The sequence below is a fragment of the Psittacicella melopsittaci genome (assembly GCF_003585925.1).
Lineage (GTDB): Bacteria > Pseudomonadota > Gammaproteobacteria > Enterobacterales > Psittacicellaceae > Psittacicella > Psittacicella melopsittaci.
In genome coordinates, this window is sequence record NZ_NRJH01000054.1 from 1 (window position 1) to 42,037 (window position 42,037).

The window sequence follows — 42,037 nt, forward strand, 5'->3', positions numbered from 1 at the left end:
TAAATATAGAGTAATATTGTTAAAAAATGTTATATCAGCATTGTTTTAACATGAAAATATAAAAATAAGCTAGCTTAAACCTTTTAAAGTTTGACTGGCTAGAAGTCTTTGCGGGTTGGTTTTTTGGATAATTCTATCAGGTAGAGATAGAGATAAACCTAAAGCCATATGCACAAGATTTACCGCAAGGAGTGGAGCTAAGTTTAGACCTCGAGAGCCCAAGCCTCCTAAATAGTATTTATTTGCTTCGAGAGTAAAATTTAAGGCATCAAGATTTACTTTCTCGCTATATTTTTTATGCTTATATTGAGCTAAGGCACTAGTATAAGCTTTGTGCTCATACTTTTGCCCCATTAATGGAAATCTGTCCCGAATATTTACTCTTGAACCAAATTTTATTTCCCACTGATTTTGTTCAACCAGTTTACTTAAAGCAAGGGTAAATTCTGTCTCTTGATCTAATTGCAGGGCTTTAACAAATTCTTGCACATTGTGAAGATTATCTTTTTCTTCTTGCCCAAGTAAATCTGTGGCAGCCAGATTATTATGATGAGTAGCCCCAAATAAAATAATTGCTTTATCTAGATTTACTTCTGAATTTAAGTTAATTTCTTTACTTGATTTAATTAGCCCACTGGTAAAGTAACCAAAACTACAGTTAGAGTTTGCTAACCTTTCTAAAATTAGTTCTTGTTCCAAGTGAGGAAAATGCTCTAGTAAAGCAATAAAGTCGAAGAGAAAAATATAGCTCGTTTTACCAGAGCTTAAGGTTAAATGAGTAAATTCATCTCTTAAACTTGCTCCCGTACAAATAAACTCAACTCCGATTTGCGGAGAGGTTATATTTGTTGCTCTCGTGTAATACTCTACAGCACGATTTACATAATGTTTATAGCCCGCAATGATAAAAGTAGCATTACTTAATTGACTTACAAACTCCCAAGCTAAGTTAGGCTGTACCGAAGATTGGTTGCTCAGATAAATTTTGCTCGGCTCAACAAAATCTCCTTGCTGTTTAAAATTGCTCCGATTATAGTTAAAGGCATTTATATGTAATTGCACTAAAGAAGGGTCATCATCAAACAATTGGGGATAAACAAGTCCGATAGGATTGATTGAAGCTTTATTTTCTGTAGCTTTTTCTGAGGTTAATACCTCAATACCCAATTGCCTTAAGTAATTAGCTATGCTAATCCCAGCAATGCCCTTACCTAAAACGTGTGCTTGCTTTTTACCTTGAATTAGCTCTTTGATTACATGTGCGTCTAACTGGGTATAAGGAAAAGTTAATTGCGGTAAATACCTTCCTTGGCTAATCAAATAGAGCTTGTTAATTAATTGCTTGTCAATTTTTCCTTGAAATGGCAGAGTAAATTTATCTCCTTTGTAATAAGGATATGCTTGTGTTAAGATCTCGTTTAACTCTTCAGGGCTAGCCATTGGCATTTGGTGATATATTTTTTCTTTTACCGAATCTGCATAGTACTCTTTTAGGAGCTGAGCTAATTTTGTTCGATCGGTATAGATCGCGGTAATACTTTTGCTTTTATTGTAGCCGGGCGTTTTGCTTAGGGTAAAACCAACCTGAGCTAGTCCTTTGCCTACTTTACTAGCACTGGTAAAGGTTGTTAAAGAGCAATTATCCTTAGCAAAAAAAGCTAAGCTCGCATATAAATTTGTATTCCAAAGATCGAGATTATTGTTGGGGTTAAAGCCATCGAGATAAATTATATCTACACTTGCTGGACCTAGAGCTAAAGCATATTCATTGAATACTTTTTGGGCTGTGTCAAAGTAGAGATTAAATACATTATTTGAGCAATTAAAAGTTATACTTGCACTATTGGCAATATTGCCATTGCCGTAGAGCTGTTCTATGGCTTCGAGGTTATTGTCCCTTATTTTATTTTGTATCTTTTTTAAATCTAGAGGAAAAGCAGTAGAAATCAAATGAACAAAATAACCCATTTTTGCTAAATGCCAGTAGTAGCTAACTAGCTTTTGCACTTGTGCTTTGGCTTTACTTTTTAATTGATTAAACTCTGCCTGAGAGTATTGAGAAGCAAATTCTTGCTTAAATGCAGATGAGGCTAAATAGGTTAAAAATCTTTGTTCCAATTCTTGCTGAGCAAAATTATCTAAATCAAACAGTTGCTCTAAAATGCTATATAGACTTAAATTGATAAATGTTGGAGTAGCTACTTCTAATTTAGGCACAAAAAAGTTTGTTTGTGTTTGATAGAGAACATCTTTATCCACAGGAAACTTTTCTAAGCTAAGATATTGCACAAGAAACTCTTGATTTAGTGCTATACTTTTAGGAGCAATATTTGTCTTAAATCCCTCACAACTTACTAAAGATTCAAGGTGCTCTAAACAGATATCGAGAAAAAAGTTGTTTTCGGAGTCAACTAGCATTTTGATATATTTATCAGTTAATAAAGTTTGCTCTAATCCTCGAATATCTAAGTAAAGAAACTCATAAAACTTATTTTGAGCGATATTAGCTGTTATTTTTTTCCCTAAAGAAGAGCTAAATTTAGTATCATTAGTACTATATTTAGGTGAACTAAAGATATTCACGAGATGTGATTTTATTTCTTTATGTGCTTTTGCGGCAGATAAAGAGTATTCTGCTAAACGGAAATAATCCAAGTTTTTTACTTCACGATATGCAGTTAATGCAGATAAAGTAGTTAAAAAATTAAGACCTGTACCAAAGCCAATTTCTAAACACTTTAAGACTGTTTGGCTCTTTTGTAATAAGTTTTGGGTTATTGTCTGGAGTAACTTACTTTTCCAAAGATAAGTATAAGTACATTCGTCAATAGGATTGTCATGCTGATAGTAAATATCATCATACTCTTGGCTCGTTAGTCGATCCTCTTGAATATTAATTTTTGCTTTACTTATTTTTTCTAAAGAAAAATTACTAAAAATATTATTAATCATTTGAGTATTTGTTTTATTGTAGTATGAGGGAGAGCATTTTATGTCATTATTATATTTTAATGTATATAGTGCTTTTTAAAATAAATACTTACTTATGCTATAATTTATATTATTATTGGTGTGCGACCATTATAAAAAAATAGGAAAAAGTTAATAATGAGAAGAGCAGTTGTAACTGGAATCGGCATTATTTCTAGTATTGGAAACAATAAAGATGAGGTTTTAAATAGCTTAAAAGAAGGTAAATCAGGTATTGTTCATATGCCTGAATTTGCTGAAGTTGGCATGAGAAGTCAAGTAGCTGGTAACATTAAAAATTTCAACGCTTCAGACTTAATTGACAGAAAGGCATTAAGATTTATGTCTGAATCTAGTCAATATGCTTATGTAGCAATGCAACAAGCTATTGAAGACTCACAATTAACTGAAGAAATGATTTCAAATGAAATGACAGGGTTAATTGTTGGTTCAGGTGGTGGTTCACCTGTAGCTCAAGTTGCTGCTTACAACGCGGCTAAATCTCCGCGTGGTGTAAAAACAATTGGTCCTTACGCAGTAACTAAAACAATGAGTTCTGGCGTTTCAGCTTGCTTATCGACTTTCTTCAAAATCAAGGGTGTTAATTACTCAATTTCTTCAGCATGTTCAACCTCCGCTCATTGTATTGGTAATGCTTTAGAATTGATTCAATTAGGTAAACAAGATGTAATTTTTGCCGGTGGTGGTGAAGAATTATCTTGGGAACTCTCATCTATGTTTGATGCTATGGGAGCATTATCAAGTAAATATAATGATACACCTGAAAAAGCTTCTCGAGCTTATGATCAAAACCGTGACGGTTTCGTAATTGCAGGTGGCGGTGCTATCCTAGTTATTGAAGAACTTGAACATGCTTTAAAACGTGGAGCTAAAATTTACGCTGAGTTAGTTGGCTATGGTGCAACTTCTGATGGTTACGACATGGTATCTCCGTCAGGTGAAGGTGCTGCACGTTGTATGAAACAAGCACTTAGAAATGTTTCTGAACCTGTAGATTATATTAATGCTCATGGTACTTCAACTCCAGCTGGTGACGTTAAAGAATTAGAAGCAGTTAAACAAGTATTCCCGAACGGAACTCCTTTAGTTTCTTCAACTAAATCTTTAACTGGTCATAGTTTAGGTGCAGCAGGTGCACATGAAGCAATTTATTCTCTTTTAATGCTTACTAATGACTTTTTAGCAGCGTCTGCAAACATCGAACATTTAGATGAAAAAATCCCTGAAGGTGTTAACGTTTTAACAGCAAGAGCTGATCAAAAAGTTAATGTTGTTATGTCGAATAGCTTCGGTTTTGGTGGTACTAACGCAAGTTTAGTATTTAAGCGCTTTACACGTTAGTTTTATTGCAGGCAGTTCTTGTGGACTGCCTGTATTCATTTGCAAAAAAGGTATTTACAATAATGTATAATCCAATCCTTGACATAGACTCATATAAGGCATCTCATTTTAAACAGTATCCACCTGGTACTGAAAATGTATCTAGTTATATTGAATCAAGAGGGGGAAAATATTCACACACAATTTTCTTTGGTCTACAAAGGTTTTTAAAAAAATATCTGGCAAAACCAATTACCCAAAAAGAAATTGATCAGGCAGAAGTTTTTTTAAAAGCACATGGTGTTCCTTTTAATAAAGAAGGTTGGGAATACATTTTAGAAAAACACAATGGCTATCTACCTTTAAAAATTGAAGCTGTTGCCGAAGGTACTTTAGTACCAGCGAGTAACCCTATAGTTCAAGTAACTAATACCGATCCAAATTGCTACTGGTTAACCAGTTATATTGAAACAGCCCTGTTAAGAGCAGTGTGGTATCCTACCACTGTAGCTACTTTAAGTTTCAAAAATAAGCAAAACATTTATGAGTATTTAAGAAAGACTTCGGATCTCCCAGAAGAAGAGCTTTTAACGCAATTAAGTTTTAAACTTCATGACTTTGGGGCAAGAGGGGCTTCATCAACCGAAACTAGTCAAATCGGGGGCTTAGCCCATTTAGTGAATTTCCAAGGTACTGATAGTGTTTTATCAATTTTAGAAGGACAAGAGTATTACCAAGCAGGAATGACTGGTTACTCAATTCCAGCAGCCGAACATTCTACAATTACCTCATGGGGTAAAGAACAAGAATATCAAGCTTATGAGTATATTATGGAAAATTACCTCTATAATGGTGGGGTAGTTTCTATGGTACTTGACTCATATGATTTAGATAAAGCTCTAGATCATTTTATTGCTCGTCCAGATATAGTAGAAAAAATCAAAACTTCAGGCGGAACCTTAGTGGTTCGTCCTGACTCAGGTGATCCAGCTACTATAGTACTTGATGTAGCTACACGATTAGTGAAAACCTTTGGTTGTCAAGTAAACAGCAAAGGCTATAAAGTACTTCCACCTTATATTAGAATTATTCAAGGTGATGGAGTTAATACCAACTCGATTTTAAAAATCTGTAAAGTTCTTGAAGAAAATGGTTTTTCAATTGAAAACCTAGCATTTGGTATGGGTGCCGAATTACAACAAAAAGTTAATCGTGATACTTGCCGTTTTGCAATGAAAGCATCGGCAGTAAAAATTAACGGTGAGTGGCATGACGCATTTAAACAACCTGCAACTGATATTAGTAAAACTTCTAAGCGCGGACGCTTAAAACTAGTTGAAGTTGATGGTAAAATTCAAACTGTTCGTGAAGATGATCAACAGTATGATGCCTATAAAGACCTCCTTGAAGTTGTTTACTTAGATGGCAAAATTTTAAGAGAGACAAATTTTGATGCTATCAGAGAAAAAGCTCATAGTTACTTACATTATCCTGTAGATTACTTTGCAGATAAATAAAATGAAAAGGCAAATGTAAGTGTACATTTGCCTTAATTTTTACATAAAAGGATATTAATCTATGCCTGAAAATGGGATTCTCTACATAGTTGCTACACCTATAGGTAACTTAAACGATCTTTCTCCTCGAGCTAAAGAAGTTTTATCTAGTGTAGATGCTATTCTTTGTGAAGATACAAGACATAGCTCTACACTTTTTAGTGCCTTTGGTATAAAAAAACCTCTGCTTGCTTATCACGATCATAATGAACGTAATATAGCCCAAAATATTATTGCCCAATTACAAGAGGGTAAGAACCTAGCTTTAGTTTCTGATGCTGGGACACCGCTTATTTCTGACCCAGGTTACTATCTCACAAGTCTGTGTCATGAACACAATATCAAAGTTAGTCCAATTCCTGGTTCATGTGCCTTTGTGGCTGCTTTAAGTGCTTCAGGAATGCCTTCGGACTCGTTTACTTTTTATGGTTTTTTACCAGCTAAAAGCAAACAACGTCAGGAAAAATTAGAGCAAATAAAACAATCTGAAGCAACGGCAATTTTTTATGAATCTACGCACAGAATCAAAGATACTCTTGCCGATATAATTACTGTTTTAGGTCAAGAGCGTAAAATTTGCTTAGCTCGTGAGTTAACTAAACAATTTGAAACTATAGTTACTACTAGTGCTCAAGGGATTAAAGAGTATCTCGAAAGTAATTCTGATCACTGTCGTGGAGAGTTTGTTCTTATAATCCAAGGTTGTTCGCAAAAGCAAGAAGCGAGTTTAACTCCAGAAATTGAGAACCTAATCAAAGAACTAGCTAGCGAACTGCCACCAAAAAAAGTTGCTAAAATTGTTGCTAATTGTTTTAAACTAGATAAAAAAGAAATTTACAATTACCTAATTAGCCAGAAATAAAATATGAATAAAACGAATATAAAAACCAATAGGTTTTTTACTGGTTTGAGTTGCTTTGTCGATGCGATAAAAAATTGGCGTGTCTCGGCAATAGTTATGTTGTTTACGATCATAGCTATACATGTCTACCAACAAGCTCATGCAAGTATAGAAATTCCAACCCTTAGTGCTGTTCTAGCTATAGCTTTAGGTACGGGATTTATCATTGCTTTAGGTTTTGTTTTAGGGATTTACACCGCCCTAAAAATGGACAAGACTCTTAGCGAACCTATTAACGACCTCTATAATAAGCCTAGTAAAGGCAAAGTTTTTAACCAAAGTTTTTACGCAGCCTTTAAAGACATGTATTTTTTAGGCAAATCTTTATTACTTTTTTGGTTAGGAACTACCTTTATTGTTTTAAACGACCAATTATATAACCCGAATATTTTTCCAAGTTATGACCTTTTTGTGGTGGTAACGGCAATTATTCACTTTATACTTCTATTTTATGTATTCCCTGTCGCAGGCTTTATGATTAATAAAAGAGTGTACGGGATTGAAGTTTATAAAAGTTATAAAGATTTTTCAAAATTTGCTTTAACCAACATAATTAGTATTATCATTAGTTATGTTTTATTTATCGTTATAATATTTGTTGTTATCCTAGCATTAGTACAAGTTATATTTACTCTTGAAAGTAAGGATAATTCAGGAATTTACTTATATCTTTCCTTTTATCTCTCACTTTCAATAATTTTAGTACTTATAATTAATGTATACTTTGTCTTTTTACAAGTATTAATCCAAAGAAAATATAACCAAAGAATTAGTTCTTATCGCCATGAATAATTCATTAAACAATCCAGTCACGCGACCAAATGTAGTATTTTTTGCTTTAAGATTTTTTAAGCACAATTGGCAAGTTTTAACGACTGTATTTTTACTTAACATTACAGTTTTATACCTTTTTAATCATATTTTTGAAAGTATTTTTCCCCAATTAACCCTAAATCTTACCACTACTAATACCGATGACCTTTCTGCTCTAGCAGTTATGGATCGTCTTAATGTAGTTAACATTAGCTGGTTATTTATAAAAACTTTTGTAGAATTTTTCACTATTGCCGTAGTTACCTTAATTTTAAAGTCTATTCTCGATATAGTTATTGAAAAAAATAACAACATTCCTGTAACCGAAATTAAAGACTTACAATCGGGTATTGGCGTTAAAAGCTTACTCGTAGGTTTTCTTCCCGTAGTTTTTTCGGCACCTATGCTCAAACTAGCTTTATTAGCTATATGGCGTAGTTTTCAATTTATTATAATTCTGCTGTTAATTGCCGTTCTCGTTAACATTCTTCTCTTTAGTTTAGGAGGTGGGGTAGTTGCAGTTACTTATATTATCTTTAGACTTTTTAGTATACTAATTCCTTTAGTTGTAACTATTTTAGTTGTATTTAGACAATACTCATTTTCTGACTATCTTGGTGATTTAAAAAACCTCTTCACCAAACGCGGTGCAGATCTATTTAACTGTATAATATTTATTGTTTTTACCCTTGTTTTAACGCCAACTCTTATGATCGCTATAGTTGCGTTTACTAATGTTATAGGTCAGGCTTTAAATATACTTGCAGTAACGAATTTTCTAAATACTTTAGTTGCAAGCTATTTAACAGGATTTTTCTCTGATTTATATCTTGTTGTAGTCTTTATAATGGTATTTTTCTACTTTGAGAGTAAAGAAACTGATTCGAAGTAAAAAAATCAATTAACTTTTGCTGAAATATGAAGTACAATCCCTTAACCATTGCCCATAAGTTTATTACAAAGAACTTTCCTCTCTTATTTGCAGTAAGCTTTTTTCTTGGCATTTTTTATTATTTTGTTGATCTAATTTTAGATTATTTTATTCCTGTACATCTTTCTTTAACAGGGATGAATAATTTTTTAGCTCTTTACTTCAATAACTTAGCCTACTTAAATATAGGTCTAGTGTTTGGCTTTTTTCTTAAACTAATTATAGCTTCTTTATTTACGGCGTTAATTTTTACCGTATTAGTACGCTTTTTAAATATAGATCTCAAACAAATTTTAGTTAAGTACCGCCAATCACCTGAACAGCTCCAAAATACGGCAAATTATAAATCTAAATTCACGCCACGTTTAGTGCTAAATTTTATCTACAATTTAGGTAAATTAAGTTTTGCTAAAACATATTTAAGAGTTCTGAGCGGTTTATTAGTTTTTGCTTTAGCTAGCTTTGCTCTTTCTTTACCTTTAATTGGTATAGTTAAAGCTGTTTATGCAAGTAGTATTGCTAGTGTGATTTTTGCTTTAATTGCAATTATTATTCTAATTCTTAATGCTGGAATCTATGTGCCATGGTTAGGTATTTCAGTAACCTCTAAATCGGCAAAAGTTCGCGACTTATTTATTTTAAGTTCTTCTATTTTTAGCCAATTTTTCTTTGTTGTGCTAATTTTTCTGGTTAACTACTTTGTTATTTCAGTAGTCCTAGAGTTTGCTTTTATCGCTATTAGATCTATTGCCGAATTTATTCGTTTAGGTCTAGCCGGTGACTTTTTAGTATATGCTCTAGTGGTTTTAAAATATGTCTATCTTGTTGTCTTCTCTATTGCTTTATATTTTGTCTATATTAGCTTTAAAGACAAAAGTGAAGTTGAAAATCTAGTTAGTGAAGGTATATATATTCAAGACTTTAATATTGCCAAAACTACTACTGCTCGCTACACAAAACGTATTACCAATACGCTAAATTATCAAACTAACAATGATAGTAAAGTAAATTACGGTGCTGTGAGCAAAAGCAAAGCTGAACCTGAGAAAAAATCAGAAGATGTGGATTTAGCTCATTTGAGTTCAGAAAAGAAAAAATCTAAATCTGGATTTTTTGCTAACCTCTTTAAACGTAAAGCAAAAGTTTCACAAAGTACATTTGAACATGTAGATAATGCTCAAGTTCAATTTGATAGTGATAAAATAACTCCAGATAATAATCCTTTTGATCTTGAAAATAAAAAGTAATGAATATAAAAAAAACTATCACCTCTTGTATGGAGTTTGCAGGATTAGTAGTATTCTTTCTCATCTATAAACTAGCTCCAGAAGAGTATGCTTTAAGAGCTGCTTCAGTATTTCTTTTAATTTTTTCCATTTTTCAAATTTGGTACTTTAAATGGCAAAAATTAAAAATTCCGCGCTCAATGCTCTTTATAAATGGTCTCAGCATTCTTTTTGCTATCCCAACCATTTATTTTAACGACTTTCAATACATCCGTATCAAACTACTAATTATTAAGGCTCTATTTTTTATTATTCCTTTTACTTTTGCTCTCTTTGGCAAAAACTTCCAACAAATTTTATTTGGAGATTTGGCTGGACTTAAAGAATTAACCGACCATGAATTTAAGGTAGTTAACTGGTGGTTCATTATTGTCTCTGCTGTAAGCTTACTTATTACAATTTACGCTTACTTTAATCTTTCAGATGATGCTTTCTTAGAGTTAAAAACCTTCTGGTTACCACTAGTTGGAGCTTTATACATAGTTCCAGTATTCTATTATTTAGCAAAGAAAGAAAACTTAAAAATGTAAGGGTCTATGATTACTAAATTTCTCTTAAATAATATTGCGAATATACTCTTTTTTCTGGTACTTTTCTTGACTTTATATACAGATCAAGCTGTATTATACGCAGGAACCATTTATGTTTTGGTTAACGTTTGTGTCTTAACCTTTAGACTAATGGTTGAACAAGGCTTATGGCGTAACCGCCTATTTTTACTGCAACAAATTGTTTATAACGCAACTATGGGCTTATCGGCACATGAGAATGATATTACTTACTTTGCCGTAGGGATTGCGGTATATCATGCTCTTATTACCTTTGCTTGCTGGTGGTTACAACGTCGTGGCGAGTATTTTGTAGAACGCTATGAACCTCATTATCTTTACCCAATTGCTCGTCTCGAAGCTATGGGCATAGAGATTCAAAAAGAAAATAGAAGATCTACAGTTAAAGCAGTAAACGAACTCTACTTACGTAATTCTTTTGTTTTAAGCTGCCTGTACGTGGTAATTTTACCTGCGACAAATTTAAGTTCACAGTCTTGGTATGTACTTTGGGCATTTATTTTTGTTCCTATTTGTAACTGGTACCTCATAGCTAATTTAACAGTTAAGGTATTTAGCTACTTTAAGGGTAATTTAGGAGTTAATTTCGAGGAAACTATTAAGCAAATGCAAGCAAAAACTCAAGCAGAATTTGCTAAACAAAATGAAATGGATCCTGAACTTGCTGCTAAAGTAGAAGACCTTAAAGAATACATTGAGAATAAAGTAAAAGAGCAAGAAAAAGGTCAAGACAAAGACAAATAAATAAACAAAAAAAGACCTCATCTCGGGGTCTTTTTTTATATAATAGAATAAATTAATTGGAGGTACAATGTCATTAAATTATTATGTAATTTTTTCTACAGATCATGAGAATGTGCTAGAAAAAAGATTAGCTGCACGTCCAGACCACTTAGCTCGTTTACAAGAACTTAAAGATCAAGGACGTCTATTAGTAGCTGGTCCTAATCCTAAATCAGATGCAGACCCAAAAACTACTGGCTTTGCTGGCTCGACTGTAATTGCCCAATTTGCTTCGCTTGAAGAAGCACAACAATGGGCAGACCAAGATCCTTATCTAGCCGCAGGTGTTTATAAATCTGTAGAAGTAAGACCTTATATTGTCGTTTTTGAAAAATAATAAACAATAAATCACTCTAGTTATAAATATGTTATCTATTCTTCTCTCTACCTTATCAGGACTGATATTCTGTATCGTATACTTTATGTCACCTCGAGAAGTGGCTGCAGAATATTCAGCAATTGCTTTAACTATAGCTTTAGTTATAGAAGTATTGATTAAAAACTTTTTCATTAAAAAATTGACGCCTTTTGCATGGTTTATGTATGTCATAATTCTTTGCTTTACCATTCCGTCAATTATCTTTAATGATATTAAATATATTCAAATTAAGTTCTATCTCTTTAAAGTAATTTTCATATTTGCAATTATAATTCTAATGCATAAGTTTAATGTGAACATTATGCAAAAGGTTTTTGGTTGGCTAATTAAAGGAGTTAGCGAGCATGGTTGGTTTGTAATTAACTATATGTTCGTTGTCTACCTAGTTATTGCTGTCCTCGGAGCACTATACAGCCAATATGCCATTTCCCAAGAAGCATGGGTATTATTTAAAGGAGTAATCTTACCTGTAATTGGTGGCGTGGCTACTTTAATAATGATAGCCTATGGCTTTTATGACGCAAGAAAAACTAAAAAATAGGTGACCTTAGGTTACCTATTTTTTTGCCTAAAATTTAGTTGTGTTATAATTGATTAATGTGTTGCTTATGGAAATGCGAACACATTTTTATTTTTTTATTTATAAGACAGTAGTTAGGGATAATTTTTAGATTATGGATAAAACATATTCTCCACACAATATTGAAAAACGAATTTATCAAGAGTGGAAAGAAAGTGGATTATTTAGAGCAACTTTTGATCCAAACAAAGAAAACTTCAGTATCGTAATCCCGCCACCAAATGTAACTGGTACTTTACACATGGGACATGCATTCCAGCACGTTTTAATGGATATTCTTATCCGTTATAACCGAATGCAAGGTAAAAATACTCTGTGGCAACCAGGTACTGACCATGCGGGTATTGCAACGCAAATGGTGGTAGAGCGTAAATTACAAGCTGAAGAAGGTAAAACTCGTAAAGATTTCACGCGTGAAGAGTTTATTGAAAAAGTTTGGGAATGGAAACGCTATTCAGGTGGGACAATTAATAGCCAAATTGAACGTCTTGGTGACTCAATTGACTGGGAACGTGATGCCTTCACTATGGATGAAACGCGTTCTCGTGCGGTTAAAAAAGTATTTATTGACCTTTATAACGAAGGCAAAATTTACCGTGGTAAACGTTTAGTTAACTGGGATCCAAAATTCAAAACCGCTATTTCTGACCTTGAAGTAGAAAACAAACCAGTTAAATCAAATCTTTGGCATTTTAGATACCAATTAACTGACGGGGCTAAAACTCACGATGGTAAAGATTACATTGTTGTAGCAACTACTCGTCCTGAAACAGTTTTTGGTGATACTGCTGTTGCTGTTCACCCTGAAGATCCACGTTATACAGATCTTGTAGGAAAATTTGTTTATATTCCTGTAGTCGATAGAAAAATCCCTATTATCGCTGATTCCTATGTAGACAAAGAGTTTGGTACAGGTATAGTTAAAATTACCCCTGCCCATGACTTTAATGACTATGAAGTAGGTAAACGTAATAATTTACCATTAATTAATATTCTTAATGATGAAGCCTTTTTATTAGCTGTTACGCCAGTACTAGACACTAATGGTCGTGAAACAGGTGAAACTTACGAGTTACCTGCAAGTTATCAAGGTCTAGAAAGATTTGCTGCACGTAAACAACTAGTAGCCGACTTTGAAGCAGCAGGGGCTTTAGATAAAATTGAACCGCACGACATGGTTGTTCCTTATGGTGACCGTAGTAGTGTAGTTATCGAGCCATTCTTAACTGACCAATGGTATGTTGATACCAAAGAAATGGCACGCGTTTCTTTAGATGTGGTTAAAGAAGGCAAAATCCGTTTTGTTCCAGAGCAATATACTAACTGGTACAATAACTGGATGGAAAATATTCAAGACTGGTGTATTTCTCGTCAATTATGGTGGGGGCATCGTATTCCAGCTTATTATGATGAGCAAGGCAATGTTTATGTAGGTGAATCTGAAGAAGATGTACGTGCTAAACATAACCTAGATGCTAATGTACACCTAGTACAAGATGAAGATGTATTAGATACTTGGTTCTCTTCTGCTCTTTGGACCTTCTCTACTTTAGGTTGGCCAGAAAAAACTAAAGAAATGGAGTTTTTCCACCCAACTTCAGTATTAGTAACTGGATTTGATATTATTAACTTCTGGGTATCTCGTATGATTATGATGACTACCCACTTTATTAAAAATCCAGATGGTTCACCTCAAGTACCATTCAAAGACGTTTACATTACTGGTTTAATCAACGATGAAGAAGGTAAGAAAATGTCAAAATCTAAAGGTAACGTATTAGATCCTTTAGATATGATTGATGGTATTTCGCAAGAAGATCTTATTGCTAAACGTACAGCTAACATGATGCAACCGCAATTAGCTGAGAAAATTGCTAAACGTACGGCAAAACAATTCCCAGAAGGTATTAAACCTCATGGTACAGATGCTTTACGTTTCACTTTAGCAAGCTTTGCTTCTTCGGGTCGCAATGTAAGTTGGGACATGAAACGTCTAGAGGGGTACCGTAATTTCTGTAATAAATTATGGAATGCTTCACGTTTTGTGCTCATGAACCTAGAGAACAAAGATGTAAGCTTCAAACTTGACGCACAAACTTATCAAGAGCATGCTCCACACTTTACAGCTGCCGAGCGTTATATTGAAAGCGAATTAGCAAAAGTAATTGAAAAAGCAGATTTTGCAATTCAAACTTACCGCTTTGACCAATTAGCTAATACTTTATATGACTTTATCTGGAATACATTCTGTAACTGGTATCTCGAATTTGCTAAAGTAAATCTTGCTAGTACAGATGAAAAAGTTGTGAAAGCAACTCAATTCCAACTATTAAGAGTTCTTGAAGCTACTTTAAGACTTAGCCATATTGTAATTCCATTTATTACCGAAGAAATCTGGCAAAACTTAAAACCTTACTTACCAGATTTAGAAGGCTTCTTAATGGGACAAAAATATCCTAAAGCTAATGAATTTAATAGTGATGCTCAAGCAACAGATCATATTCATAAAGCGCAAGAGTTAATTACTTTAGTACGTGAGTTACGTTCGGAAATGAACTTAGCTCCAAGTAAAGAATTAAGTGTTAATTTAGTTAGTGAAAACCCTGCTTTCTTAGAATATACTAAGGATTTTGTTAACACTCTGGCAAAAATCAATTTAACTATTACTAATAGCCCTTCTACTGATTTAGTAAGTAGTCGTCTCTTAGGTACAGATACAGTTGAGTTCTTATTAGCTGAAATTATTAACGTAGAAGCAGAGTTAAATAAATTACAACAAGAGCTAGTGAAATTAGATAGTGAAATTGCTCGTGTAGATGGTAAACTCTCTAATCCAAGCTTTGTTGAAAAAGCTCCTGCGGATTTAATTGCAAAAGAAAAAGCTAAACGTGTTGATTTCTTAGAACAACAAGAACAAATTAAACTGCAAATTAGTAAAATTGAAAAATTAAAAGCATAAGCTTTAATAAAAAGGAGGTGTTAACCTCCTTTTTTACCTTTTTTTAATGGATTTATTTATGGCTGGAAATTCTTTTGGACAAATTTTTAGATTAACTACTGCAGGTGAAAGTCATGGTCCTGCATTGGTAGGAATATTGGATGGAGTTCCACCTGGTATCGAGTTAAGTGAAGACGATTTTACTTTTGATATGGATCGTCGTAAGCCTGGCTCAAATAGATTTACTACCCAACGTCAAGAAGACGATAAAGTGAAAATTTTAGCTGGGGTTTTTGAAGGAAAAACTACAGGTACGAGTTTAGCTTTTGTTGTTGAAAATACAGATCAACGTAGTAAAGACTATTCTGACATTGCTGATAAATATCGCCCAGGACACGCTGATTATACTTACGATAAAAAATACGGTATTCGCGATTATCGTGGTGGCGGTCGCTCTTCGGCACGTGAAACTGCAATCCGTGTAGCAGCTGGAGTGATTGCGAAAAAAATACTAAAACAAAAATATAATACTGAGATTATTGCTTTTGTTAGCCAAATAGGTAAAATCAAAGCCCAAGCTGATCTAGCTAATCTCGATGTTAATTTTATTAATAGCAATGCCTTTTTTACTCCTGATCCAGAAGCGGTAGAAAAATTTGATCAACTCTTACGCGAGATTAAAAAAGAACACAACTCAATTGGGGCTAAGGTTACTGTTGTTGCTAACAATGTTCCTGTGGGTCTAGGTGAACCTGTGTTTGATCGTATTGACGCTGATATAGCTCATGCGATGATGGGTATTAATGCGGTTAAAGGTGTGGAAGTAGGAGCAGGCTTTGCTTCTGTAGAACAAACTGGTTCAGAGCACCGTGACCAAATGCGTAGCAATGGTTTCCAAAGCAATAACGCAGGAGGTATTTTAGGCGGTATTACTACAGGACAACAAATAGTAGTTAATTTAGCCTTAAAACCAACTTCTTCTATTCAAGTTCCTGGTTTAACCATTAATAAACAGGGGGAAGAGGTAGAAATAGTTACGCGTGGACGTCATGATCCATGTGTTGGTATCCGTGCAGTGCCAATTGTTGAAGCTATGTTAGCTCTAGTTTTAGTTGATCACTTAATGCGTAACCACGCTCAAAATCATCTGCTCTAAATAGATATTTTTTTCCCTACATTGAAGTTAAATCAAGTATAATAAAATCTCAATGTAGATATCATTACATCAGATATTTCTTTTAACTAACTATATAGTTTTAAAACCATGACTAATTTCAAACTAATAAAGGATTCTATTACTTCTGTTAAAGACTTTCCAGTTCCAGGGATTGTGTTTAGAGATATTACAACTTTAGTTGGTAACCCTGCAGCTTTCCAAGAAACTGTAGATGCTTTTGTTGCTCACTATAAAGACAAAGGTATTACTAAAGTTATAGGTACAGAATCAAGAGGCTTTATTTTTGGTGCACCTGTGGCACTAGCGCTTGGTGTGCCTTTAGTTTTAGTGCGCAAACCAGGTAAACTTCCTCGTGAAACTGTTAAAGTTGATTACTCTTTAGAATATGGTAAAGATTCTTTAGAATTACAAAAAGATGACATTCAAGCTGATGATAATGTTCTAGTAATTGATGATTTACTAGCTACAGGTGGTACTTTAGCAGCAACTGTTCAACTAGTTGAAAGTTTAAATGCTAAATGTAAATATGCAGGTTTTGTAATCAACTTAAAAGACTTACCAGGTCAAGCTAAGCTTGAAGCTTTAGGCGTTGATGTATTTAGTTTAGTTGAATACGAAGGTGAATAATGACTGATAACTATACAGTTCTTGCCCGTAAATACCGCCCGAAAAACTTTTCCGAGGTAGTAGGGCAAGAGCATGTTTTAGATGCTATGCGCAATAGTATCTTAAATAAAAAGTTACATTCAGTATACCTTTTAAGTGGTACCCGTGGGGTAGGTAAAACAACCATTGCCCGTATTTTTACTAAGGCAATGAATTGTGAAAATTTTAAAGAACATTTAGAACCATGTGGAAAATGTTCTTCTTGTCAAAGTATAGATGAAGGAGCATCGCCTGATTTACTAGAAGTCGATGCTGCTTCTCGTACTAAAGTTGAAGAGACAAAAGAAATCATTGATAATATTCAATTTGCTCCTTTACTGAGTAAGTACAAAGTGTTTATTATTGACGAAGTTCATATGCTCTCGGTTTCTAGTTTTAATGCCTTACTTAAAACCTTAGAAGAACCACCAGAATACGCTAAGTTTATTCTGTGTACAACAGATCCGCAAAAAATCCCAGCAACCGTTTTATCACGTTGCTTACATTTCCACTTAAAACCATTTACTGAAGATCAAATAGCAAATCAATTAAAAAGTATTCTTGAGAAAGAATTAATTTCTTTTGATACTAAGGCTATTAAAGCCCTTGCCTTAGCTGCAAATGGCTCTATGCGTGATTGTTTATCCCTCGCTGACCAGGCTATAGCTATAGGGAATCAAGAAGTTTCGGCAAAAAGCGTATACCAAATGCTAGGCTTAGTTGACGATACTTTGCCTACTGATTTAGTGATTGGCATTTTACGTGGACAAAAATATGAAGTTTTGAGTATTTTACAAAGGATCAACCAAGAACAAGCTGATTGGGAATCTGTAGTAAATCAAATACTAAATATTTTTTATCAAGCCTCTATTATTCCTTTCCTTAGTCCTGACTTGTATCTTTCCCACGGGATAGACAATGAAGCTCTTATTGCCGAGTATCAAAGAAAAAACTATATTCTTTTTGAAGTAGATAAAACTCAAGTAGCATATGAAACCTTTACTCATGCTCTTGAAATGCTAAAAGTAACTGCCAATCCTTACCAAGTAGTGCAGTTAGCTTCAATACGTGCTCTTGCTTTTGCCAACCAAGGTAACATCTCGGTTTTGAAGTCTAGCCAAACTGCAATAAGAAGAGAGATAATTAGTTCTCCTGCTCCGACAACACGCACTAATCCCTATAAAAAAGTTAACTCAACCCTTGATGATCAAAGTGAATTTTCTCTGACAAAAAATCAACTCATGTTTGGTACTAAAGCTGAACAAGGCGAGAGTGCGGAAAAGATTTTGTCAGGAATGGTAGTTTACTGTGAAGATAAAAGTCAAGAAGCTGAGTTAGATGGATTGCCTGCAGAATTAAGAAAATCTTTAATAATTCGCAAAAAAGTGGCGTCTGCACCTAAACCTGCCCCAGCTTCAGCTCCTGCTCCAGAAGCAGTTCCTGAAAGCAAGGGCGAGCAAGTGCTCCCTGAAAGCAGTTTGGCACCTTTAGATTCAGCCCAAGAAGAAATAGTCTATAACCCAGAAACTGAACTTGTTTCTAGCGAACAAATAAATAAACTAATTAGCCAAGAAGAAAGCAATTTACCTCCTGAAAGTGCTCCAGAGCAACAGCCAACTAGCCTTGACTTTACGAGCTTAACGAGTGATGAAATTGCAATTTTACAACCGTCAATAGATATAACCGTAGATACAGATGATATTCGCATAGATTTAAGCCAACACGAAAATATTCGTGAAGTAAATCTTTTAGGAGCTTATCGTACCAAAGCTACGTTTATGCAACATATTGATGAGCAACTCGAGAGATTGGCTTTATCTTCTGATATTTGGGAAGCTAGCTTTGCTTATTGTGTGCAAAATGAACAACTAGGGCAAAACCTAGCTTATGAGCAATGGGGATATATTTCCTTTGAATCTCTAGTAAGTGAAACTATAACTCGAGCTAAAGAAAATCCATATATTAAGCAAGTATTTTCTTTAGATCTTAATAAAACTTCACTAATTTTTATTTCCAGTTTAACTTGTGGTCTTATAGGTCTTGATACTTCAAGTCCTACTTTATTAATTGATTTTCAGGGAAATCAAGATCTAGAGAACGAATTTAATCACAAGCACAAACAAGCGCTAATGCAAAGTTTAGATAAGGCGGGAATAGAATTTACCACAGTTGCTACTGCAGACTTTACAACTTTTAAGATAAATAAACTTATTACGGAAATTATTCAGCAAAGTATTTTATTTATCCAGGCAGAGCAAAGTAAAACTTTATCACTATTTAAATAATCACTATGTCGCAAGACAAACTAATCAATGATTTAATTAATAAATTTGCCAAATTGCCTACGGTTGGGAGAAAATCTAGTACAAAAATTGTTTATAGCTTACTAGCTCAAGCAGACCGTAGCCAAATTGTAAACTTGGCAAATGCTCTTTTAAACGCAGCTCAAAACGTAAAACACTGTAAATGTTGTAATACCCTAACTGAAAGTGAATACTGCCATATCTGTAGTAATCCAGAACGTTTAATCGAGAAAAAAGCTATTATAGTATCTAACCCACTAGATATAGATAACATTGAATCCTTTTCTATATATGATGGTATATACTTTGTCTTATCCGGTTTAATTAGTCCTTTAGAAGGAATTGGTCCGCAAGAAGCGGGCATTCCTCTTTTTATTAATTTTTTAAAAACTCAACAAATAAAAGAAGTTACTATTGCTCTTAGTACTTCTGCCGAAGGAGAAGCTACGGCTCAGTTTATCCAAGATATATGTCAAAGACTAGATATCGAGTGTTTTAAATTTGCTACAGGTCTTCCTTCGGGTGTAAACTTTAGTAATGTAGATGCAAATACAGTACTAAACTCATTTATCAATCGTACTAAAGTATAAAATTTGAATTTTTATCATGGTAATTGAAGATCAAGATCAACAGTTTTTATCTGTATGTCGAGAGACTGAGGTTACAGTTCTATCTATATTTATCGAATTCCAAGAATCTATTCGTGAATATGGGGATCGTGTAAATGTTAATCTCTTTATTGATCAACGTAATGCCCTTTTGTATTTAATTCTTAAAGAATTAGATGCTAGTGGTGTACAAATAGATTATTCGACTATTGCAACCAAAGTAAGAGAGAATAATCTGCAAGAAGATCTTACTCCAGATTTTCTTAAACAATTTTTCTATAATCCTAATCCCGAAGTTAACGTTAAATTCTATATTGATCGCTTAGTTAAATATGCTCAACAGCGAGAAGTATCTGATGTGGGAGTAGAATTATATAACGGAGTGCGAAGCCATAATCCTAATATCGGGGCTCTTATTGCTAATGCTCAAGAAAAATTAAATCAAGTTTCAACAGCTAATGAAGATTTTAAACTTTCTGATTTAAAAGCTTCAAAACTGGTTGTCGAAGCTGTGGAAAAACTTAGAGCTCGTTCCTTAAAAACAGGTGAAGATCAACAAGGGGGAATCTCTTCTGGATTTCCAACCGTTGATGCTGTAACTAATGGACTTAAACCAGGCGAATTAATTATAATTGCTGGTCGTCCAGCTTCTGGTAAGTCAACTTTTGCCATGAATATTTGCGAAAATATTGGCTATAAAAACAAATCAGAAAAGCCAGTAGTGGTCTTTACCCTAGAAATGCCAGCCGAACAAGTACTATACCGTAGTTTATGTGCTTTATCTGGGGTACCGCAAAGTAACGTGCAAAAGGCAACCTTAACTAGTGATGACTTTAATAAGCTTTATAGTGTTACAGCTACAATTACCGAAGGTAATAATGTCTACATAGATGACTCTTCTTATGGTTTAACTATTGAAAAAGTAAGAACGCGAGCAAGAGCTATTGCTCAAAACCATGCCGATCCTCTTACAGGTGAACCGCAAATGGGTCTAATTATGATCGACTACCTCCAGTTACTTGAATCGGAACAAAACTTTAGAGAACGTCACTTACTTATTGCTCATATTGCTAAGAGCTTAAAAGCTCTAGCTCGTGAGCTTAAGTGCCCTGTATTGGCTTTATCACAATTAAACCGTAATGTAGATACTCGTGGTCCTGAATCGCGTCCTACCAATGCCGACTTACGTGAGTCTGGGGCAATTGAGCAAGATGCTGATATAGTTATCATGGTACACCGACCTGAAACTAATGCTCCTGCTGAGAAAAAAGATGAACTTAAAGGGAAAGCAGAAATAATTGTGACTAAAAACCGTCAAGGGGAAATTGGAACTATCCATTGTAAGTTCCAAGGGATGTTCTCCCGCTTTGTAGATGATAACGAATCTTTATTCCGTCCAGGTTAGAAAATGCAAACAAAACCAGCTGATTTTTTTAACAGACTATTTAAATTCCCAGGTATAAGTGTTTGCTTAAATATGGAACTTAAGCATAATCTGCTCGTCCATCAAGCAATTAATAGCCTTGTGGCTAATATTCACTTTAAAATGGGAGTGGAGAATTATTGGAATAGTTATTACTATGCCAATCGCTGGTGGTCAAATAATGCAATTAAAGTCGACTCGGACCAACCCCAGCAAACGCTGGGGTATTTTTATGAGAACAGACCTCATAACCCCTTAGTTGACTTTAAAAATGAAGCAATAATGCTAAAAGCTGATGATCCATCAGATGATGATTATAATGACATAGATAATCCGCGCCAAAGGCTCTTAGATAAGCAAGTTGGGATAAATTCATTACTTTATTGGTCAAATAACTATAATACTTTTATTTCCAGCTATTTAAGTAGCAATAGTCCTTATTTAGAGAGCTTTTATAATCCTGAGATTCGCTTTGTAGTAAATAAACTCCAAGGCATGCTCGCTAATCATTATTTTGTTAATGTACCACAGAAAAACCGAGCATTTAGTGATCTATGTCAATACAGGGTTAAACAAATTTTAGAACCTGAAATTTCCCAAGAAACAAAAGAAGCAAGGGAACAACAACGCAAACAACAAAAACTAAAAGGGAAATTCATTTACTCGAGTGTTGAAAGCATTATTTTGGCACTAGATAAGCAAAGTCAAAAAAATCTCTTTGAGCCAGATTTTGCTCAAGCTTTATTAAACCTTATTAAAGCCTATGCGACGTTTAGCGAGAAAAAAGTTTTCTATAATGTTCGTCAAGAAGATTTAAATGCCAAGGCACAAGAGTACTTTGACAAGCACCAAGTCGACTTGTATAGCTTTAGTGAGTATATTCCTGCCCCTGTAGAGTTTATTCAAGCCGAGCAGTACCAAAGCTATGCCCCTATTACTTTAGATACACCAAGTTTATTATTTAGCGATTATTTTAATGCGGTAGAGTTTATCTTTAGGGTTGGAGCTAAAGCTTTATTAAGCCAAGGGCAAAATAAATACCCAGCTTTAAAAGAATTACAGCTTAATACCTTTGAAACTAATACAGGGGTATTTAAAATTATTAATTTCTTACCAATTTTTGGTTATGAAACAAATTACTTTGCTGATAACAAGGTTAGACTAAACTTTACGCACTTTGTTCCTTATGAAAGAGATCTTATCAATGCCTTAGCCAAAGAACAAGCTATTCTTGACGAAGTTCAATTTTATGAACAAGAGTATAGACAAGCCTATTTAAGTGAACTTGATCTAAGTGTTCCGCAAGCAAGTAAATATACTGACTTAATGGCAAATACTTTAGCTTCATATCTCATTGACTATTATCTTGCTTTTACTCCAGGCCTTAGCTTTTTATATAAAAAGTTTGCTGCTATAGATAATCGTCGTGAGGTTTATTCTAATAAGTCCTACGGGGTTTCTAGAGATATTGAACTAGAGCTCCCAGAGTTTAAAGTGCAAAGCTATGAGTCTTATTTAGCTAAGGCAAAAGAAGGTCAAGAAAGTAAAACTAGCCCATCTTCTTATAACTTTAATTTAGATGATTTAAACTTTTTGCGTAATTTTGCTAATCCAGGGCAATCAATAGTTGATACTTTTAAAAAAGCAGGCATTGACTATACAAATATAAGTAGTGTTCCTGCTAATTTTGTCCTCGAGAGTATAAGCAATTTAGAAGAAAAAATAGCTCAGGTACTCGAGCATACCTCTTATTATGATACCTTTGTACGCCCACAAAGTACGCCAGCTAAATACTTAGCAATTACTTGCCTAACAAAATTAGCTCCCGAAGCAACACAAATTATTGCTCCTTTAGGTCAGCAAGATTACTTAGTAAAAAAATTGCCTAAGTTTACCCGACGTGATTATGCTTTTATTAGAGATGCACAAAATATTATTCTTGAGGGGCAAGTTAAATCACGTCAACCTACGTTAATTAATAAAGTACCTGTAAGCTTTTTAACTCGCAAAGCAAATATAAGTGCTTTAAGCACTGTCGCTGATTTGTCTGTACAAGCTTTAGATCTCTTTTTAAATCAACGCAGATACGCTAAATATGAAGATCCTTCAGATCCTCTGCCAAATGTAGTATTTATTGAGGACGTAGTAAGCTTTTTACTCCATTCAATGCCTAAAGTTGATTATCATTATGATTTTAACTTTCTCCGTCAGTTTTATACTGCTCTGATTGCTCAAAATCGCTATAGTGAAAATCCTTTTGAATTAATTAAGCTTGTAGCTTGTGAGTATCAAGAAAAACTTGATAATTTCTACGAGCAATTAAATAAAGTTTATGATCATCTTTTAAGCTTAGTGAATGAGTTCAATATTCATGTAGTAATGAATTTTAACTTAACTAGTGTTGCTCAAGCCTTTGGTTTAAAGCCTGGAGAACTATGGCATAAACTTAAAGATAATAAATTTATCTTCTTGCAGTTTAGTTATAGTCACGACTCTTACCTTGATTTGCCTGAGGACACAGATGAACAAATTCTCGAAAAAGAGTTCTTTAAAGAAGTTTCACCAGACTTTACTATTGAGCAAGATCCGCAACTTTATCTTACATCTTTACAAAATACTAATGATGAGTTTACGGTATCATGCCTAAGCGAGCTTTTTGAAGAGGACTTTTCTAAGCTCTTACGTGTGCAAGGGACGTTAAAAATTACCATTAATAGTCAACTGTCCTCACTATTGGCAGGACTCAAATTCGAAGAAAAAGAGATGTATCTAAAATACGCTCCTTTTAGTCGCCAAATCCAGTTTAGCTGACCTCGGTCAGCTTTTTTTACGTAAAAGTGGTATAATTTAGATATTTTGAATCAATAAAGAATTCAAAAAAACTATTTTTATAAATTAAAGCAACTTGAAAATATGAAGTATCCTAAAGCGATTATTGATACAAAAGCTTTAAAACATAATGTTGAGATAATTAGAAAACTGGCACCTAATTCAAAAATATGTGCCATAGTTAAAGCAAATGCTTATGGACATGGCCTTATTGATGTTTCACGAACATTATTACGTCAAGTAGAAGGTGTGGGTGTAGCCCGTATAGCTGAAGCAGAAAGACTAAGAGATGCGGGTATCAACAACGATATTATCTTACTAGAAGGTTTTTTAGGAGCAGCTGAACTATTTAAACTAAATGAACTAAAACTTTCTACGGCTGTTCACTGTTATGAACAAGTTGAGCTTATTGAAAAATATGCGAGCAACTTAAGTAATTTAAAAATCTGGTTAAAATTTAATACAGGGATGAACCGTCTTGGTTTAGATAAAGATGAAGCCCGTGAGGTTAAAGCAAGACTAGAGAGCTTACCTTGTGTTAAAGAAATTAGCTTAATGACCCATTTTGCTAATGCTGATGATCCGAGTAGTGATTATACGGAAAAGCAAATTAGCTTTTTTAATAGCCTAAACAGCGAGTTAAATCTTGGCCGCTCTACTAGTGCTTCTTCGGGAATTCTCTTTTTTCCAGAAACTAGAAGTGAATGGATACGTCCAGGAATTATTATGTACGGTATAAGTCCTAGCCATGAATCTATCGAGAGTTTTGGTTTTATTCCTGTAATGAGCCTTGAAACTGTGTTAGCTAATGTATTTAAACTAAAAGCTGGGCAATATTTACCTAATAGTCAATTTCAAGCCCAAGAAGATACCTATATTGGCGTTTTAGCCTTAGGTAGTAGTGATGGTTATCCCTGTCAAGCTCCACAAGGAACTCCTTTTTTAGTAAATGGTCGTAAAGTAACTCTCGTAGGCAATGTGGGAGTAGATCATATTTATGTTAATCTTGGCTCAGAGCTTCAAGATAAAATGGGAGATAAGGTTCTAGTATTCGGTAAAGGTTTACCTGTAGAAGAAGTGGCAAAACATATTAATGTTATTACTTATGAGTTAACCACCAAATTAACTATGCAGATAAAACACGAATACATTATTAACTAAGGAATTGAGCATGAAATACCCAAAAGCGGTAATCAATACAAAAACTCTGCAACATAATATTAGCTTAATTCAAGACCAAAACCCAGATGCTAATATTATTGCGTTAGTTAATTCTAATGCCTATGGACATGGTATAGTTGAAATTGCCCGTGCCTTAGAAAATACAGTAAGCTCATTTGCGACTACAAGACTCGATGAAGCAGAAACTCTTAGAGATAACGGGGTAAATAGTCCTATAATTGTTACCCAAGGCTTTATTAACCTGGTAGAATTATTTAAGATAATTGATTTAAAAGTTCAGGTGGTTATAAGTAATCTAGCCCAACTTGAACTTATTAAACAGTATCAAGAGCACCTTTCGGGCTTAAAAATTTGGTTATATCTTAACCAAGGTGGCTTAAGTCCTGATGACCTTATTGAAGCCTATATGAGCATTAAAACTATTAAGGCTATTAAAAGCCTAGGGCTAATGGTTGATGAGTTTAATGAACAAGCTCAAAGTGTTATTGAGGCCTATCCATTTAACGATATAGCGATAATGGATAACAAGAAAAAATATGATCTAGATACTAATGCCCAAATTTGGATTAGTTCAGGCGTACAATTATATGGTTTACAAGCTTCGGACTATAATGTTAATAACCTAATTAGCGTTATGAACCTTGAAACTACTATAGTACAAATCCATCATCGTAAAGCTGGAGATAAAATCGGCTACGGAAGCATATACACGGTTCCTAAAGATACTTACATAGGTGTAATTGCTATGGGGTATGGAGATGGTTATCCGCGTAATGCTCCAACAGGCACGCCAGTGTTAGTTAACCGTCGCATAGTCCCTATTGTAGGGCGCGTATCCATGGATATGCTTACGGTTGATCTAGGTAAAGAATTAATTGATAAGGTTGGGGATAAAGTCTATATTTGGGGAGATAAGCTTAAAATCGAAGATGTAGCCGCTAAGCTGGGAATTTCTGATTATCAATTAACTTCATATCTAACTGAGCGTGTTAAACATGAATTTAATTAAGCTTTCTAGTATAATGTAGCAGTAAAGTATATACATTTTTATTCAGTTTTCAATTTAGGTTCTTTTATGAAAAACATAAATCCAACAACTACACAATCTTGGCAAGAACTTGAACGTTTAGCAAAAGATGTTCCTAGCTTACAACATTTATTTGCTCAAGATAAAGAAAGATTCAATAAGTACCATTTAAACTTCGAAGATATTCTTGTAGACTTTTCTAAAAATAATGTTAATGATATTATTTTTAAAACTCTACAAAAACTAGCTAAAGAAACAGACTTAGCTGGAGCTATTCAGTCGATGTTTAGTGGGGAAAAAATTAACTTCACCGAAAATCGTTCAGTTTTACATATTGCTTTACGTAAACCAGCAGATCAATCTTTAGTTGTTGATGGTGTTGATGTAGTGGCAAATGTACACCGCGTGCTTAAGCAAATGAAAGAGTTTTCTGATCAAGTAAACTCAGGTGCTTGGACAGGCTTTACTGGCAAGAAAATTACAGATGTGGTTAATATTGGGATTGGTGGCTCTGACTTAGGACCTCTAATGGTAACCGAAGCTTTAAAACCTTATAACCAAGGTTTAAAACTTCACTTTGTTTCAAATGTTGATGGAACTCATATTGTTGAAACTTTAAAACAATGTAATCCTGAAACTACTCTATTTATTGTAGCTTCAAAAACCTTTACTACACAAGAAACTATGACCAATGCTCAAACTGCCAAAGATTGGTTATTAGAGCATGCTAATAATGATGTTAATGCAATCGCAAAACACTTTGTGGCATTATCAACAAACCTAAAAGCAGTTAGTGAATTTGGTATAGATACTAAGTATGCATTTGAATTCTGGGATTGGGTAGGTGGCCGTTACTCTCTATGGTCAGCTATAGGTCTTTCAATTAGCTTATCTATTGGTCACGATAACTTCGAGCAATTACTTGCGGGTGCACATGCAGTAGATAATCACTTTGCGAATACTCCATTTGAGAAAAATATTCCAGTTATACTAGCTTTAGTTGGTCTATGGAATACTAACTTCTTAGGAGCTCAAACTGAAGCTATTCTTCCTTATGATCAATACATGCATCGTTTCCCAGCATATTTCCAACAAGGTAATATGGAATCAAATGGTAAATATGTTGATCGTGACGGCAATGTAATCAACTATCAAACTGGTCCAATTATTTGGGGTGAACCAGGTACTAATGGTCAGCATGCATTTTACCAATTAATTCACCAAGGTCGCGTTTTAGTTCCTTGTGACTTTATTGCTCCTGCTATTACTCACAATCCAATTGGTGATCACCATACTAAACTTATGTCAAACTTCTTTGCTCAGACAGAAGCTTTAGCCTTTGGTAAATCATACAATGTTGTAGTAGAAGAGTTAAAACAACAAGGTAAATCAGAAGAAGAAATTAAAAAACTAGCACCATTCAAAGTGTTTGAAGGTAATAGACCAACTAATAGTATTTTAGTTAAAGAAATTACTCCTTATACTTTAGGTCAACTTATTGCCCTATATGAACATAAAATCTTTACCCAAGGTGTTATTTTAAATATCTATTCATTTGACCAATGGGGTGTGGAATTAGGTAAACAATTAGCTAATAACATCATTCCTGAATTAAAATCAGATGCTCAAGTTACATCTCATGATAGTTCAACTAATGGTTTAATTAACACATATAAAGCATGGGTTAAATAGGTTATTTTTAGGCTAGAAGGGGACTTCTAGCCTTTAATCTATAAATTTTTAAGCGTATTTTTTGAAAAAGTAGTATAATACGCCATTGACAAGACAAAAGTTTATTTTTAACAAATTAGGAAGCATATGTTGTCTCTTATTGGAATTTTTTACGGAAGTGACACGGGTAATACCGAGAACATTGCTAAAATGTTAGCGGAAAAAATTGGTCCCGATTTATGCGATGTTTATGATATTGCGAAGTGTACTAAAGAAGATCTAGAGAACTATAACGTTCTTCTTCTAGGTATTCCTACCTGGTACTATGGTGAAGCACAAGCTGATTGGGAAGACTTTTTCCCTACTTTACAAGCAATTGATTTTAATGATCGTGTATGTGCAATCTTTGGTTGTGGAGACCAAGAAGACTACGCAGATTACTTCTGTGACGCTATGGGTGAAGTAGCAAATATCGTTGAAGCAAATGGAGCTGTTGTTATTGGCCACACTTCACACGATGGTTATACTTTTACCGAGTCTAAAGCTTTAATTGATAGCAATACCCTTGTAGGTCTTTGCATCGATGAAGATCGCCAACCAGAATTAACTGAAGAAAGAGTTAATAATTGGGTAGCTCAATTAAAAAATGACCTAGGCATTTAAGTCGTTTTTGTATTATAATAGCTATATAAACGTTCATTTTTATCATTTTGCACAGTTTAGTTATTTTCAACTAAGTCTTTATAATATTAACTTCATTAGATATAGCAACAATGGAAAGTTTAACTCTTGAACAGACTCATAATATGTTACGTAAAGCTGGTTTAAAAATTACAGCTCAACGTATTACGATTCTGAACATTATTGCGGAATCACCTGAAAGACATATAGGTGCAGAAGAGATCTATAAAGTTCTCTCTGAACGCAAAAGAGATATAGGTTTAGCTACGGTATATCGTGTCCTAAATCAATTTGAAGAAGCTGGCATTGTGGTAAAACATAACTTTGAAGGTACACGTTTTGTTTTCGAATTAACAAATAAAGAAGACCATGACCATATTATTTGTACTGATTGTGGCAAGGTATTTGAATTTGTTGACGAAACTATTGAAAACAAACAACGTAAAATTATTGAAGATGTAGGTTTAAAACCTAAACCTCAATCACTATACTTTTACGGCAGTTGTAGAAATAAAAGTACGTGTGAAAGCAATCTAGCTAACTTAGAAAAAGAAGAAGAAAAATCTTCTAAATAGAAAAAAGGATTGGAAATATTTTCCAATCCTTTTTCTTTATATAAATTATAACCATTTTCGCCATTTGAATATTAGTAAACATCCTACAGCAGATAGGATCATAAAGGCTATGGCATATGGATAACCATATTCCCAATGTAGTTCTGGCATATCATCAAAGTTCATCCCATACATAGATGCAACTAATGTAGGTGGAAGGAAGATAACTGACATGACAGAGAACATTTTAATAATACGGTTTTGCTCAATGTTAATAAGACCCATTGAAGCATCCATTAAAAAACTAATCCGTGTAAATAACAAATCATTATTTGGTTTAATAGATTCAATATCACGGAAGATATCACGTGCTTGCTCAATTAGTTCATTAGGTAAGCGTGTTTTACGTAATAAGAAACTTAAAGCACGGTTTGTATCCATTATTGAGCTGTTTATTTTTGATGTTAAATCCTCGAAATAAGTTAACTCTTCGATGGCAACATCTAGGTCACTACTATTGTCTGAGAGTAGTATTTTACGAGTTAAAACCTCAAGACTAGCATAAGTATCTTCGATTAAATCTGCTATCTGTTCAATTTTAGTTTCGAAAATATCTAATAAAACCTCATAAGCATTACCATTTGTAAGCTTTTGATGTAGAGATCTTAATCGGTAAAGACGGAAAGGGGTAAGTTCGCGAGTACGAATACTATATAGTTGATCATTTTTAATCGTAAACGCAACTGTCTCTAGATCAGCATACTCATCTTCATCTTCATAGAAAAAGAATGAGTGCAAGTGCAAACCATCTTCATCTTCGAAAAAACGAGCTGAAGCCTCTATATCTTCAAGTTCTAACTTGGAAGCGAAATTTATATCCAAGGTCTCTTCTATGAAGTGACGATCTTGTTCTGAAGCATCAATTAAATCAATCCAAACAGCCTTTTCGAGGTTTTCCTTAGTTATGCTCTCTTCACGTTTTAGTCTAAGATTATCTAAGTAGTACGAACTAATCATGTGGTTCGATCCTCCATGCTGGTCATATTATATCACGTTTACTTTAAAATCTTTTCAAATTATGGTAATTTATGCTAAAATAATACTTATTGTTTTTTATTTAAAACATCAGAATTAGTATAACAGAGGATTCAATGGCTGTTTTTTCAACAAGCGATTTTAAACCAGGTTTAAAATTTCTTTATGAAGGTGAACCTTGCACAATTGTAGAGAATGAATTTGTAAAACCAGGTAAAGGTCAAGCATTTAACCGTACACGTATTAAAAAATTAATTTCAGGTAAAGTATTACAAGTTACTTTCAAATCAGGTGAAACAGTAGAAGCTGCTGATGTATTTGATATTAACTTAACTTACTTATACAATGATGGTGAATTCTACTACTTCATGAATGATGAAACATTCGAACAAACTGCAGCTAGTGCAGATGTAGTAGGTGACGCTGTTAAATGGTTAATTGACCAAGCAGTATGTATTGTAACTTTATGGGATGGTCGTCCAATTGGCGTACAACCACCTAACTTTGTTGACCTAGAAGTAGTAGATACAGATCCAGGTCTTAAAGGTGATACAGCTGGTACTGGTGGTAAACCTGCAACTCTATCTACAGGTGCAGTTGTTCGTGTTCCACTATTTATCCAAATCGGTGAAGTGATTCGTGTTGATACACGTTCAGGTGAATACTTAAGCCGTGTGAAAAACTAATAAAAAAAGAGTTCAGTTAGCAAAACTGAACTCCTTTTTTTTACTTAAAATTGTACACCCCAACCAACTTGAGTAAAGTTATAAGAGGTAGTATTAGCATCATTGCTTGCATTTTCTAAAATGCGGGAATGATCTACATAAACAAAGCCGTATTTAAATAGGCTTACAGAAGCCCCATAAGTAATAACTCTTTGCTTAAAGCTATTGTTAGATGCTACATTAACTCCTGATAAACTAGTTGTCTCAACTTCGTTTTTGTTATCTACTTTATTATAGATATAACGAGCATAAAGATCTAAATAGTCCACAGGTTTTACATTTAAGCTATAAATAACGCCATAGACATTATTTTTATAGTTTGTACTCTCTGCAAAGTTATATACGCGTTCATGAGCTCTATAACCAACAGCTTTTACTTCAAAATACTTATCAAAGCTATAAGCTAGACCTAAAGCATATGGATGAGTTTTGAATCTATTCTCATCAGTTACAACTTGCTTTTGTGAGCCATATAAAGCTAGAACTTTTAAGTTTTGGCGTTCGCTTAAACTAAAGTTCCAGTTAATGTTCCCTGCAATTTGTGAGTAAGCACCATAATCACTTTTAGCATTGTGGACAAAGCTAAAACCGTAATCATAGTATTTATTTTTACTACTTACATATTTCCACATACCTTGATGATATACATCTAAAGAAAGTGGTAAGAAATTAGTTGAACTTATACCAAAATTTTGTGCCCCTAAGAAAAAGTCTTCTAGAACCCCAGAAGTTTTACCTATAGAGGTTTGCCCTAATTCAGGACTTTTAACAAAAACATAATATTGGCTCGAAGAGAATTTAGCATTGTCTTCGCGTCTTAAATTGTTGCTTGTGTCTAAAGCGTAACGTCCTACATAAGTAGCCCCAATATAAGCGTTATTAATCTTATAATAAGGGGTAATCGCGATAAAACTATGCTTAAAACCATCAAGATTAGGATAATAATCATCGCTAAAATTTAATGCCGAAAATTGTAAACGTGCATTAAGATCTAAAGCTAAATTATCATTATAATTGAAAGTTAAGGCATGAGCTGATACAGACGTTAAACTAAAAAGTATACTAGAAATAACTGTTATTTTATTTTTCATTCTCTTTTAACTTCTCAAGTAATGCTTTGTTTAACTGAATTGACGAGTTTAATAAAGAACAAGCTAAAACTAATTGTTCATTTACATTGCTGTTAGAATTTATTAAACCTTTGAATTCTTGTATTATTTTATCAAAAGTTTCTGTAAATTCAGCGTTAATTTGACTGTCCTGTTGTTTAGCAAATTCTGCAAAAGTAATTTCCTTTTCAGACATTTACTTCTCTCCATTAATTATTTTTAAAGCCTGAGAAACTTCAATTTCAATAAATTGATTTTCTTCTAAATCTTCAGGTAAAGATAAATTACCAATTGAAACCCGCTGTAATTCTACTACTTTATTGCCTAAAGCTCCGAACATACGTTTAACCTGATGATATCTTCCTTCGGTAATTGTAAGATACACTTGATAAGGGTCATCAGTTAGTTCGAGCACGGCTGGTAAAGTCTTATCCTTTTCCCCTCTTAAGAGAATCCCATTTTCAATTTCTTCTTGATAAAAGTCTTCTACAGGATCAGCCAAGGTAACAAAGTATTTTTTTGCTACATGGTTCTTAGGCGAGGTTAATTTGTGACTAACATTTCCGTCATTGGTTAAAAGCAATAGTCCTGTAGTATCTATATCTAAACGCCCTACACAATGAAAGCTACGATACTCATCAGGTAAAACACTGAACACCGTAGGATGTTCAGTGTCTGAATTAGCACAGACAAAACCTTGTGCTTTGTTAAAAACTAGCACTACAGGCTCGTACTTAGTATTGATTAGCTCACCATCAATAACTAATTCGATCTCTTCGGGATTGTATTTTTGTGCAACTTTTGTTACTACTTCACCATTAACCGAGATTAGACCTTTTTTGGCAATTTTTTGTACCTCACTGCGAGATAAAAATGTGTTATCCACGATAATTTTATCTAAACGTAATGGTTTCATAAGTTTTTATCTTCTTCTTTTACGATTTCTTTGTGGGGTAGCAGGTGGATAATCTGCACGACCTGGGAATCTTACATATCTTTCTTTAGGTTGAGCATTATCACTTACTTTTTGGTTGTGTAAAACAAAGTCTATACGTCTTTCATGTAAAGATATTTTATTTACGCGAATACGTAAACGATCTCTTAACTTAGTTTCATTTTTTAATTTGTTAAGTAATCTTTGATCTTCACCATTAAAGGATAAGAATCCGTCAATTTGATATTCAGGAATAGTTAGATATAGACCATTTTTAGTAATGGTAGAAACAATTACATCAAACTCTTTGCCCACATATCTTTGCATAAAACGGCACTTAATCCAATCTAAGAAGTCGTAACATGCTTTTTCTACTTTAAACTCTATGCCTGTACATCTTTCACAGAGTTGATCCATATGTTTAGCTGTGTATAAGAATGCCCCTTCAACATAACCTGTTACCTGTTGATCAGAGAAGATAATTGACTTAATTACACGGTGTAATAAAAGATCTGGGTAACGACGAATTGGACTAGTAAATTGAGCATATCTTTCTAAAGCTAAACCAAAGTGACCGCGAGAGTCAGTTTCATATTCTGCCCGAGATAGAGAACGCAGCATTTGAGTATAAACTAGTTCTTTTTCACTCGGTAATTGATCAATAAGCTTGCCTAACTCTTGATAATCAACTGGTTTAGGGAAAGGTGGCATAGCAAAGTTAAAGTTAGCAAGATAATTATTTAAAGCATTAATTTTTTCTTGCGTTGGAATGCTATGGTTACGGTTTGGTGCAGGTACAGCATGATCATATACAAATGTAGCAGCTGCCACATTGGTAATAATCATTAGCTCTTCAATCAGCTTGTGAGCATCATGACGTTGTAAGAAGTACATTTCCGCAATAGTACCATCAGGATTGAATCTAAATTTTGGTTCTGAGGTTTCAATTGCTATAGCACCACGTTTTTCTCGAGCTTCAGTTAAAGCTTGGTATAGAGCAAATAAAGCTTGGAGATCTGTATTTAATTCAGGCGTAGAATTAGTTAAATCTTTAAAGCCTGAGTTAATGATTCCTTGCACTTGATTATAAGTGAAACGTTTTTTACTTATAATACATGCTTCATAAAACTCAAAATTCCCTAAATTCCCTTCTTGGTCAATGATCATTTCACATACTAAGGTAAAGCGTTTTACCTCAGGGTTAATTGAACATAAACCATTAGAAAGTTCTTCAGGTAGCATAGGTACTACCTTGGTAGGGAAGTAAATTGAGGTCGAACGTGCTTCAGCACATCTACCTAAAGGTGTACCTTCACGCACATAGTAAGACACATCGGCAATGGCTACAAATAAACGCCAACCTTGATTATCTTCTAGCTTTTGACAATAAACAGCATCATCAAAATCTCTTGCGTCTTCACCATCTATGGTAACAAAATTTAAGTGAGTTAAATCTTTACGAACATTTGTATCGTACTCAGGTACCTCGTCACCAAAACTTCGAGCTTGAGCTAAAACATCCTCGTCAAACTTAATTGGCAGATCAAACTTATCTAAGATCGAATCTATGGTATTTGTTATTTCAGAATCTGAATTAAAAATTCTATCTAAAACAAACTTACTGTCTACAACAGTAAAACCACCACGATCAGAAAAAGCAAAATCTCTAACGTGACGGATAATTCCTAAATACCCTTCTTTATTTTTAAACTCCTCAAGAGCTCTATCAGTTGCAGAAAGGTTAATTAAGTCTATATGCTCACCATTTGGAATATAAGCTACAAATGGAGCTTTTACACTTTTATTTGTATTACGACGTACATCACAAACTCTTCTATCATCGGCAATTTTACGTGGAATTACCACAAATCTACCTGATTCTGAATTATTTTGATTTAGGTTTGAGTAAAAAATGTCACCGTCAAAAATACAAAGCTTTTCTACAACATCTCGAGGGATAAAAATATCATCAAGACTCTTTTCTTTCTTAATAAATTTTATATCTACTTCAGACTCTGTAATTTCTCGAGCAAAAGCAACGCCTGTATGAGTTACGGTTAAGCGATATAATTTTAAAGGTCTTGGCGTACGATAAACATAATAACCAAAGTGACAAGAAAACAGCCAGTTTAGATTATTTAGCTCGGTAATAACCTCATCTTGTGGGTAATCTTTAAACTCGGTAAAATTCAAGCATAAGTCTTGGTACAGCTCTTTTTCATCAGCAAATACACGAAACTTAAAAAATTCTCCCACACTTTTTTGATGTAATAAGTCAATCAACATTAAGATAGATATCTAATTTAGATATAAGAAAAGCTAACCTCACCGAGATTAGCCATCTTACAAATTACTATTTATCTGTTACGTAAGTAACTATCTTTACTTATTTAAATGTTCACGTTCATAATAACGTCTTAATGGCGTATCAGGATCATGTGTAAGATAGTTTACTTTAGTGTTTATGTTGTAGGTAAAAACTTTTAGTTGTTTTATTCTATCATAATAAACACTGCGAACAGCCCCATCTGAGTCAACAATTATTGTACTTGGCTCATACCACTTTTCTAAATCTTTAGACGCTAAGCCATCAATTTTCTCTAACTCAAAAGTATTTTCAGCTTGGGTTTGGCTTTTATACTTTTTGAGAATTTCTATACGATCTTTTTTGCGTATCGAAAGTCTAGCGACTAAAACTTCTAAGTAGTTCTCAGCCAACGAAATTGGATCAGGTAAATTGTTTTTGCGCTTTTTGCGACGTTTAGATCTTGTTTCGTATTCAGACATTTTGGGTATTAACTAATTGTATTATTAGTCGAAACAACTAAAAACTACGAAAACTTCAATAATTTTATGAACTTAGATATTATGGCTAATATCCAGTATCCCCCTTAGATTATATCAAAATTTATGAAAAAAATTAATTATTTTTACAGTTTACTGGGGGTTAAACATAAAAAAAACACTCCACTATAAGTAGAGTGTTGCATTTATATCTAGTATGCTATAAAGCATGGTTTTTGCGAAATTACACATTTTTCTACAATTCCATTTAATTTGAAATTGTCTTTGAGCATAACTTCGTCAACAATTTGTTCAGGAGTACCATGACAAGCTAGTTTATGGTCAGCAAAAACGTACAGATAATCACAATATCTAAACGCTTGGTTTAAATCATGGATTACCATTATTACCGTTTTATTAAGTTCTTTAAGCTTGTTAATAATACTCATTAGCTCAAGTTGATTATATAAATCTAAATAAGTTGTTGGCTCATCAAGAAGAACATAATCTGTATCTTGAGCAATTGCCATGGCAATACAAACACATTGTCTTTGTCCGCCAGACAACTCACTAAACTGTTTATTTTGTAAATGGCTAATATTTGTAAGCTCTAAAGCAAATTCAATTCTTTCTTTATCTTCATCGCTTAAACGACCAAATAAACCAAGGTATGGGGTACGTCCAAAAGCAACAAAATCATATACGGTAATCCCATGGATTACTTCATGATATTGAGGTAAAAAAGCAATTTTCTTTGCTAAAGTCTTACTTGTATAGGAGCTAATATCCTTCCCATCTATAATAATATTCCCTTCGAGAGGTTTTTGAATATTAGCTAGGGTTTTTAATAGTGTAGATTTACCACAACCATTTACACCAAGAAGCGCAATAATTTGGTTTTCTGGTAAAGTAAAATCTAAATTATTAAGTACTCTTTTACCACTATAACCCACAGATAAAGAATTAACTTGTATCGTCATTATTAGCTACGCTTTTTAATTAATAAGTAGAAGAAATAAGGAGCACCTATTACTGAAGTTAACACCCCAGTTGGGAACTCTACAGGTGGTTTAATTGTACGAGCAAGTATATCTGCGCTCTGTAACAAGATTGCCCCGATTAAGGCTGCTCCAAAAATTAAGAAGACATGTTTATTACCAAACATTCTTCTGGCAATATGCGGAGCAATTAAACCTAAGAAAGCAATAGGTCCAGTTATGGAAACAGAGATAGAACTAATGATAGTAGCAAGTAATAAAATAATTAGACGCCACTTTTGTACGTTATAACCTAAGTTTCTAACTTTAGCACCTCGAAGTGGAAATATATCAAGTACCTTACAAGTAATAAGAGACAAGATACAAAAGAAGACTAACCATGGCACATAGTAATAAATTTGCGTCCAAGTTCTTCCCCATAAAGACCCAGTTAACCAAACTAAAGTTGAGCTTATTTCAATTTTAAAACTCAAAAGAATAAAGTTGGTAATGCTACCATATAAAGTAGCTAGGGCTACACCTATAATTACAATATTTGTCACTGATGTTTTAGATCTTACTATTCCCCAAATAAAGAGAAAACTAAGAATTCCACCAACTAAGGCAAATAAAGGTAAAGCATAGGTAGAAGCTACGGGAAAGATTAAAATCGCTATTACTGAGAATAAGCCCGCACAGTTATTAATTCCTAAAGTTTCACCAGATGCTAAGTCGTTATTTAAAACACTTTGGATTAGTAAACCAGAGATTGCAAACCCCATGCCGACAAAGATGGCACAGATAGATCTTGGTAAACGATAATCATAAATTGCAAAATAGTCTACTGAATCAGGAGTTCTAAGCGTTTCAAAAATATAACCTAAGCTATAGGTTTTAGTTCCATATGCTACTGAAGCATAAAAAAGTAAAATACTAATTAAAGCTAGAACCGCTAAGGTGTATAACTTTTTATTCCTAAACTTTTTTCGCTCAGCTAGATATGCTTGACTTAGATCTACTTGCTGATTTTGTTCTAATTGCATGTTAAATCTTACGTATAGCGATGTAAAGGAAATAAGGAGCACCGATTAGGGCAACAATTAAGCCTGCTGGAATTTCCGCGGGATAGAATATCGCACGGCTAATAGTATCTGACGCTAAAGTTAAGATACCACCAACAAGAATTGAAGCAAATATTTTCTTACGGTTATCAACTCCAACTAAGTAGGTTGCAATATGAGGAGAAAGTAGACCAACAAAGCCAATAGTACCAACAATACTTACTGATGAAGCGGTAAGTAATAAGGCTAATACACAGATTACTACTTTTAAAGTTGTTAAGTTTAAACCTAATGATTTAATACTATCATCGTTTAAAAGTAAAACATTGAGCTTATGCGATAATAAAATTACGATTAAAACACAAGGAAGTGAAAAAACTAAATTATTAACTACACTATTCCATTGTGTATTATCAAATGACCCTGCAATCCAGCTTAAAATTGACAATGCTCTATCATCATTAAAAATTATAATAATTCTAGAAATACTCATTAATAAGAGTGATACGGTGATCCCCGCTAGAATTAGCTTATTTTTATTGAAGCCACGCGGACTATAACTGATAGTCATTACAATTAACCAAGCTAGCACTCCCCCGACTGCAGCCCCTATGGTCACGTTTACACGAGAAAGAATTTCAAAAGCTCCAGTGGAAATAAGCACCATAGCTAAAATACAACCTGAGTTAATCCCCAAAATTGTCGGTGAAGCAATTGGATTTTTTACAAGAGTTTGTAAGAGCAACCCTGCCACACTTAAAGCCATACCTGCTAAAATACACATAACGCTTCGCGGTAAACGCACGCTATACAAAATTATTCCATCTATGCCACTTGTATTTGGATTTAGAATCGCATTAAAGAAATTACTAAAATCCAACTTAAAGGGGTAGAATAAATATAAGCTAGCAACAAAACAAAATACATAAAGTAAGATTAAGGAAGTAAAAGTTACTTTATTATTCATATTAAAGTTAAACTATTTAAAAGGAAATTAAACAATTTTCACCAAAAGGGTATAAAATAAAGTTTTGGGCAAATGATATTAATTTGCATTTAAACAATCACTAATTATACAACAAACAAAATAATATTTATTAAAATTTTCCTTATATTAAGAAATTTAGATACGATCTCATGAACATCAAATACGACTTGCATAATATTCATGCTTATGACGCTCCATACAATGATAAAAATCTTTTCATTGAGCGTGCCCAAGGAGTATATATGTATGATAAAAACAATACTCCTTATTTAGATGCAATTTCTTCATGGTGGTCAACCTCTTTTGGTCATGCTAATCCAAAAATCTCTCAAGCTATAGTTAACCAAGCCCAAAAGCTTCCCCATGTTATGTTCGCTGGTTTAACGCATGAACCTGCTTTAAAGCTAACTGAAAGCTTAATAAACCTCCTAGGCGACAATTTTGATCAATACTTTTATTCAGATTCAGGATCTGTTGCCGTAGAGGTTGCTCTAAAAATTGCGGTTCAGTACCAAGTTGTGCAAGGTAAAAAGGAACGCCGTAAATTCTTAGCTTTAGCAAATGGCTATCATGGCGATACTTGGAAAACTATGATGGTATCAGAACCAGATGGTTATCTACATCAAGTTTTTAGTGATAAAAATACTAGTGGAACTTATTTTCTACCCGTACCAGAAAAATTAGATTTCAATTCCCATGTTTTAAACCCAGATGGAAGTTTTACCTCCTTAAGTGATGAAGAGTTTTATAATTCTCCATTTGGACAAAAGCTTGTTAAATATCTTGCAGAACACGAGCATGAAATTGCTGCTTTAATATGTGAACCTATGATTCAAGGTGCTGGTGGCTTTTACTTCTACGATCTAAGATATATAAACAAAGCGATTGAATTATGTCATGCTCACGATATTCTAGTAATCTTTGATGAAATAGCAACAGGTTTTGGCAGAACTAGTAAAGATTTTGCTTTTGAAACTATAAGTAACTCCCCAGATATTATTACTTTAGGTAAGGTGCTTACTGGAGGGCATATAGGTTTAGGAGTTACAGGATTTAGTAAAAATATTGCTCAAGTAATTAAAGATAATCCACCCTATGCCTTTTTACACGGTCCAACCTTTATGGGTAACCCTATAGCTACAGCCGCAGCTCGAGCAGCTGTTGACTTTTATTGGCAGCACTACTCTCATAAAAATCCTAAAGCTCAAGCTATTCAAGATATCTTTTACCCAAGTTATGCAAATTTAAAAGCAAAACTAAAAGAATTAAAGCGAGAAGATATAAAAAATATAAGATACCTTGGTCCAATATTTTGTCTCGAATTCAAGCAAACGCTTAATAAAAAAGAAGTACAGGATTACTTTATTGAGCATAATATCTGGCTCCGTCCATTTGGCAATATCCTTTATATTATGCCCCCTTATATCATTACCCAAGAGCAACTAACTACACTTTGTGAGCGAATTTATGATTTTGTAGCCAATACAAACTCAAGCACCAATCAAAAAGTAGTTAGTCAGGACAACTTTGTTTAACTTATGCAATTATTAAATGAACAAGTAGCTTTATACTTAGAGCGCTTAAAGCAAGAGAATAATTTACGCGCTTTACGAAAGTACTCTAGTAAAGAACAATATCTTCTTGATCTGAGCTCTAATGATTATCTCAACCTTAGTAAAACCCCTTGGCAACAAGTATGTGAGCTAGGGATTGAACAAAGTAATGATAAGCTCGGAGCTTTAGTGCAAGAGTTTCTTGCTGATAAAACAGAATATAGACTCCCTTGCGGTTCTACTGGTTCGCGCTTATTATCAGGTGATAATACCTGGATCGAAAAAATTGAGGACATTATCGGCGGGGAATTAGAAGCCTACGACAAACAGGCGTTATTCTATAACTCAGGTTATCATGCGAATATGGGAATAGTTCCCGCTCTAGCTAAAATAAACCCAGAAAGTACATATGTCCTTATGGATAAACTTATTCATGCTTCGCTTATTGACGGCGTTTTACTTTCTGGAGTAAAATTATCACGCTTTTCGCATAATAATTTACAAGACCTAGAAAATAAACTCATTAAAGCAGTAGACAAGGGTTTTGCAAACATTATTATTTGTTTAGAGTCCATTTACTCTATGGACGGAGATAACTTAGATCAAAGTGAGTTTGAAGCTCTGGTAGCATTAAAAGCTAAATATTCGAATCAGGCTAATATTATTCTTTACGTTGATGAAGCCCATGCAGTTGGTTTATTCGGTGAGCATGCTTTGGGTTTAGTAGATAAGTTTAAAGTTATAAAAGAGATTGATATTATAGTTTGCCCATTGGGTAAGGCTACTAATTCATCAGGAGCTTTAGTTTTAACTAACCAGATTCTGCGAGAATTTTTAATTAACACCTCACGACCTTTAATTTACTCTACAGCCTTAGGGGCTGAGACAATTTTAGCAACTGCATTAAATTTTAGTTATGCAAGAAATAAACTAGTCAAAGAAAAGGTAACTAAGTTATTAAATCTTGCCGATGATTTCCGTCAGCATCTTTGCGCTTGCCTAAAAGAAAAATATCCAGATTTAGATGCTCTTGCATTAGTTTATGGCAATAACCAAATTATTTCTTTTGTTGTCGGAAGTAATGATAATGTACTTTATGCGAGTAAAGCTCTGAGAGAAAAAGGAGTTCTGGTAGGAGCGATTAAGTCGCCAACTGTACCTAAGCATAAGGAAAGACTGAGATTATGTTTAAATACATCCTTAGTGGATAAGGCTGAGTTATACCAATTTCTCAAGCAAACTTTTAAAGATTTAATCAACGATAGTAATCTCAAATTAGGTTAAAGTAAAATTTTTAAGGTAGAAATAAGGGAGAAGCTGATATAAGAGCTTCTCCCTATTTTTGCCACATTTGTTACAATGTAACAAATATAAGTAACAATATTTTGCAATAAAATTAGCTTTAATAATGAATCTATCCCATGCTAAAAATAAGACAAGCACCAAGACTGCAAATGCATTATACTCTAAATCCTCTCACTCAAATGTTACAATGTAACTATAAAAAATATTCCCACAACAGCAAATATTTATAATATAATTATAAGGAAGAGATAAAAGTAATTATAAAGTTTAAGTTACAATGTAATATAACTTTAAAATAATAAATTATTTTTCTATCTAATCAAGTGAACTAATATAAGTTTTCCTTAACCTTTAAAAGTAAAAGTTACTTTTGTTACCCTGTCACTTTATAATAAGCTAAAATTAAAAGTTAAAGGATA

35 protein-coding genes are annotated in these 42,037 nt (G+C 33.7%); 25 read left to right on the forward strand and 10 right to left on the reverse strand.

What is annotated here, in order from left to right; translation table 11 throughout:
• Window positions 1-69 precede the first annotated feature (69 nt).
• Window positions 70-2,952 (reverse strand): MnmC family methyltransferase, encoded by a 2,883-nt coding sequence (locus CJP74_RS06250; protein ID WP_119497413.1) that lies wholly within the window; start codon window positions 2,950-2,952, stop codon window positions 70-72.
• 156 nt (window positions 2,953-3,108) lie between these two features.
• Here CJP74_RS06250 and fabB point away from each other — a divergent pair, with 156 nt between their 5' ends.
• The 22 genes from fabB (at window position 3,109) to fur (ending at window position 29,168) form a co-directional block, all read left to right on the forward strand.
• Window positions 3,109-4,332 (forward strand): beta-ketoacyl-ACP synthase I, encoded by a 1,224-nt coding sequence (gene fabB, locus CJP74_RS06255; RefSeq protein ID WP_119497414.1) that lies wholly within the window; start codon window positions 3,109-3,111, stop codon window positions 4,330-4,332.
• A 62-nt stretch (window positions 4,333-4,394) separates the two neighbouring features.
• The gene (locus CJP74_RS06260) at window positions 4,395-5,828 is read left to right on the forward strand and encodes a nicotinate phosphoribosyltransferase (RefSeq protein ID WP_119497415.1); all 1,434 of its coding nucleotides are present in this window, start codon (window positions 4,395-4,397) and stop codon (window positions 5,826-5,828) included.
• Between the two features lie 61 nt (window positions 5,829-5,889).
• Window positions 5,890-6,729 (forward strand): 16S rRNA (cytidine(1402)-2'-O)-methyltransferase, encoded by an 840-nt coding sequence (gene rsmI / locus CJP74_RS06265; RefSeq protein WP_119497416.1) that lies wholly within the window; start codon window positions 5,890-5,892, stop codon window positions 6,727-6,729.
• 3 nt (window positions 6,730-6,732) lie between these two features.
• Window positions 6,733-7,560: a hypothetical protein gene (locus CJP74_RS06270; protein ID WP_147397061.1), complete on the forward strand. Its 828-nt coding sequence runs from the start codon at window positions 6,733-6,735 to the stop codon at window positions 7,558-7,560.
• A complete protein-coding gene (locus CJP74_RS06275) occupies window positions 7,553-8,473 on the forward strand; it encodes a hypothetical protein (RefSeq protein ID WP_119497418.1) in 921 nt (306 codons plus the stop codon). Before CJP74_RS06270 ends, CJP74_RS06275 begins: the two co-directional genes overlap by 8 nt.
• Window positions 8,474-8,499: 26 nt before the next feature.
• Complete coding sequence (locus tag CJP74_RS06280) at window positions 8,500-9,759, forward strand: hypothetical protein (protein WP_119497419.1); 1,260 nt, start codon at window positions 8,500-8,502, stop codon at window positions 9,757-9,759.
• Window positions 9,759-10,328, forward strand: a complete 570-nt coding sequence (locus CJP74_RS06285; RefSeq protein ID WP_119497420.1) for a septation protein IspZ — start codon at window positions 9,759-9,761, stop codon at window positions 10,326-10,328. Before CJP74_RS06280 ends, CJP74_RS06285 begins: the two co-directional genes overlap by 1 nt.
• 66 nt (window positions 10,329-10,394) lie before the next feature.
• Window positions 10,395-11,111 carry a hypothetical protein gene (locus tag CJP74_RS06290; protein ID WP_147397062.1) on the forward strand — a complete coding sequence of 239 codons (717 nt, stop codon included), beginning with the start codon at window positions 10,395-10,397 and terminating at the stop codon, window positions 11,109-11,111.
• Window positions 11,112-11,178: 67 nt separating this feature from the next.
• A complete protein-coding gene (locus CJP74_RS06295; RefSeq protein WP_119497422.1) occupies window positions 11,179-11,487 on the forward strand; it encodes a YciI family protein in 309 nt (102 codons plus the stop codon).
• A gap of 28 nt (window positions 11,488-11,515) precedes the next feature.
• A complete protein-coding gene (locus CJP74_RS06300) occupies window positions 11,516-12,070 on the forward strand; it encodes a septation protein IspZ (protein ID WP_119497423.1) in 555 nt (184 codons plus the stop codon).
• 133 nt (window positions 12,071-12,203) lie between these two features.
• On the forward strand, window positions 12,204-15,068 hold the full coding sequence (locus CJP74_RS06305; protein WP_119497424.1) for a valine--tRNA ligase: 2,865 nt from the start codon (window positions 12,204-12,206) through the stop codon (window positions 15,066-15,068).
• Window positions 15,069-15,126: 58 nt separating this feature from the next.
• Window positions 15,127-16,203, forward strand: a complete 1,077-nt coding sequence (gene aroC / locus CJP74_RS06310) for a chorismate synthase (protein ID WP_119497445.1) — start codon at window positions 15,127-15,129, stop codon at window positions 16,201-16,203.
• 108 nt (window positions 16,204-16,311) lie between these two features.
• Window positions 16,312-16,851 (forward strand): adenine phosphoribosyltransferase, encoded by a 540-nt coding sequence (gene apt / locus CJP74_RS06315; RefSeq protein WP_119497425.1) that lies wholly within the window; start codon window positions 16,312-16,314, stop codon window positions 16,849-16,851.
• Window positions 16,851-19,154, forward strand: coding sequence for a DNA polymerase III subunit gamma/tau (gene dnaX, locus CJP74_RS06320; protein WP_119497426.1), 2,304 nt, complete (start codon window positions 16,851-16,853; stop codon window positions 19,152-19,154). The genes apt and dnaX overlap by 1 nt, the downstream gene beginning before the upstream one ends.
• 5 nt (window positions 19,155-19,159) lie before the next feature.
• Window positions 19,160-19,762: a recombination mediator RecR gene (recR, locus tag CJP74_RS06325; protein ID WP_119497427.1), complete on the forward strand. Its 603-nt coding sequence runs from the start codon at window positions 19,160-19,162 to the stop codon at window positions 19,760-19,762.
• 16 nt (window positions 19,763-19,778) lie between these two features.
• Window positions 19,779-21,185: a replicative DNA helicase gene (locus CJP74_RS06330; RefSeq protein WP_119497428.1), complete on the forward strand. Its 1,407-nt coding sequence runs from the start codon at window positions 19,779-19,781 to the stop codon at window positions 21,183-21,185.
• A gap of 3 nt (window positions 21,186-21,188) precedes the next feature.
• A complete protein-coding gene (locus tag CJP74_RS06335; RefSeq protein ID WP_119497429.1) occupies window positions 21,189-24,014 on the forward strand; it encodes a hypothetical protein in 2,826 nt (941 codons plus the stop codon).
• A gap of 102 nt (window positions 24,015-24,116) precedes the next feature.
• A complete protein-coding gene (alr, locus tag CJP74_RS06340; protein ID WP_119497430.1) occupies window positions 24,117-25,193 on the forward strand; it encodes an alanine racemase in 1,077 nt (358 codons plus the stop codon).
• 10 nt (window positions 25,194-25,203) lie between these two features.
• Complete coding sequence (gene alr / locus CJP74_RS06345) at window positions 25,204-26,223, forward strand: alanine racemase (protein WP_119497431.1); 1,020 nt, start codon at window positions 25,204-25,206, stop codon at window positions 26,221-26,223.
• Window positions 26,224-26,289: 66 nt separating this feature from the next.
• Complete coding sequence (pgi, locus tag CJP74_RS06350; protein WP_119497432.1) at window positions 26,290-27,933, forward strand: glucose-6-phosphate isomerase; 1,644 nt, start codon at window positions 26,290-26,292, stop codon at window positions 27,931-27,933.
• Window positions 27,934-28,062: 129 nt separating this feature from the next.
• Window positions 28,063-28,575, forward strand: a complete 513-nt coding sequence (gene fldA / locus CJP74_RS06355; RefSeq protein ID WP_119497446.1) for a flavodoxin FldA — start codon at window positions 28,063-28,065, stop codon at window positions 28,573-28,575.
• 110 nt (window positions 28,576-28,685) lie between these two features.
• Window positions 28,686-29,168, forward strand: a complete 483-nt coding sequence (fur, locus tag CJP74_RS06360; protein WP_245958049.1) for a ferric iron uptake transcriptional regulator — start codon at window positions 28,686-28,688, stop codon at window positions 29,166-29,168.
• Window positions 29,169-29,213: 45 nt separating this feature from the next.
• Here the strand turns inward: fur and corA are convergent, their stop codons facing one another.
• Entirely contained in the window at window positions 29,214-30,164 is a 951-nt protein-coding gene (gene corA, locus CJP74_RS06365) for a magnesium/cobalt transporter CorA (RefSeq protein ID WP_119497433.1), read from the reverse strand.
• Window positions 30,165-30,298: 134 nt separating this feature from the next.
• Between corA and efp the strand changes: the two genes are divergently transcribed.
• On the forward strand, window positions 30,299-30,868 hold the full coding sequence (efp, locus tag CJP74_RS06370) for an elongation factor P (protein WP_119497434.1): 570 nt from the start codon (window positions 30,299-30,301) through the stop codon (window positions 30,866-30,868).
• Window positions 30,869-30,912: 44 nt separating this feature from the next.
• Here efp and CJP74_RS06375 read toward each other — a convergent pair whose 3' ends face one another.
• The 8 genes from CJP74_RS06375 to CJP74_RS06410 form a co-directional block, all read right to left on the reverse strand.
• On the reverse strand, window positions 30,913-31,998 hold the full coding sequence (locus CJP74_RS06375; protein ID WP_119497435.1) for a hypothetical protein: 1,086 nt from the start codon (window positions 31,996-31,998) through the stop codon (window positions 30,913-30,915).
• Window positions 31,988-32,212, reverse strand: coding sequence for a hypothetical protein (locus tag CJP74_RS06380; protein ID WP_119497436.1), 225 nt, complete (start codon window positions 32,210-32,212; stop codon window positions 31,988-31,990). The genes CJP74_RS06375 and CJP74_RS06380 overlap by 11 nt, the downstream gene beginning before the upstream one ends.
• On the reverse strand, window positions 32,213-32,932 hold the full coding sequence (locus CJP74_RS06385; RefSeq protein ID WP_119497437.1) for a pseudouridine synthase: 720 nt from the start codon (window positions 32,930-32,932) through the stop codon (window positions 32,213-32,215).
• Between the two features lie 6 nt (window positions 32,933-32,938).
• Window positions 32,939-35,236, reverse strand: coding sequence for a ribonuclease R family protein (locus CJP74_RS06390; protein WP_119497438.1), 2,298 nt, complete (start codon window positions 35,234-35,236; stop codon window positions 32,939-32,941).
• Window positions 35,237-35,332: 96 nt separating this feature from the next.
• The gene (locus CJP74_RS06395; RefSeq protein ID WP_119497439.1) at window positions 35,333-35,737 is read right to left on the reverse strand and encodes a hypothetical protein; all 405 of its coding nucleotides are present in this window, start codon (window positions 35,735-35,737) and stop codon (window positions 35,333-35,335) included.
• 209 nt (window positions 35,738-35,946) lie between these two features.
• Window positions 35,947-36,714, reverse strand: coding sequence for an ABC transporter ATP-binding protein (locus tag CJP74_RS06400; RefSeq protein WP_119497440.1), 768 nt, complete (start codon window positions 36,712-36,714; stop codon window positions 35,947-35,949).
• 2 nt (window positions 36,715-36,716) lie between these two features.
• A complete protein-coding gene (locus CJP74_RS06405) occupies window positions 36,717-37,754 on the reverse strand; it encodes an iron chelate uptake ABC transporter family permease subunit (protein WP_119497441.1) in 1,038 nt (345 codons plus the stop codon).
• 1 nt (window position 37,755) lies between these two features.
• Complete coding sequence (locus tag CJP74_RS06410) at window positions 37,756-38,739, reverse strand: FecCD family ABC transporter permease (RefSeq protein WP_119497442.1); 984 nt, start codon at window positions 38,737-38,739, stop codon at window positions 37,756-37,758.
• Window positions 38,740-38,909: 170 nt separating this feature from the next.
• Here CJP74_RS06410 and bioA point away from each other — a divergent pair, with 170 nt between their 5' ends.
• Both bioA and CJP74_RS06420 read left to right on the forward strand, forming a co-directional pair.
• Window positions 38,910-40,295 (forward strand): adenosylmethionine--8-amino-7-oxononanoate transaminase, encoded by a 1,386-nt coding sequence (gene bioA, locus CJP74_RS06415; RefSeq protein ID WP_119497443.1) that lies wholly within the window; start codon window positions 38,910-38,912, stop codon window positions 40,293-40,295.
• Between the two features lie 3 nt (window positions 40,296-40,298).
• The gene (locus CJP74_RS06420; protein ID WP_119497444.1) at window positions 40,299-41,597 is read left to right on the forward strand and encodes an aminotransferase class I/II-fold pyridoxal phosphate-dependent enzyme; all 1,299 of its coding nucleotides are present in this window, start codon (window positions 40,299-40,301) and stop codon (window positions 41,595-41,597) included.
• Window positions 41,598-42,037 lie beyond the last annotated feature (440 nt).

What these genes read in the sequence shown, in the direction of transcription:
- CJP74_RS06275 (WP_119497418.1), top strand. Translation starts at nt 7,553, where the DNA reads ATGAATAATTCATTAAACAATCCAGTCACGCGACCAAATGTAGTATTT.
- CJP74_RS06395 (WP_119497439.1), bottom strand. Translation starts at nt 35,737, where the DNA reads ATGTCTGAATACGAAACAAGATCTAAACGTCGCAAAAAGCGCAAAAAC.
- CJP74_RS06330 (WP_119497428.1), top strand. Translation starts at nt 19,779, where the DNA reads ATGGTAATTGAAGATCAAGATCAACAGTTTTTATCTGTATGTCGAGAG.
- CJP74_RS06260 (WP_119497415.1), top strand. Translation starts at nt 4,395, where the DNA reads ATGTATAATCCAATCCTTGACATAGACTCATATAAGGCATCTCATTTT.
- pgi (WP_119497432.1), top strand. Translation starts at nt 26,290, where the DNA reads ATGAAAAACATAAATCCAACAACTACACAATCTTGGCAAGAACTTGAA.
- CJP74_RS06285 (WP_119497420.1), top strand. Translation starts at nt 9,759, where the DNA reads ATGAATATAAAAAAAACTATCACCTCTTGTATGGAGTTTGCAGGATTA.
- CJP74_RS06335 (WP_119497429.1), top strand. Translation starts at nt 21,189, where the DNA reads ATGCAAACAAAACCAGCTGATTTTTTTAACAGACTATTTAAATTCCCA.
- CJP74_RS06300 (WP_119497423.1), top strand. Translation starts at nt 11,516, where the DNA reads ATGTTATCTATTCTTCTCTCTACCTTATCAGGACTGATATTCTGTATC.
- alr (WP_119497431.1), top strand. Translation starts at nt 25,204, where the DNA reads ATGAAATACCCAAAAGCGGTAATCAATACAAAAACTCTGCAACATAAT.
- CJP74_RS06410 (WP_119497442.1), bottom strand. Translation starts at nt 38,739, where the DNA reads ATGAATAATAAAGTAACTTTTACTTCCTTAATCTTACTTTATGTATTT.
- rsmI (WP_119497416.1), top strand. Translation starts at nt 5,890, where the DNA reads ATGCCTGAAAATGGGATTCTCTACATAGTTGCTACACCTATAGGTAAC.
- CJP74_RS06390 (WP_119497438.1), bottom strand. Translation starts at nt 35,236, where the DNA reads ATGTTGATTGACTTATTACATCAAAAAAGTGTGGGAGAATTTTTTAAG.
- CJP74_RS06385 (WP_119497437.1), bottom strand. Translation starts at nt 32,932, where the DNA reads ATGAAACCATTACGTTTAGATAAAATTATCGTGGATAACACATTTTTA.
- efp (WP_119497434.1), top strand. Translation starts at nt 30,299, where the DNA reads ATGGCTGTTTTTTCAACAAGCGATTTTAAACCAGGTTTAAAATTTCTT.
- apt (WP_119497425.1), top strand. Translation starts at nt 16,312, where the DNA reads ATGACTAATTTCAAACTAATAAAGGATTCTATTACTTCTGTTAAAGAC.
- corA (WP_119497433.1), bottom strand. Translation starts at nt 30,164, where the DNA reads ATGATTAGTTCGTACTACTTAGATAATCTTAGACTAAAACGTGAAGAG.
- alr (WP_119497430.1), top strand. Translation starts at nt 24,117, where the DNA reads ATGAAGTATCCTAAAGCGATTATTGATACAAAAGCTTTAAAACATAAT.
- CJP74_RS06250 (WP_119497413.1), bottom strand. Translation starts at nt 2,952, where the DNA reads ATGATTAATAATATTTTTAGTAATTTTTCTTTAGAAAAAATAAGTAAA.
- CJP74_RS06295 (WP_119497422.1), top strand. Translation starts at nt 11,179, where the DNA reads ATGTCATTAAATTATTATGTAATTTTTTCTACAGATCATGAGAATGTG.
- dnaX (WP_119497426.1), top strand. Translation starts at nt 16,851, where the DNA reads ATGACTGATAACTATACAGTTCTTGCCCGTAAATACCGCCCGAAAAAC.
- CJP74_RS06380 (WP_119497436.1), bottom strand. Translation starts at nt 32,212, where the DNA reads ATGTCTGAAAAGGAAATTACTTTTGCAGAATTTGCTAAACAACAGGAC.
- CJP74_RS06420 (WP_119497444.1), top strand. Translation starts at nt 40,299, where the DNA reads ATGCAATTATTAAATGAACAAGTAGCTTTATACTTAGAGCGCTTAAAG.
- aroC (WP_119497445.1), top strand. Translation starts at nt 15,127, where the DNA reads ATGGCTGGAAATTCTTTTGGACAAATTTTTAGATTAACTACTGCAGGT.
- CJP74_RS06400 (WP_119497440.1), bottom strand. Translation starts at nt 36,714, where the DNA reads ATGACGATACAAGTTAATTCTTTATCTGTGGGTTATAGTGGTAAAAGA.
- bioA (WP_119497443.1), top strand. Translation starts at nt 38,910, where the DNA reads ATGAACATCAAATACGACTTGCATAATATTCATGCTTATGACGCTCCA.
- CJP74_RS06375 (WP_119497435.1), bottom strand. Translation starts at nt 31,998, where the DNA reads ATGAAAAATAAAATAACAGTTATTTCTAGTATACTTTTTAGTTTAACG.
- CJP74_RS06305 (WP_119497424.1), top strand. Translation starts at nt 12,204, where the DNA reads ATGGATAAAACATATTCTCCACACAATATTGAAAAACGAATTTATCAA.
- fabB (WP_119497414.1), top strand. Translation starts at nt 3,109, where the DNA reads ATGAGAAGAGCAGTTGTAACTGGAATCGGCATTATTTCTAGTATTGGA.
- CJP74_RS06405 (WP_119497441.1), bottom strand. Translation starts at nt 37,754, where the DNA reads ATGCAATTAGAACAAAATCAGCAAGTAGATCTAAGTCAAGCATATCTA.
- fur (WP_245958049.1), top strand. Translation starts at nt 28,686, where the DNA reads ATGGAAAGTTTAACTCTTGAACAGACTCATAATATGTTACGTAAAGCT.
- recR (WP_119497427.1), top strand. Translation starts at nt 19,160, where the DNA reads ATGTCGCAAGACAAACTAATCAATGATTTAATTAATAAATTTGCCAAA.
- CJP74_RS06270 (WP_147397061.1), top strand. Translation starts at nt 6,733, where the DNA reads ATGAATAAAACGAATATAAAAACCAATAGGTTTTTTACTGGTTTGAGT.
- CJP74_RS06280 (WP_119497419.1), top strand. Translation starts at nt 8,500, where the DNA reads ATGAAGTACAATCCCTTAACCATTGCCCATAAGTTTATTACAAAGAAC.